Origin of the sequence: Vibrio owensii CAIM 1854 = LMG 25443 (assembly GCF_000817815.1) — a bacterium.
GTDB classification, from domain to species: Bacteria; Pseudomonadota; Gammaproteobacteria; order Enterobacterales; family Vibrionaceae; genus Vibrio; species Vibrio owensii.
Genome location: NZ_JPRD01000016.1, coordinates 1 through 57,671 on the forward strand (window position 1 = coordinate 1; position 57,671 = coordinate 57,671).

51 protein-coding genes (1 of these 51 running past the window's edge) are annotated in these 57,671 nt (G+C 46.6%); 26 read left to right on the forward strand and 25 right to left on the reverse strand.

The window, feature by feature from the left end:
• Nucleotides 1-131: 131 nt before the first annotated feature.
• Entirely contained in the window at nt 132-1,550 is a 1,419-nt protein-coding gene (locus H735_RS10805) for a winged helix-turn-helix domain-containing protein (RefSeq protein ID WP_020195411.1), read from the forward strand.
• Nucleotides 1,551-1,737: 187 nt separating this feature from the next.
• On the forward strand, nt 1,738-2,214 hold the full coding sequence (locus H735_RS10810) for a hypothetical protein (RefSeq protein ID WP_009698961.1): 477 nt from the start codon (nt 1,738-1,740) through the stop codon (nt 2,212-2,214).
• A 54-nt stretch (nt 2,215-2,268) separates the two neighbouring features.
• Here the strand turns inward: H735_RS10810 and H735_RS10815 are convergent, their stop codons facing one another.
• From H735_RS10815 to H735_RS10850, 8 genes are all read right to left on the reverse strand, one after another.
• Complete coding sequence (locus H735_RS10815) at nt 2,269-3,222, reverse strand: DMT family transporter (protein WP_020195412.1); 954 nt, start codon at nt 3,220-3,222, stop codon at nt 2,269-2,271.
• Nucleotides 3,223-3,420: 198 nt separating this feature from the next.
• A complete protein-coding gene (locus H735_RS10820) occupies nt 3,421-3,798 on the reverse strand; it encodes a hypothetical protein (protein ID WP_020195413.1) in 378 nt (125 codons plus the stop codon).
• Between the two features lie 167 nt (nt 3,799-3,965).
• Nucleotides 3,966-4,391: a phosphate-starvation-inducible protein PsiE gene (locus tag H735_RS10825; protein WP_010650185.1), complete on the reverse strand. Its 426-nt coding sequence runs from the start codon at nt 4,389-4,391 to the stop codon at nt 3,966-3,968.
• A 150-nt stretch (nt 4,392-4,541) separates the two neighbouring features.
• On the reverse strand, nt 4,542-5,381 hold the full coding sequence (locus tag H735_RS10830) for an ABC transporter ATP-binding protein (RefSeq protein ID WP_020195414.1): 840 nt from the start codon (nt 5,379-5,381) through the stop codon (nt 4,542-4,544).
• Nucleotides 5,382-5,417: 36 nt separating this feature from the next.
• Entirely contained in the window at nt 5,418-6,275 is an 858-nt protein-coding gene (locus H735_RS10835; RefSeq protein ID WP_009707949.1) for an ABC transporter ATP-binding protein, read from the reverse strand.
• Between the two features lie 9 nt (nt 6,276-6,284).
• On the reverse strand, nt 6,285-8,111 hold the full coding sequence (locus tag H735_RS10840; protein ID WP_020195415.1) for an extracellular solute-binding protein: 1,827 nt from the start codon (nt 8,109-8,111) through the stop codon (nt 6,285-6,287).
• Between the two features lie 38 nt (nt 8,112-8,149).
• Nucleotides 8,150-9,193 (reverse strand): ABC transporter permease, encoded by a 1,044-nt coding sequence (locus tag H735_RS10845; RefSeq protein ID WP_020195416.1) that lies wholly within the window; start codon nt 9,191-9,193, stop codon nt 8,150-8,152.
• Nucleotide 9,194: 1 nt separating this feature from the next.
• Nucleotides 9,195-10,220: an ABC transporter permease subunit gene (locus H735_RS10850; protein WP_005434432.1), complete on the reverse strand. Its 1,026-nt coding sequence runs from the start codon at nt 10,218-10,220 to the stop codon at nt 9,195-9,197.
• Nucleotides 10,221-11,038: 818 nt separating this feature from the next.
• On the opposite strand from H735_RS10850, the gene H735_RS10855 reads away from it, so the two are divergent.
• From H735_RS10855 to H735_RS10925, 14 genes are all read left to right on the forward strand, one after another.
• Nucleotides 11,039-13,639, forward strand: a complete 2,601-nt coding sequence (locus tag H735_RS10855; protein WP_020195417.1) for a TonB-dependent receptor plug domain-containing protein — start codon at nt 11,039-11,041, stop codon at nt 13,637-13,639.
• Nucleotides 13,640-13,712: 73 nt separating this feature from the next.
• Nucleotides 13,713-14,477, forward strand: a complete 765-nt coding sequence (locus H735_RS10860) for a DUF3450 domain-containing protein (protein WP_005434436.1) — start codon at nt 13,713-13,715, stop codon at nt 14,475-14,477.
• 3 nt (nt 14,478-14,480) lie between these two features.
• Nucleotides 14,481-15,842: a MotA/TolQ/ExbB proton channel family protein gene (locus H735_RS10865; protein WP_005434439.1), complete on the forward strand. Its 1,362-nt coding sequence runs from the start codon at nt 14,481-14,483 to the stop codon at nt 15,840-15,842.
• Nucleotides 15,843-15,851: 9 nt separating this feature from the next.
• Nucleotides 15,852-16,379 carry a MotA/TolQ/ExbB proton channel family protein gene (locus H735_RS10870; protein ID WP_009707952.1) on the forward strand — a complete coding sequence of 176 codons (528 nt, stop codon included), beginning with the start codon at nt 15,852-15,854 and terminating at the stop codon, nt 16,377-16,379.
• A gap of 25 nt (nt 16,380-16,404) precedes the next feature.
• Nucleotides 16,405-16,812 (forward strand): ExbD/TolR family protein, encoded by a 408-nt coding sequence (locus tag H735_RS10875; protein ID WP_020195418.1) that lies wholly within the window; start codon nt 16,405-16,407, stop codon nt 16,810-16,812.
• A 4-nt stretch (nt 16,813-16,816) separates the two neighbouring features.
• Nucleotides 16,817-17,449: an energy transducer TonB gene (locus H735_RS10880; protein ID WP_027726632.1), complete on the forward strand. Its 633-nt coding sequence runs from the start codon at nt 16,817-16,819 to the stop codon at nt 17,447-17,449.
• 11 nt (nt 17,450-17,460) lie between these two features.
• A complete protein-coding gene (locus H735_RS10885) occupies nt 17,461-18,675 on the forward strand; it encodes a tetratricopeptide repeat protein (RefSeq protein ID WP_020195420.1) in 1,215 nt (404 codons plus the stop codon).
• Between the two features lie 354 nt (nt 18,676-19,029).
• Nucleotides 19,030-19,653: a guanylate kinase gene (gene gmk, locus H735_RS10895; RefSeq protein WP_020195422.1), complete on the forward strand. Its 624-nt coding sequence runs from the start codon at nt 19,030-19,032 to the stop codon at nt 19,651-19,653.
• A gap of 163 nt (nt 19,654-19,816) precedes the next feature.
• Entirely contained in the window at nt 19,817-20,089 is a 273-nt protein-coding gene (rpoZ, locus tag H735_RS10900) for a DNA-directed RNA polymerase subunit omega (RefSeq protein ID WP_005379346.1), read from the forward strand.
• Nucleotides 20,090-20,128: 39 nt separating this feature from the next.
• Entirely contained in the window at nt 20,129-22,249 is a 2,121-nt protein-coding gene (spoT, locus tag H735_RS10905; protein ID WP_020195423.1) for a bifunctional GTP diphosphokinase/guanosine-3',5'-bis pyrophosphate 3'-pyrophosphohydrolase, read from the forward strand.
• A gap of 53 nt (nt 22,250-22,302) precedes the next feature.
• On the forward strand, nt 22,303-22,986 hold the full coding sequence (gene trmH / locus H735_RS10910; protein ID WP_005430068.1) for a tRNA (guanosine(18)-2'-O)-methyltransferase TrmH: 684 nt from the start codon (nt 22,303-22,305) through the stop codon (nt 22,984-22,986).
• Nucleotides 22,987-23,198: 212 nt separating this feature from the next.
• A complete protein-coding gene (recG, locus tag H735_RS10915) occupies nt 23,199-25,280 on the forward strand; it encodes an ATP-dependent DNA helicase RecG (protein ID WP_020195424.1) in 2,082 nt (693 codons plus the stop codon).
• 234 nt (nt 25,281-25,514) lie between these two features.
• Complete coding sequence (locus H735_RS10920; RefSeq protein ID WP_020195425.1) at nt 25,515-27,500, forward strand: S9 family peptidase; 1,986 nt, start codon at nt 25,515-25,517, stop codon at nt 27,498-27,500.
• A 252-nt stretch (nt 27,501-27,752) separates the two neighbouring features.
• Entirely contained in the window at nt 27,753-29,144 is a 1,392-nt protein-coding gene (locus H735_RS10925) for a uracil-xanthine permease family protein (protein ID WP_009698969.1), read from the forward strand.
• A gap of 78 nt (nt 29,145-29,222) precedes the next feature.
• Here H735_RS10925 and envZ read toward each other — a convergent pair whose 3' ends face one another.
• Nucleotides 29,223-30,515, reverse strand: a complete 1,293-nt coding sequence (gene envZ / locus H735_RS10930; RefSeq protein WP_005430094.1) for a two-component system sensor histidine kinase EnvZ — start codon at nt 30,513-30,515, stop codon at nt 29,223-29,225.
• A gap of 125 nt (nt 30,516-30,640) precedes the next feature.
• Nucleotides 30,641-31,360, reverse strand: a complete 720-nt coding sequence (gene ompR / locus H735_RS10935; RefSeq protein ID WP_005430151.1) for an osmolarity response regulator transcription factor OmpR — start codon at nt 31,358-31,360, stop codon at nt 30,641-30,643.
• A 214-nt stretch (nt 31,361-31,574) separates the two neighbouring features.
• On the opposite strand from ompR, the gene greB reads away from it, so the two are divergent.
• Nucleotides 31,575-32,060 carry a transcription elongation factor GreB gene (greB, locus tag H735_RS10940; RefSeq protein WP_009707958.1) on the forward strand — a complete coding sequence of 162 codons (486 nt, stop codon included), beginning with the start codon at nt 31,575-31,577 and terminating at the stop codon, nt 32,058-32,060.
• Between the two features lie 72 nt (nt 32,061-32,132).
• Here the strand turns inward: greB and H735_RS10945 are convergent, their stop codons facing one another.
• Nucleotides 32,133-34,016 (reverse strand): ATP-dependent zinc protease family protein, encoded by a 1,884-nt coding sequence (locus H735_RS10945; protein ID WP_027726633.1) that lies wholly within the window; start codon nt 34,014-34,016, stop codon nt 32,133-32,135.
• A gap of 210 nt (nt 34,017-34,226) precedes the next feature.
• On the opposite strand from H735_RS10945, the gene H735_RS10950 reads away from it, so the two are divergent.
• Entirely contained in the window at nt 34,227-36,548 is a 2,322-nt protein-coding gene (locus H735_RS10950; protein ID WP_020195428.1) for a Tex family protein, read from the forward strand.
• A gap of 124 nt (nt 36,549-36,672) precedes the next feature.
• On the opposite strand, the gene H735_RS10955 is transcribed toward H735_RS10950, so the two are convergent.
• Both H735_RS10955 and bioH read right to left on the reverse strand, forming a co-directional pair.
• A complete protein-coding gene (locus tag H735_RS10955; RefSeq protein WP_005430182.1) occupies nt 36,673-37,137 on the reverse strand; it encodes a hypothetical protein in 465 nt (154 codons plus the stop codon).
• Between the two features lie 135 nt (nt 37,138-37,272).
• Nucleotides 37,273-38,037 carry a pimeloyl-ACP methyl ester esterase BioH gene (gene bioH / locus H735_RS10960; protein ID WP_027726634.1) on the reverse strand — a complete coding sequence of 255 codons (765 nt, stop codon included), beginning with the start codon at nt 38,035-38,037 and terminating at the stop codon, nt 37,273-37,275.
• A gap of 84 nt (nt 38,038-38,121) precedes the next feature.
• Between bioH and H735_RS10965 the strand changes: the two genes are divergently transcribed.
• The 4 genes from H735_RS10965 to cysQ all read left to right on the forward strand — a co-directional run bounded on the left by H735_RS10965 (nt 38,122) and on the right by cysQ (nt 41,139).
• Nucleotides 38,122-38,847, forward strand: a complete 726-nt coding sequence (locus H735_RS10965; protein WP_020195430.1) for an amidophosphoribosyltransferase — start codon at nt 38,122-38,124, stop codon at nt 38,845-38,847.
• A gap of 97 nt (nt 38,848-38,944) precedes the next feature.
• Nucleotides 38,945-39,529, forward strand: a complete 585-nt coding sequence (nfuA, locus tag H735_RS10970; RefSeq protein WP_005434470.1) for a Fe-S biogenesis protein NfuA — start codon at nt 38,945-38,947, stop codon at nt 39,527-39,529.
• Between the two features lie 174 nt (nt 39,530-39,703).
• Complete coding sequence (gene nudE, locus H735_RS10975) at nt 39,704-40,267, forward strand: ADP compounds hydrolase NudE (RefSeq protein ID WP_020195431.1); 564 nt, start codon at nt 39,704-39,706, stop codon at nt 40,265-40,267.
• 44 nt (nt 40,268-40,311) lie between these two features.
• Nucleotides 40,312-41,139, forward strand: a complete 828-nt coding sequence (gene cysQ, locus H735_RS10980) for a 3'(2'),5'-bisphosphate nucleotidase CysQ (protein WP_005434478.1) — start codon at nt 40,312-40,314, stop codon at nt 41,137-41,139.
• A gap of 286 nt (nt 41,140-41,425) precedes the next feature.
• On the opposite strand, the gene H735_RS10985 is transcribed toward cysQ, so the two are convergent.
• From H735_RS10985 to gspC, 12 genes are read right to left on the reverse strand one after another with little or no spacing between them, the layout of a single operon-like run.
• Complete coding sequence (locus H735_RS10985; RefSeq protein WP_020195432.1) at nt 41,426-42,187, reverse strand: type II secretion system protein N; 762 nt, start codon at nt 42,185-42,187, stop codon at nt 41,426-41,428.
• A gap of 1 nt (nt 42,188) precedes the next feature.
• Nucleotides 42,189-42,680 (reverse strand): type II secretion system protein M, encoded by a 492-nt coding sequence (locus H735_RS10990; protein WP_020195433.1) that lies wholly within the window; start codon nt 42,678-42,680, stop codon nt 42,189-42,191.
• Nucleotides 42,681-42,687: 7 nt separating this feature from the next.
• Nucleotides 42,688-43,890, reverse strand: coding sequence for a type II secretion system protein GspL (gspL, locus tag H735_RS10995; protein ID WP_020195434.1), 1,203 nt, complete (start codon nt 43,888-43,890; stop codon nt 42,688-42,690).
• Nucleotides 43,859-44,869 carry a type II secretion system minor pseudopilin GspK gene (gspK, locus tag H735_RS11000; protein WP_027726635.1) on the reverse strand — a complete coding sequence of 337 codons (1,011 nt, stop codon included), beginning with the start codon at nt 44,867-44,869 and terminating at the stop codon, nt 43,859-43,861. The genes gspL and gspK overlap by 32 nt, the downstream gene beginning before the upstream one ends.
• Nucleotides 44,862-45,563: a type II secretion system minor pseudopilin GspJ gene (gspJ, locus tag H735_RS11005; protein WP_020195436.1), complete on the reverse strand. Its 702-nt coding sequence runs from the start codon at nt 45,561-45,563 to the stop codon at nt 44,862-44,864. The genes gspK and gspJ overlap by 8 nt, the downstream gene beginning before the upstream one ends.
• Nucleotides 45,550-45,945 (reverse strand): type II secretion system minor pseudopilin GspI, encoded by a 396-nt coding sequence (gene gspI, locus H735_RS11010; protein ID WP_020195437.1) that lies wholly within the window; start codon nt 45,943-45,945, stop codon nt 45,550-45,552. The genes gspJ and gspI overlap by 14 nt, the downstream gene beginning before the upstream one ends.
• Complete coding sequence (locus tag H735_RS11015; RefSeq protein ID WP_027726636.1) at nt 45,926-46,540, reverse strand: prepilin-type N-terminal cleavage/methylation domain-containing protein; 615 nt, start codon at nt 46,538-46,540, stop codon at nt 45,926-45,928. Before H735_RS11015 ends, gspI begins: the two co-directional genes overlap by 20 nt.
• Before the next feature lie 22 nt (nt 46,541-46,562).
• A complete protein-coding gene (gene gspG, locus H735_RS11020; protein ID WP_005434493.1) occupies nt 46,563-47,006 on the reverse strand; it encodes a type II secretion system major pseudopilin GspG in 444 nt (147 codons plus the stop codon).
• 60 nt (nt 47,007-47,066) lie between these two features.
• Complete coding sequence (gene gspF / locus H735_RS11025) at nt 47,067-48,287, reverse strand: type II secretion system inner membrane protein GspF (protein ID WP_005434495.1); 1,221 nt, start codon at nt 48,285-48,287, stop codon at nt 47,067-47,069.
• A complete protein-coding gene (gene gspE, locus H735_RS11030) occupies nt 48,287-49,789 on the reverse strand; it encodes a type II secretion system ATPase GspE (protein ID WP_005434497.1) in 1,503 nt (500 codons plus the stop codon). Before gspE ends, gspF begins: the two co-directional genes overlap by 1 nt.
• Nucleotides 49,782-51,827 carry a type II secretion system secretin GspD gene (gspD, locus tag H735_RS11035; RefSeq protein ID WP_020195439.1) on the reverse strand — a complete coding sequence of 682 codons (2,046 nt, stop codon included), beginning with the start codon at nt 51,825-51,827 and terminating at the stop codon, nt 49,782-49,784. The genes gspE and gspD overlap by 8 nt, the downstream gene beginning before the upstream one ends.
• Nucleotides 51,828-51,863: 36 nt before the next feature.
• Entirely contained in the window at nt 51,864-52,787 is a 924-nt protein-coding gene (gene gspC, locus H735_RS11040) for a type II secretion system protein GspC (RefSeq protein ID WP_020195440.1), read from the reverse strand.
• Nucleotides 52,788-53,043: 256 nt separating this feature from the next.
• On the opposite strand from gspC, the gene hslR reads away from it, so the two are divergent.
• From hslR to H735_RS11060, 4 genes are all read left to right on the forward strand, one after another.
• Nucleotides 53,044-53,430 carry a ribosome-associated heat shock protein Hsp15 gene (gene hslR, locus H735_RS11045; protein ID WP_027726637.1) on the forward strand — a complete coding sequence of 129 codons (387 nt, stop codon included), beginning with the start codon at nt 53,044-53,046 and terminating at the stop codon, nt 53,428-53,430.
• Nucleotides 53,431-53,461: 31 nt separating this feature from the next.
• Nucleotides 53,462-54,337, forward strand: a complete 876-nt coding sequence (gene hslO, locus H735_RS11050; RefSeq protein WP_005434505.1) for an Hsp33 family molecular chaperone HslO — start codon at nt 53,462-53,464, stop codon at nt 54,335-54,337.
• Nucleotides 54,338-54,674: 337 nt separating this feature from the next.
• Nucleotides 54,675-56,303, forward strand: coding sequence for a phosphoenolpyruvate carboxykinase (ATP) (pckA, locus tag H735_RS11055; RefSeq protein ID WP_020195441.1), 1,629 nt, complete (start codon nt 54,675-54,677; stop codon nt 56,301-56,303).
• Nucleotides 56,304-56,463: 160 nt separating this feature from the next.
• Nucleotides 56,464-57,671, forward strand: partial view of an AsmA family protein gene (locus tag H735_RS11060; protein ID WP_020195442.1) — the 5' portion only. The gene runs 976 nt beyond the window's last position; the window shows 1,208 of its 2,184 coding nt (coding positions 1-1,208); it begins with the start codon at nt 56,464-56,466; its stop codon lies beyond the right edge, outside the window.

Consider the following 57,671-nt stretch of genomic DNA (forward strand, 5'->3'; position numbering starts at 1 on the left):
CTTATTTAGGACGGTACAGAGATATCTAAAGAGCCTCGCACTGCGGGGCTTTTTATTTGCTGATGCTTCACTTGCTTCCTATATATAAAACCAATAGTCTTGTGTGGTTACTTCTAAACCACTGAATCGCTATGACTCGTCCGTATTGCTTTGTCCTGCAACATGACTCCCCTATTTCTTTCTATCCTGATAAAAATCAGTTGACGATTGATGGTGAGGAGATTCATTTAGAACCATTGCAAGCAAGATTGCTGAGCTACTTTATCGAGAACCGTGGGAAAGTACTGAGTCCCCAGCAAATCGCAGCCGATGTCTGGCAAAGGACGCAAGTTTCCGACAACTTGGTGAGACAAGTCATTAGTCTACTGCGCAGTCAGCTTCAGGACAAAACGCGTCCGTATCGCATCATTCAAACCATTCCTAAGCAAGGTTACTTATTTGATATAGAAGTGACTGAGCCAAGCATAACGCACACTCCAATCCCTGGAGGATCTACTCCTCTTACTCGTACCGCCAAGCCTAAAAACAAGCGTATGGTTCTAGCTGTAACGGCAATCCTAACGGTTGGGCTTATTGTGGCTTGGGCAGTACAAAATGGTGACATCACTGATGACACAACGGTGATAACAGCGCAACAAAGTGACGTAGTGCCCGTTTATATTCATGATATTACGCTTGATTCCACCAGCAACTTTGAAATGGCAGAAAGCGTATATAACTACCTCTTCTATGGGCTAAATTCAGCCAAAAACCTCTCCGGTTACCACTATTCTCAGCTATCCAAACAAAGTAAGCAGTCTCTTGCCAACCACGGTGTTGAGCTCAAAAGTTGGATTAAGAAAGCAGATGGCAATTATGTGCTTAGCGTCTTGGTGCAAAACAACCATCAACCCAATCAGAGCCAAAAGGTAGAGAAGACGTTTAACCAAGATAACTTCTTCGATGCTATCGGCGATGTGATTTTAGAAATCAAAGCCATCATTGCACCAATGAGTTCCGATTACGAAGTGGCTAGCCACCGCGTGACGTCCATCAGTAACTATGACGATTGGAAAGTGATCTCTGAAGGGATTTCTCTTTTCTATCAAGGTAAGGGTGGTCCCGCTTTTTCGGATATTGCTCAGCAGCTAAATACGATTCAACAACAAGGGCGAGACAGCTATTTGGTTAGTGCTTTGTTGTCTTACTCTGAATCTTTAGCTTACTTACGCGAGCACAAACAAGAAGACCGAGAACAGGCACTTCACTCAGCTAAGCAGGCGTTCGAACTGAACCCACGTTGTGATATTGCCAACCTCACTTTGGGGCTCGCTTTGCTTATCAATCAGCACCCTAATCAAGCCTTCCCGTACTTGTTTTATGCAGCAGAAAGCACGCCAAGCCCAATCAGTTTTTACTTACTCAGCGTGGCTGACAAACTCGCAGATAACCCGAAAGGCTCGCAATACAATTACCAACGCTATACTGAGATGAAAAAAGAGCATAACGGCCAACTGTTTGATCTTATTGAATCTTCACAAAAAGCAAACCTATTCCAAACAGCCAAATAGCCTCAAATAAAGCGGAGTGAAAAAATCGCTGCTCTCGCCTATTGTTAAGTCAGCCTCCCCAATGCTGATGGGTATTCTGGATGTTTGATTTTTGTTTGGAGTTCAACTCGCTTGCCTTGCATCAAGCGTAAAAAACGCGCCTTCCACATACTTGTAAACCAAATCATTCATTTCTTGGGATACACACATGTTGAAGAAGTTTGCCTTTCAGATCATTCCAATCCAGATCTTTCTGTTCGTCTTTTGGTTCAAAAATGGCTTTATCGATAAAGTGATGGGCGTGCTACTTGGTATCATCACGCCTGACACCGCCTATGCAGGTGATACTTGGGCTGGCTGGAAAGGCTATATCGTTGGGACATGGGATAAGAGCCAAGTCGGTCATGCACTGCTGAGCCCAACGTTTGACTTTATGTTCCCGATTCTCATTGCTTTGCAGTGCTTACCGTTTTTACTGGTGATTCGCTCAGTGCTGGCAGGTGAGTTTATGGCTGGTAAAGAACGTCCGTGGCTACTCTATGCGGCTTTTGCATCTCTGTTCGTAACGGGTTGTATGGCTTTCACCCAAACCATTACAGGTGCAAGTGATGGACAATATCTATGGCAATTTATTGGCTTTAGCATGGTTGCCATCATGTATCTGCGTAACGAGCAAGGTAAATAGCATTACCTCAAAAGCCCCAATCAAATGGGGCTTTTTCATGGTGTTTAGTCGGTGTTAAGCATTGATGTTGTTCATACAATGCTCACATAGCACAGGCTTTTGCTCTGCAGACTTCAAGCGAAAACGCTGCCAGAAAGCAGGCTCAGCTTTAGTGACAAAAATACCACCCAGTAATGGCAGTAGTAGAGCGACAGAAACCAACGACAAACTGTTACCCGCAATCCATGTTGAAAGGCTAAGCGCAATCAACGGGAAAAACAGAAAACAGATCGAGGCGGTAAACGGCGTCGACACTTGTCCAAGCTTAAAGTACGCCACAATGCCACCGACGCTAGCAAACATACCGAGATAAATCACAGCGGTAATCGAATCCATCGAGAACTGAGAAAGATCCGGCTGTTCGACAATCAGTGAGGTAGTAAAGAGCAACGCAGAGGCAACAAAGCTTGGAAAGGCGTTGTAAGTCAGCACTGGAATGCCTTTACAGAACTTTTCAACAAACACGTACATCACCGAATGAATCGCGACCGCCCCACCTAAAGCGAGAAAGCCCAGCAGGTAATCCTCTCCACCCAAACTCATCTCTTTCGCTAGAATCAAAACTAAGCTCAACACCGCGACTAAAAGACCAGCAATCTGAGATTTACGTAACCTAAGTCCAAGGAACAGGCTTGATGTCACCATCACCGCAATCGGCATGTTGGCGAAGATGATCGATGCAAGACCCGATGAAATGTATTGTTCACCAAAAATCATCAAGGTAAACGGAATCGCGAAATAGAAAATCGCGACGACGAACATCCAGAACACTTTGCCTTTCGGGAAGAACAGAGGTTGTTTGAGGTGTTTCGCCAACATGATTAATAGCGGCGCAGCTATTAGGAAGCGCAGGCCGGTCGCAAAGATGGGCGGAATAGTTTGCACCGCCACTTCCATCGCAAACCACGTGGTGCCCCAAATCAAGCACACAGACACAAACAAGATAATTGGTAGATGCTTATACGTCATGGCGACCTCCCGCTTGTCGGTTGATAACAAGGTTTGGTAGGCACGCAGAAAGGAGCTCGGTACGAGCAATTAGATTGGTTTTCATTTTTCATTCCCATCACAGGATGGTGCAAATAGAAAGCTATTCACACGCATAACAAATTCACACGACAATTCGTGCAGTAACATTGTTGGCAGCGAAACGCTGCGAGATAGGAATTAAGCTATCGGAGGGCGATAGTGAGAGTGCATGTCTGCACTGGTGTAGAACGCGGCTTTGCTTACCGCCAACTCATCTCGGAATGGAGCTTCATAAGATCTTGGCTGAGTTTCGACAACAGCCGTACCCGATGCGTGACCATGGGAACAACACTGCTTCTCAAAGCATGTTCCGCCCGGCTCACAACACCCCGGCTCACTCTTTTCTTCCGAGCTAAAGGTCAAATCACAATAACTGATATGCAAAGACTCTGTTACTGATGTCATGTGATTTGCTGCGATTGATGGCACTTCTGCACGAGCAATACCGCTTGAAAGCGCAAATGCAATCAAGACACTCAGCAGAAAATACATTGTCGATGTGCGCTTCGCTAGCATCACAATCTCTCATCAAAGCAGTTAGAAAAGGTTAGCGTGAAGATACTCATCAACAAGGTAAGAAACAAGATGGCTTGAGATGACTTTACACTTTTTTACCCCTAAGTCATTGGGATGTGATTTCCCTTCACACAAAAACAAAGCCTCGCATTGGGCGAGGCTTAATGTTATTCGTCTTTTTCAGCGGTTTGATTATCTATATACGGCCAATAATGATGACCTACTCGAATAACCAAGGTTGCCGCCGCCAAGATAAACGCAGCTAACGAGAGCCATACTATCATCACGGAGTCGAGTTCTTTCATACCAAGCGTGATGTAGCGAGCAATCGCCATCATGGCAATGTAGATCGGGTATCGAACCGGTATCTTACCGTTCATCACGAACTGCCCAACCATCGCGAGCACTTCCAGATAGATGAACATTAATAGGATGTCATCGAGTGCAACACGCTTCTGGACGTAAATGTGGACAAACTCTTCCACCATCGCCCACACAGTTGCCAGAGTAATGGCGACTAAAAGCACAGCTTCGAGTAGATGAAAGACTTTCAGAAAGGGACGACTGAATGATTTAGGTAAATGCGACGGCATGGTCAACTATCCAAACAAATCAAGGGAATAAGTTTGCAGTGTAGCACGCTATTTTAAAGAAGCTGAAGACAGAAAATCATCGGAAATAAAAACGCTCCAACTAAGTGGAGCGCTTTTATCTTTTAAGTTGGTTTTATTTGGATGGTGGCGTTACGCCACTTGCTGCTTTTTTTCTGCCAAGCGCTTTTTCTTACGATACTTAGGATGCGTGATTGGAATCGCCGACAACAGCTTCTTGGTGTAATCGTTCTGAGGATTCGCGTAGATTTCTTTCGCGTTGCCCGCTTCCACGACTTTGCCAAAGTACATCACCGCAACCTTATCAGATACATGCTTCACAACAGACAGGTCATGCGAGATAAAGATAATCGCAAGGTTCATCTCTTGTTGCAGTTGCAATAGCAGGTTTAGGATTTGCGCTTGAACCGATACGTCCAACGCTGATACCGACTCATCACAAATCAGCAATTTAGGCTTAAGGGCAATCGCACGAGCAATACCAATACGTTGGCGCTGACCACCGGAGAACTCATGTGGATAGCGGTTTACCGCGGTTTCTGGCAAGCCAACTTTAACAAGTAGCTCTTTCACCCACTGTTTGCGCTCTGAAGACGTACCGATGTTGTGAATCACATACGGCTCTTCGAGAATCATGCCAATCGTATGGCGTTGGTTTAGCGATTCCATTGGGTCTTGGAAGACAATCTGCATGTCCTTACGCAATGAGCGCATTTGCTTCACAGACAATTTGGTGATGTCTTTGCCTTCAAAGAAAATTTTACCTTCAGTTGGCTCGTACAATTTCAAAATAGTACGACCTAGGGTACTTTTACCACAGCCTGATTCACCTACTAGGCCAAGAGTTTCCCCTTCACCTACTGATAGCGACACACCATCAACGGCTTTAATGGTGTAGCCTTTCTTAAACAGTCCCTTACCAGATACAAAGTGCTGCTTAAGATCTTCAATTCTTAATACTTCTTTTGCCATAACATCCTCTTTTATGACTTGTTCACTTTGCACCAGTTAGCTAGCAAACATACTGGCATCGATCGGTTTAATGTCGATCATCTGCTTAGGCTCATTATCTAAACTTGGCATCAAGCCCATCAAACGCTCTGTATATGGGTGCTGTGGGTTATCGAATAGCTCGAAAATCTCGGCCTTTTCAACAATACGACCACCGTACATCACGGCTACGTCATCACACACTTCTGCAACCACACCAAGATCGTGAGTGATGAAGATCATCGCCATGCCCGTTTCTTCTTGAAGCTCGTTCATTAATTCAAGAATAGACGCCTGAACCGTTACATCCAGTGCAGTGGTTGGCTCATCACAAATTAAAATGTCAGGTTTACACGCCAATGCCATCGCAATCATCACACGCTGACGCATGCCGCCGGATAGATTATGCGGGTACTCGTTCAAGCGTTTCTCCGGCATCGGAATTTTTACTTTCGCCAGCATTTCAACAGCGTAAGATTCGCGCGCTTTTTTATCCAACTCAGGACGGTGCAGCTCTAGCACTTCGCAAAGCTGACGACCAATAGAATGCACTGGGTTCAGCGCCGTCATTGGGTCTTGGAAGATAATTGAAATGCGGTCACCGCGCATGGCGTACATTTCTTCCGCTGGTAGCGTGACCAAGTTCGTGCCGCGGTAATCTATCTCACCATTGACGATATTACCGTAAGGTTTCGGTAGCAAACCCATGATAGACATGGAGGTAACACTCTTACCACTACCGGATTCGCCCACAAGGCCGAGGGTACGCCCAGCACGAACATCAAAGTTCACGCCATGGAGCACTTTTACCGGTCCATCGTCCGTGGTGAACTCAACTTCTAGATCTTTAACACTCAGGATTACATCGTTTTCCATAACACATCCTTACAACTTGTACGTGTCATCAACGACAACAACCGGTTCAAAAGTCTTACCCGACTTCATTGCCTTCTGGGTTTCTTTCTTGATGTCTTTATCAATCCAGTACGTACCATCACCAATAATGCCGCCGCTAAATAGTGCTTCGGTCATACGGTTCATTGGCTTCTCTGGCAATTTCAACCAACGCCAATGGCCGTAACGAACGTAAGGCACCATGTAACCCGGAACAATCACATGTGCATCAATAATGTCACGTTGGATTTCATGGCCCAGTTGGATCTTCTTATCCATGTCCATGTTGAAACGGTACTCAATGATTTTCTCATCAAGTTCTGGCGTGCTGTAGTTCGTGAAAGAGTTAGTTTGTGGCTTATTGGCATTCACTGAGTGGAAGTATTCCCAATACGTTGGAATCTCAGAAGTGCCCATATCTAGGAACGCTAAATCGTGCTTTTTCTCACGTACGTATTTAAACATTGATGAGCCATCGATGAGCTTAAGTTCGATGTCCAAACCGGCCAACTTCGCTTGTTCACGCACAAATGCGATACGAGGCGTGTGCACTGGCGTTGCGTAGGTCAACTCGAAACTCAAACGCTGACCTTTGTCGTTAACACGGATACCGTCGGAACCAATCTTATCGAAACCGGCTGCTGCAAACGCTTCAGCCGCTTTTTCTGGATCAAACTTTGGTGCTTTCGCATCTGGCAGGGTGTACTTACCATGCCCGTAGCCTGTTGGGTTTGGCTTACGACTGTAGTCACCGCGCATGATGTTTTCGATCATGCCATCAAAGTCGATCGCGTAAGTGATACCTTTACGAATGTTTAAGTCATCCAATAATGGCATTGCGGTATTCATCCAAACGCCGCCAGCACCTACAGGGTATTGGTTGTAGCCCCAAAACTTCTGAATGTAGCCCTTTTGGTAAGGCGCAGTATCAGACTTGTCGTGCCAAAGGTTAGGTAAAACCAAGCCAAATGAGTCTAGGCTACCTTTTTCAAAGTGCTTCTTGGCAATGTCGTTGTCACGAATAACCGTGATACGAATCTTGTCGACGTTATAACGGTTCTCATAGTACTTATTGGTGTATCCCCACCAATCTTCGCCAACGTGCTTAAAGGTAACACTCTTACCTTTTTTGATATCAGCTAAGTAGTATGCGCTAGTGGTTGGCTCACTTTTGAAGTTGTAGTAACGAACAAAATCATCATGAATACCATCGCCGTTTTCGTCTTTCTTCGGGTTGGCATAGAAGTGAGCAGGACGAGGACGCAGCGCCCCCATTCTTAACAACAGTTCTTCAGGGTTAAGTTCTTTCGCCGCTTTCACCGCAAACGTTAGATCATCGAACTTAATCACATCTTCAACAGTCTTGTTGTAGTAATCGTTGTACCAAGGCTCGAGAATGTCTTTCGAGCGGTAGAACTTCAACATAAAGACAAAGTCGTCGGCAGTAACAGGTTTACCATCCGACCATTTTGCTTCTGGATTCAGTTTGAAATAAACGGTTTTGTTATCACCCGCTAACGCCCACTCATTCGCTAACTCAGGGATGAATTCCAGTGTATCTGGATGACGTACCACCAAGCCCGGCGTTTCATCCAATATATAAGAACGTAAACCTGAGTTCGCATCAGGGCCAACGCTGCGCAAAGTCTGCGGAAAGCTAGACATATACGCTCGGAAAGTACCACCGCGCTTTGCTTCAGGAGAGCCGTATTGAGGCTCATCCCAGTTTGTTTGCCAGTTTAAGTCAGTCGGAAGCGTTGCTGACATCGCACCAAAACTTAGGGCGCTCAGCGTGGACGCTAAAAATAATTTTTTCATAAAACTTCCCTTTTTTATGTTTTGCTCACAATGCTTGCTTAAACATAGCGTGTGAATTTTTTCGGGTCGAAAGCTGCTCGGATTGCTTCACCGATAAAGGTCACCATCACCAGTACCAGTACAATTGAAGCCACTACTGAAGACACAATCCATGGCGAGTCTAGGTTTGACTTACCTTGCTGCAGCAGTTCACCCCAACTTGGTGTTGGTGGCATCAGACCCAGGCCAAGGTAATCTAGCGCGGTCAGTGCCGTGATATTGGCCGCGATAGTAAATGGCGCAAGCGTCACGATCATCACCATGGTGTTTGGTAGGATATGATTAAACAGAATACGACCTGTTGATGCCCCTAGCGCACGCGCTGCCATCACATATTCGCGAGCCGATTCTTTATAGGTCATGGTACGCATGTACCAAGTCATCCCCATCCAACCAAACAGTACGTTAATGGCGACGAACAAGGTAAAGGTGGGTTGCACAATGGATACCAAGATCATGATGACATACAAAAACGGCACCATAGACCACACTTCGATCAAGCGTTGAACAAACAGGTCGAACTTACCACCCCAAAAGCCCATCGCACAGCCAACGGCGGTACCAATCGCGTAAGAGATTGCCATTGTTAGCAGCGCAAATCCCATCGCAGTACGGAAGCCGTAGACCAATCTAGCCAAAATATCACGACCGATTACATCCGTACCTAGGTAGTGTTTATTTTCAGCATCGGGGGCCGTTGGAGGGAAATCACCACTAAAGTCTTGCTCGTATGGGTTCCAAGGAACAATCGGTAGAATCACGAAGTTATCGCCGCCTTCAGCTTCAAACACTTTCTGCAGCTCTCGATAGTCGGCTTCACTCGAAGAAGCTTGGCCAAACTCGCTACCTAAACGTACATTACTGACGACTGGGAAATAGTAACCGCCATCGTATTTCACCATTAAAGCTTTACTGTTGATCAACAGCTCCGAAAACAGAGAAAGGATCAACATGGTGGATAAGATCAAAAACGACCAGTAGCCACGTTTGATTTCTTTAAAGTGACGGATTTTCTTTTGAGTTAATGGGCTAACTTTAATCATATTACGCTCCAAACTTCACACGTGGGTCGACTAAAGCAACACAGATATCTGAAATGATATTGCCGATAAGTAGCAATACCGCGTTGATAGCTACGATGCCCATTACTACAGGGTAGTCACGCTCCATGATGGATTCATAACCAAGCAGACCGATACCATCAATATTAAAGATTACTTCGATAAGGAAAGCGCCCGTCATGAAGAACAACAGCGAGTTACCAAAGTGGGAGGCAATCGGAATCAAGCTGTTACGCAGAGCATGTTTACGCACTGCTTTCTTAAATGGTAGACCTTTAGCAATCGCGGTTCGGATGTAATCAGATGACAAGTTTTCCATTAGGTTATTTTTCATTGTCATCGTTAGCGTAGCGAAGTCACCAATGAGGTAACAGATCAACGGCAATACTGCGTGCCACATGATGTCTTTTGCGCGCTCGAAGAAGGTTTCATAGTCATCAAAGTCGTCTCCGACAAAGCCCCCCATCGGGAACCACTCTAGGTGATAACTGAACAAGGTAATAAGCAGGACACCAACGACGTATCCGGGTAATGCGTACCCGACAAAGATGAGAATAGAAGAAGCGGAATCAAATACGGAGCCGTGTTTAAGCGCTTTATAGTAGCCGAGCGGAATCGAAATAAAGTAACTGATAAAGAAGGTCATTCCGCCATAGAACAAAGACACCGGTAAGCGCTCTGCGATCATGTCAGATACAGGTTCGTAGTATCGAGTCGATTCACCTAAATCTAACGTCACCAAACGGCTTAACCATTCTACGTAGGCTTCCATCACGGGTTTATCCAGTCCGTAAAAAGCGTTTAGCTCTGCAATTTGGTCATCAGATAAGGCGGTGTTGCCACCAGCTGATGTCATAGACGCGGCACCATCACCTTGCGCCTGCATTTGTGAAAGCATGCGCTCAACCGGACCACCTGGCACGAATCGAGTGATAGCAAAGATAAGAATGGTAATCCCGAGAAACGTCGGAATAACCAACGCTAAACGGCGTAAAAAGTACGACAGCATATACAACTTGCTCCTTGTCTACTGTCCATTATTAGGCGGGTTTGGAGAGGAGAATTCCGGCCCAAAATGGTGCATCTCTATCCCGTAGTAACTAAAGCTGTTGAAACACACTCCCTGAGTTTCAAAAGCTAGTTTTTTCCACTACTGCAATAATTTCAGCGTCATATTTATCTTGAATCCAAGTAAGCTTCAAGTGTTTGAATCCAAAACATGACAAACTTCCTCCGATGTCCAAAAACAGAAATGTTTTTGTAAATAATTATAAAAAACCACAAAACCAATTCATACAGAATATCAATCTAGGCACTTTAGAGCCAAAACCCTATATAAACATGCATATATGCAGAATAATTAGACACCCCCCCCCCACTACCATTTGACCTCAAAATACGAGTGAGCCCTTTTATAACGGTGGGTATCATATTCTGATACCACCTTGTGCGATCGAGTTAACATGCCCAGCATTCCATAAAAACCCTCAAGCAGAACAATCATCTAGATTAACGTTTAAATTCAGTGCCAATCGCCCACTTAAAAAGCATAGGCGATATAAGTCATTAGACTTTACAAGAAACACAAAATACGGTGTTTTATTAAAATTTAATCTCAATTTATAAACGTCATGCAGTAAATTATTCTGTGATTTATGTCACCTTTGGTTTTTTACATCTTTTTTACATTTCTTTATCTCTGTTTACCACTGGTTTGACTTCCTTTTTTCATCTCAGGTATACATGTCCGGAACGTTAACGAAATATTAACGTCATAATTGGCCATTATGGCCAGACATAGGAATAATAATAATCGGAGCAACAAGGATGTATAAAAACACAACCGCTTTATCTGTTGCGATCAGCCTTGCACTGGGGACGGCAGCAGTGGCCCCTCTAGCAGCGCAGGCAGAAGAGCAGCAAGTTGAAAAACTACAAAAAATGAAAGTTACTGGTTCGCGTCTAACGCGAGCATCTATGGAAGGAAGCACCCCAGTAGCTGTTATCGGCCGTGCAGAAATTGAACGAGCTGGTGACGTATCTATCGCTGATGTACTACGTAAATCTTCATTTAACTCTTTTGGTTCACACAGCGAACGTTCAGGCAGCTCGGCACAAAGCCAAGCAACCATCTCTCTACGAGGTCTAGGTTCTGAACGTACTCTAGTTCTAATTAACGGCAAACGTCTTCCTGGCTCAGCAGCTATGGGTGGCGGTGCTGCCAACATCAACGTAATCCCTTCTGCAATCGTAGAACGTGTTGAAGTAATGGCCGACGGCGGTTCTGCTGTATACGGTTCAGATGCTGTTGCAGGTGTAGTTAACATCATCTTGAAAGATGAGTTCGACGGCATCAACGTTACGGTTGGTTCAGGTATACCTAGTCAAGAAGGCGGCGATGAGCAGAATGTTGCTTTCGTAATGGGTACAAATGGCGAGAAAGGCAACATCATGTTCTCGTTTGAGCATGATAGTAAAGACGAAATCTACCAACGCGATCGTGACTACCTAAGTTCAACCAATACTGGCTCAGATAACTACTTTGATATGTCTGGTGTAAGTATCTACGGCCGAAACGTTTACCATAACGGCGAGCTGAAAGCGCTGAAAGGTTACGATACAGACGCAACTTGTGATTCATCAAAAGGCTTTGTTGGTCTAACCAACTACCCAGGCCTAGGTGATATCTGTGGTTACGACTACACGTCAGAAGCGGCACAAACAGCTTCACTAGAGCGTAATACTGTTTTTGTTAACGGTAATATTTTCCTAAATGACGACACAACGTTCAATGCACAAGTGCTTTTGAACCGCAACGAAAGCTTCGGTCGTTACGCTCCTGCAGCAGGTTGGTTTGAAGTTGACCCAACAACGTCTGGTGGTTCTGATTTCTTCACAGAGAATGGTCTAGATCCAGCAGCAGGCCCAGCTCGTGTTTACTACCGTTTCAACAACGTAGGTACACGTGACAACAACGTAACTGACTTCCAAGCTGATTTGAAGGCAGGCCTAGACGGCACACTTTACACAGATAGCTTCGGTGATGTGGTTTGGGAAACAGGTTACCAGCTTAACTTCTCGAACAGTAACGAAATTGGTACAGGTTACGTGTTCCGCTCACCGGCTGAACAGCTAGCGAACTCAGGCGAGTTTGTAAACGGCGAGTTCAGTGCTGATGCAACGAGCGACCTAGCAGCCGGAACAAGCCGCGAAACGCAAATGGAAATGCACAACTTCTACGGTGGTCTTCAGTTTGACCTAGCAGAAATCGGTGACGTTACCATCCCTGTATATATTGGTGCAGAGTTCACAACTTACGACTACTTTGACCAATACGATCCACAAAGTGAAGCAGGTAACATCATCGGTAGTTCTGGTAACTCAGCAGGTGGTGACCGTGAAACTTACGCGCTTTACGCAGAGTCTCTGATCGCGTTTACCGATGAGTTAGAGATGAACATTGCGGCACGTTACGACCACTACAGTGACTTTGGTAGTGAGATTTCACCAAAAGCATCATTCCGTTACCAACCTCTTGATAATCTAATGTTCCGTACAGGTGCGGGTATGGGCTTCCGTGCGCCAACATTAGCAAACCTTTACGGTGCGGATAGCTTCTCTGCCGACGAAGCAAAAGACTACGTTTACTGTCAAGCAAACGGCATCTCTGACGCAGACTGTCCAGAAACTCAGTACGATGTAACTCGTACATCAAACGAAGATCTAGATGCTGAAACGTCAGTTTCATTTAACTTCGGTGTAAGTTACTCACCAATCGAAGATCTAGATCTAACACTTGATTACTACAACATCAGTATCGATGACGTAATCACGCTTAACTCTCTACAAAGCATGATCGACCAAGAGCGTAGCAGTGGTGTTGCTAACCCGAACATCGAACGTGATGCAACAGGCCGTATTACACACGCAACAGCAGGCCTAGAAAACTTAGGTACTCTAGATACTTCAGGTCTTGACCTGAAAGTTGGTTACCGTTACGACTTCGACTCAGCCGTTCTACGTTACGACTTCATGGGTAGCTATGTTCTTGACTACAGCGCACCTGAATACGTGAATGGTCCAGTGAACAACCAAGTTGGCCGTAATGGTCTACCTGAGTACCGTTTCAACACAGGTGTTGGTCTTAACTTCCTAGAAGAGCACGATGTTTACCTATCAGCAGACTACATCGCGTCACAAGCACAAGACGTTGATGAGAACTACAACAAGACAGGTAACATCCCATCGCAAACAATCTGGAACGTAGCATACAACTACCTAGCTCCATGGGATGCGAAGTTCACTGCAGGTGTACGTAACCTTACCGATGAAGACCCAGCGTTTGAGTCTGATGGTGTGACTTACGATGCTGACCTATACAGCATTCAAGGCCGCGTTTACTTCGTGAAATACTCTCAAAACTTTTAATTAAAACCTTTGGCGCAGGAGCTTTTCCTGCGCCCCTCTCGACTGACTTTTATACACTGACAAGGATGCAACTATGACGTTAAAGGAATTTGGCGTAAGTGCAGTTACTGCCGCGATACTAACGGTAAGTGGAGCAGCTGTTGCTGCGGACTCTGGTACCGTTGTCGCTAACCAAGCAAAGACAACGAAGTCTTCTCAGGCTTCACAACAAAAAATCGATACCTATGCTGAAAGCACTGAAGGCATGTTGGCTGAATACAAAGGCCTACTGCGTCAGATCGACAGCATGAAAGTCTACAATGAGCAAATCAACCGCATGGTTCAATCTCAGCAGGGAGAGCTGGATTCATTGAACAGCCAGATTGCTCAAATCGACCAGACAGCAACAGAGGTTGTGCCTCTTACGCTAAAAATGATCGATGCCCTAGATGAATTCGTTACTCTGGATCTACCATTCCAAAAAGAAGAGCGTACTAAACGTGTCGTTGAGTTACGTGACCTAATGGATCGCGCAGACGTAACAACTTCAGAGAAATTCCGTAAAGTGATGGAAGCCTACCAAATCGAAGAAGGCTTCTCTCGCTCAATTGAATCTTACAAAGCTAGCCTAGAGCGCAACGGTGAAACCGTGACTTACGACTTCCTACGTATTGGTCGTACTGCGCTTCTATTCCAATCTCCGGATGGCGGTGAAACAGGCATGTGGAACCAACAAACTCGTCAATGGGAATCACTACCGGAGAACTACCGTATCGCTGTACAGCAAGGCCTTCGTATCGCTAAGAAACAAGCGCCACCAGCGCTGATCAAACTGCCTGTATTTGCTGGGGAGGAATAAGAAATGAAAGGATTCAAAACTCTAGCCGCTGGTTTGCTAGCGAGCTTATTCATGATTTCTGGTGCACAAGCTGAAGCACCTCAGAACCTATCTGAGCTACTGAAAAACGTAAAATCAGAAAGTATCGTTGAATCAAAAGAGAACAAAGCTCGTGAAGCTGAGTTCAAAAACAACCGTGACCAACAAGCAGCACTTCTTGAAAAAGCTCGTGCAGAACTTGCGGCGCAACAAGCACTTGGTGATGAATTAAAAGCCACGTTTGACGAAAACGACAAACAGCTAACCGAACTGACAGAAACACTGCGAGTTCGTTCAGGTACTTTAGGTGAGATGTTTGGTGTGGTTCGCCAGTATGCTGGTGAGTTTAAAGGTCTATTTGCCGCTTCGCAAAATGCCGTTCTTTTCCCTGAGCGTGATGCACTGCTGTCTAAACTAGCAGAAAGTAAAGAGCTACCATCAACGCAAGAGCTTGAAGCATTTTGGCACACGATCCTACAACAAGTCGTAGCTTCAGGCGATACAACAACAGCACCAGCAACCGTTGTATACGGCGAAGGTAAAGAAGCGGTCCGTGACGTAACCCTAGTTGGTGAGTTTAACGCAATTGCAGATGGCAAATACGTAACTTACGTACCTCAAACAGGTAAGTTCGAAGAGCTATCACGTCAACCAAGCAAAAACATCACTCGTCTTGTGGGTGGTTTTGAATCAGCAGACGGCACATACGAACCACTGTTTATCGACCCATCTCGTGGTGTGATTCTGTCTCTATTAGTACAAAGCCCTACTGTTCAGGAGCGTATTGACCAAGGTGGTATCGTTGGTTACGTCATCCTAGGTATGGGTGCAATTGGTGCACTTATCGCTCTCGTTTGTTACCTACGTCTATTGGTTATCGGTGGCAAAATGCGCAAACAAGCGAAATCTGACACTGTTATCCCTGGCAATCCATTGGGTGAAGTTATCCAAGCTTACCAAGAACATAAAGGTGACAACCTTGAAGATCTTGAAGCGAAACTGGATGAAATCATCCTGCGTAACGCACCGAGCATTGAACGCTTTATCAGCTCAATCAAACTGTTCGCTTCTGTAGCACCTCTTCTAGGCCTACTAGGTACGGTTATGGGTATGATCGGTACGTTCCAAGCAATCACACTATTTGGTACAGGTGATCCGAAGCTAATGGCTGGCGGTATCTCAGAAGCACTTGTTACTACGATGCTTGGTCTGGTTGTCGCAATTCCTCTGCTGTTCCTGTACACAATCGTACACAGTAAAGGTCGTCGTTTGGTTCAAACTCTTGAAGAACAGAGTGCAGGCTTCATCGCTCGCTATCAGGAAAAACTACATAAAGCCGAAAGCTAAGGAGGCGTTATGTGGTGGTTAGTTGGAGAACTTGAATCAATTAGGCGCTTCTTGGGAATGGGTGGTGATGTACTTGTCGCCATCTTTATCCTCAGCTTCATGTTATGGGCAGTCTTACTAGAACGTTGGTTTTACTTCGCTGCCGTCGCTCCCAAAGCAATGAAAAAAGCCGTTAGCTTTTGGGAAGAGCGTTCAGAACATAAAAGCTGGAACGCAAAGATGATCCGACAAGAAATGGTTTCTCGTCAGGATATTGAGAATAAAAAGGGACTGCCAATCGTCAAAGTATTGATTGCACTTTGTCCCCTACTTGGCTTGCTCGGCACCGTTGTCGGCATGATTCAAGTATTCGACATCTTAGCGGTAACAGGAACAGGAAGCCCTCGAGCAATGGCCTCGGGGATCTCAAAGGCAACAATCCCAACACTAGCGGGAATGGTGGCTTCACTATCAGGACTTTTCTTTAGTACACGTCTTGATCATTTAGCCAAAGTCACCACGCAGAAGCTTGAAGACAAGCTAAAGCACATTGCCTGAGTAAACGGAATTAGAGGTATAGGTCATGAAGAGACGCTATAGCAATGACAGCAGCGAAGAAGCTGCTATCGATATGACCCCGATGCTAGACATCGTGTTCATCATGTTGATCTTCTTTATCGTAACAACATCGTTTGTTAAAGAAGCAGGTCTTGAAGTCAATCGTCCGACGGCGAGCTCAGCGCAAACCGTTAAGAAAGGTAACATCATGGTTGCCATCGGTGCAGCGGGTGATGTTTGGGTTGATAAACGTCGTATTGAAGTTGACGCCGTACGTGCCAACATCGAACGTCTACGTGCAGAGAGCCCAGATGGCGCGGTTGTTATCCAAGCGGATACGGAAGCTAACGCTGGCGTAGTCGTGAAGGTTATGGACCAGATTAAGATGGCAGGTGTAGAAAGCATCTCCATTGCCGCAACCAATAAGGATTAAGCCTATGCGGTATCTGGCCTCAATTGCACTGGCGCTCATTGTCTCCCTCGGATTGTTCTGGGGGATGGACAAGCTAGTAAACAAAGAGCGCCACGAGCTAGTGTCGAATGATGACCTACGTATGGTTGAATTCATTCGCATTAAACCGGACGAAAAAATACAGGAGAAAAAACGCGAACTTCCGAAACCACCACCACCGAAGCGTCCGCCACCGCCACCTGAAATGAAGGTGACGTCAACGGTAAAACCGGTGATGGATCAAATCCCAATGGACATGCCAAAACTTGATCTTCCAGTTAACGTAACCGGTGGTTCAGTACTTGGACACTACACCCAAGGTGGTGGTGCTAAGTTGGCAGGTAGCGGAGGCCCAGTTCCTCTTGCGACTTTCCAGCCTCAAATGCCTCGTAAAGCAGCGAGATCGGGATTAGAAAAAGGTATCGTACTCGTAGAGTTTACGGTTAACGAACGTGGTGGCGTACAAGACGTCAAAGTCTTAAAAGAATCTCCACGTAAGTTGGGCTTGGGTAAAGCGGCGAAGAAAACTGTATCAAAGTGGACTTTCAAACCAAAAATGGTTGATGGCCAAGCGGTTAGCTCTCGTCTTTCTCAGGAAATCGAGTTCTCTACGAACTAAGGAGTCGCAATATGAAAGCATATACTAAGTTGTTGGCTTCTCTGGTGTTTATCTCAGGCGCGTATGGCGCGCCTGCTTTTGCCAATACTCCTGAGTTGTCTGACAGAACATTCCGAACCGTGAACAAAGTTCAGGAACTGATTGCAACTGAAAAATACTCGGATGCAATCTCTAAACTGAACTCTGCCTTGGGAAGTACCAAGAAAAAGAAATACGACCGCGCCGTGTTACTTCAACAGATGGGCTTTCTGTATTCTTTAAAGGACGATTACCCAAAAGCAGCGAAATACTTTGCTGAAGCACTCAAGTTAGATGCTTTACCAGTACTCGTAGCTCAACAGGTTCGTTATAGCCTTGCACAGCTTTATCTAGCAGAAGGCAAATTTAAGCAATCCGTTAATACAATGAACGAGTGGTTCAAGATTGCTGAAACAACAGAGGAAAAACCTCAAGCACATGCTTACATCACATTGGCAAGTGCTTACATTCAACTAGAAGATTACCGCAACGCAATTCCGCCAACCAAAAAGGCAATTGCAATGACGAAGAACCCTAGTGAATCTTGGTATCAACTGTTGATGTCTGCTCACTATGAATTAAAGCAATTCAAAAGTGTTGCTGGCGTGCTAAAGATCTTGACTACGAAGTACCCGCAAAATAAGCGTTACTGGACTCAATTGTCTGGTATTTACATGGAACTCAAACAAGAGCGTAATGCCCTTTCGACTTTAGAAATGGCTCATAAAATGGGTCTTTTAGAGGGAGAGAAAGAGTATCTACGTTTAGTGAACTTCCAAGCTTATCAAGGTGTACCTTTCCGTGCGGCTAAAACAATGCAAACGTCGATGGAAGAAGGTCATGTTGCGCGTAATGCTGAAAACTTAGAGAAGCTAGCGTCTTTCTGGCAACAAGCTCAGGAACTGGATAAGTCGATTGAGACCTATGTCGCGGCTTACCAATTAGCACCAAAAGCCAAAACGCAGATCAAGATTGCTCGTTTGATGATCTTGGATAAGCAGTACTCTGCAGCAACCAAGTTTGCGAAGAATGCAGCTCCAGACGCCAAACGCGATGATAAAGGTGAACTGAACTACATTCGAGGCATGGCTTATTTTGAGCTCAACCAGCCAAGTAATGCACTTAAAGCAATGAAGAGTGCTGCTCAATCACCTGACATGAAAGCAGTAGCTAGCCCTTGGATAAACTTCTTAGAGTCACAAGGCTAGTCACTGAAAAGCAGTAACGTGCAACGGTAAAGTTGCTCCGAAGATTAAGTGTGAGTCAGTCGCACGCCTGGGGAAGTGAAAGCTTCCCCTTTTTTCGCCTCTATATATAGAGGGAGAAGTCATCCCACACGTCAAAGATCAAAAAGATCGGCTAGCAACCACAGGGAGTTCATGATACTCTTCGCCTCCATTTTTCTGGCGGGTTTATCACCAATCCTGAGTGGTTTGGTGGAGAAATCATCAACGTCAGTGCTATCGTTATACCAATCTCGCTGATAAGCATCATTGGCATAACTACAAGGTCGAGACTTCTTTTCGGCATTCACTCAATCCAACCAAAAGTGGAACAGTACAATGGGCAAAGGTACTCTCTATATCGTATCTGCACCTAGCGGCGCAGGTAAATCTAGCTTGATCTCAGCAATGTTGGAACGTAACCCAACATACGCAATGAAAGTGTCTGTGTCTCATTCTACTCGTGGCATGCGCCCTGGCGAAGAAAACGGTATCCACTACCATTTCGTCGCAAAAGAAGAGTTCGAAGCTCTGATTGCACAAGGCGACTTCCTAGAATACGCGGAAGTGTTTGGTAACTACTACGGCACATCACGTGTATGGATTGAAGAAACGCTAAACAAAGGCATCGACGTTTTCCTAGACATCGACTGGCAAGGCGCGCGTCAAATCCGCGAGCAAATGTCAGAAGCGAAAAGCATCTTTATCTTGCCGCCATCAAATGGCGAACTTGAGCGCCGCCTAACCACTCGTGGTCAAGACAGCGATGACGTTATCGCAAAACGCATGGCAGAAGCAAAGTCAGAAATCTCGCACTACAACGAGTACGATTATGTGATCGTAAACGACGATTTCGATACAGCATTGATGGACTTTAAAGCCATCCTACGTGCGGAAAGATTGAAGGAAGAAAAGCAAGCTGCTAAATATAAAGGTATGCTTGACGCACTTCTAGCAGAGTAATTCTGCGCAGAAACACAAATTTTCGCTTCTTTATTACGGTAAGGAAGCTTATATTGCTTATATAGAAAGTCATTGTTGTTGCACGTCTTATCGCTAGTAAATATTACGCTGAGACTGTATACTTTCTCGTCATTCAAAATTTAGTTAACTATTTGGAGTCCTCATGGCACGCGTAACTGTTCAAGACGCTGTTGAAAAAGTTGGCAACCGTTTCGACCTAGTACTGATTGCGGCTCGCCGCGCTCGTCAAATGCAAACTGGCGGTAAAGATGCACTAGTGCCAGAAGAGAACGATAAGCCAACGGTTATCGCTCTACGCGAAATCGAAGAAGGTTTAATTACTAAAGAAGTTCTAGACGCTCGTGAACGTCAAGAACAGCAAGAGCAAGAAGCGGCAGAGCTAGCGGCAGTAAGCAGCATCGCTCACAACCGTTAATTCTGACTTTAGAATTCAACAACCTCCCGGGCCTATAATTTGTATCTATTCGATAGCCTCAAAGACGTTGCCCAAGAATACCTAACAGAGCCTCAAATTGAGGCTCTGCGTCAATCTTATGTGGTAGCAAGAGATGCCCATGAAGGGCAAACCCGCTCAAGCGGTGAACCATACATCATCCACCCAGTCGCTGTGGCTCGAATCTTGGCCGAAATGCGCCTCGATATCGAAACCCTCCAAGCTGCTTTGCTGCATGACGTCATCGAAGACTGTGACGTTACAAAAGAAGATCTCGAAGAGAAATTCGGCAATACCGTCGCTGAGCTGGTTGATGGTGTATCTAAACTGGACAAACTCAAATTCCGCGATAGGAAAGAGGCTCAAGCCGAGAACTTCCGTAAGATGGTTCTGGCGATGGTGCAAGACATCCGCGTTATCCTGATCAAACTGGCTGACCGTACGCACAACATGCGCACGTTAGGTGCCCTGCGCCCTGACAAAAAACGCCGTATTGCTCGCGAAACACTGGAAATCTACGCGCCACTGGCTCACCGTCTTGGTATTCACAATATCAAAACGGAACTTGAGGAGCTTGGCTTCGAAGCGCTTTACCCGAATCGCTACCGCGTTCTAAAAGAAGTGGTAAGAGCGGCACGTGGTAATCGTAAAGAGATGATCCAACGTATTCACAGCGAAATTGAAGGTCGACTCGAAGATGTTGGCTTGAATGCGCGCGTGTTAGGTCGTGAAAAAAACCTGTTCTCCATCTATAACAAGATGAAAACCAAAGAACAGCGTTTCCACACCATCATGGATATCTACGCTTTCCGAGTGGTTGTTGATACTGCCGATACTTGTTATCGCGTTCTAGGCCAAGTACACAGCTTGTATAAGCCGCGTCCTGGTCGTATGAAAGATTACATTGCGGTACCAAAAGCGAACGGCTACCAATCGCTGCATACTTCTATGGTTGGCCCACATGGCGTGCCAGTTGAAGTTCAGATCCGTACCGAAGATATGGATCAAATGGCGGACAAAGGTGTCGCTGCGCACTGGTCATACAAAGACAAGGGCGATAAGTCTGGCACAACAGCGCAAATGAAAGCTCAGCGTTGGATGCAAAGCCTGCTTGAGCTACAACAAAGCGCCGGTAACTCATTCGAATTCATTGAAAACGTAAAATCGGATCTGTTCCCAGATGAGATTTACGTCTTCACACCAAAAGGTCGTATCGTTGAATTGCCATTAGGCGCAACGGCTGTCGACTTTGCCTATGCCGTACATACTGATGTCGGTAACTCTTGTGTTGGTGCTCGTGTTGACCGTAACCCTTACCCACTAAGTAAGGCACTGAAGAACGGTCAAACAGTAGAAATCATCAGTGCACCAGGTGCGCGTCCAAACGCAGCTTGGTTGAACTATGTCGTGACTTCTCGCGCTCGCACTAAGATTCGTCAAGTATTGAAGACCATGCGTCGTGAAGAGTCGATTACCTTAGGGCGTCGTCTACTGAATCACGCTTTAGGTCGTCATTCGATTGATTCAATCTACCCAGAAAACATCCAAGAAGTGCTGACTGATCTGCGCCTAGAAAGCGTCGATGATCTGCTAGCAGCCATTGGTTTGGGTGAATTGATGAGTATCGTCATCGCGCGTCGCTTACTAGGTGACACTGATGAATTGACCACCACAAGCTCAATTCCAAACGAGTCTAACAAGAAACTGCCAATCCGTGGTGCAGAAGGTCTGCTACTGACTTTCGCAAATTGTTGTCACCCTATCCCGGATGACCACATCATTGCTCACGTATCACCAGGTCGTGGTCTTGTCGTTCACCGTGAAACGTGTCCAAACGTTCGCGGATACCAGAAAGAACCAGACAAATACATGGCAGTCGCTTGGTCTGAAGAGTACGACAAAGAGTTCATTGCTGAACTGAAAGTCGATATGCTCAATAACCAAGGTGCGCTAGCGGAATTGACCAATGTGATTTCGAAAACCGGTTCGAACATTCACGGTCTTTCAACCGAAGAACGCGACGGTCGTTTGTACACCGTTACCGTTCTGCTAACCACCAAAGATCGTGTTCACCTTGCTGGCATTATGCGTAAGATTAAAACCATGCCACAGGCGACTCGAGTCAGACGAAGAAAGAACTAAACTCTATCGCCACCCACACTCTGGGTGGCGATTTTTTTATATCCCTATTTATTATGAATTTAGAACGTTACAACCGCATTCATCAGGTGCTAAAAGCACGCCAAACCGACCTCACTCTGTGCCTTGAAGAAGTTCATAAGCCGAACAACGTTTCTGCCGTGATCCGCACAGCAGACGCAACAGGCTTACACAAAGTTCATGCGATTTGGCCCGACAAAATGCGCACACTGACCCACACCTCAGCAGGAGCTCGCAATTGGGTTGAAGTGGATACCCACGATTCGATTGAAACTGCGATTACCGAGCTCAAAGCACAAGGCATGCAAGTTCTGGTCACTAACCTTTCGGACACCGCGGTCGACTTTCGTGAAATCGACTACACCAAGCCAACGGCTATCATTCTGGGTAGCGAAAAAATTGGTGCTTCAGAGCAAGCGAAGAAACTCGCAGACCAAGACATCATTATTCCAATGATCGGTATGGTGCAGTCTTTGAATGTCTCAGTCGCCAGTGCTGTGATTCTTTATGAAGCGCAGCGTCAGCGTGAAGCCGCTGGCATGTACGAACGTGAAGAGAGCGCTCTACCAAAAGAAACCATCAACCGCATTTTGTTCGAGCGTGGCCATCCTGTCTTAGCAAAGGTAGCGAAGCGCAAAGGGCTAGAGTATCCACAACTTGATGACGAAGGCCAAATCGTGGCTGACGAATCATGGTGGAAAGAGATGCAGAAAAAATAGATAGACTCGAGAGGCGAGAACGCTTTGCTTCGAGATAACCTCATATCACAAATCGCTATGGTTCTTTCTCGCCTCACTGGTTAGGTTTGCTTCCGCGCTTTCGAATCTCGGAGCGTAAGCGTTCCCATATCCCTTCCTCTAACTTAATCCTGTACAAAAACACAGCTTAGTGGTTAACATACTGCTATGTTAACTACTTTCTTGAGCCCACTATGTCTGCCCAAATGTTATCTGCTGTTCCTTTAACCTCTCTGTCTGGAGTTGGCGCCAAAGTCGCAGAAAAACTCGCCAAAGTTGGTTTGCATAGCGTTCAAGATCTACTGTTTCATCTTCCTCTTCGTTACGAAGATCGCACTCGCATTTACCCAATCGCCAAACTGCATGCCGGACTTTGGGCGGCGGTACAGGGCAAAGTTATGGCTGTCGATACTACTTTCGGCAAACGCAAAATGCTGACGGTAAAAATCAGCGACGGCAATGGCACGATTACTCTACGCTTTTTTAACTTTACTGCCGCGATGAAGAACAATTTCTCGAATGGTAAGTTAGTACACGCTTACGGTGAAATTAAGCGTGGCGGTATGGGCTTAGAAATTGTTCACCCTGACTACAAGTTTTATGTAAGTGAACAAAAGCCGGATGTGGAACAAAGCTTAACCCCCGTTTATCCAACCACCGATGGATTGCGTCAAATCACTTTGCGTAATCTGACGGAACAAGCTTTATCACTCCTCGATAAAGCCGCAGTACAAGAATTGCTACCTTCTGGTTTGTACAATCACCAGATCACTATGTCGCAAGCGCTGCATACGATTCATCGTCCACCTCCAACTATTAATTTGGATGAGTTTGATGAAGGCAAGCACCCTGCTCAAATTCGTTTGATCATGGAAGAGTTACTGGCGCAGAACCTCTCAATGTTGGCAGTGCGCAGCAAAGGACAACAAGACGTTGCATTACCTTTAGCGTCGTGTGACTCGCTGAAAAAGCAACTACTAGCTCAATTGCCCTTCTCACCGACCAATGCTCAAGCACGAGTCGTTAAAGAAATTGAAGCTGACTTAGAAAAAACGCACCCAATGATGCGCCTTGTTCAAGGTGACGTAGGCTCGGGGAAAACTTTAGTTGCTGCGCTTGCTGCCGTCAGAGCCATTGAACACGGCTATCAAGTCGCTTTAATGGCACCGACCGAGCTGCTCGCCGAACAGCACGCGATCAACTTCGCTAATTGGTTTGAGAAAATGGGTATTCAGGTCGGTTGGCTAGCTGGAAAATTAAAAGGTAAAGCCAAAGAAGCCGAATTGGCGCGTATTGCCAGTGGTGAAGCGCAAATGGTCGTGGGTACTCACGCTCTCTTCCAAGAACATGTTGAGTTCCATCATCTTGCTTTGGTCATTATTGATGAACAGCACCGCTTTGGTGTCCACCAGCGCTTAGAGCTACGCGAGAAAGGCGCAAAACAAGGCGCTTATCCGCACCAGCTCATCATGACAGCAACGCCAATTCCGCGAACATTAGCCATGACAGCTTATGCTGACTTAGAAACGTCGGTGATTGATGAGTTACCGCCAGGTCGAACACCAATCCAAACCGTCGCGATTCCAGACACCAAACGCGATGATATCGTCGAACGAGTGCGCAATGCCTGCTTAAACGAAGGCAAACAAGCGTATTGGGTATGTACCTTGATTGATGAGTCCGAAGTCTTGGAGGCTCAAGCCGCCGCTGATACCGCAGAAGAGCTGCAACGTAAACTGCCTGACGTAAAAATTGGTCTCGTGCACGGACGAATGAAGCCCACTGAGAAGCAAGCGGTGATGCAGGATTTCAAAGACAACAAGCTGCATTTACTGGTCGCAACGACAGTGATTGAAGTAGGCGTAGACGTACCCAATTCCAGCCTGATGATTATCGAAAACCCAGAGCGTTTAGGTTTGGCTCAGTTGCACCAGCTTAGAGGTCGTGTTGGTCGAGGTTCAGTGGCGAGCCATTGTGTATTGCTGTATCACTCGCCACTATCAAAAACCGCCCAAAAACGTTTAGGCGTATTACGTGAAAGCAACGACGGCTTCTTGATTGCACAGAAAGACTTAGAGATTCGTGGACCGGGTGAGCTTCTAGGTACCAAACAAACTGGCTTGGCAGATTTTAAAATTGCCGACTTAGTGCGAGATCAGCGCTTAATTCCGGAAGTTCAACGTATTGCGCGTTACATTCATGACAACTACCCAACGAATGCGACAGCAATTATTGACCGTTGGTTGGGTGAGCGTGACATTTACTCTAAGGCGTAAGCGCTTCTATTCTCACCGACCCTCACTCCATTAATAAACCTCCTTACAGACACTGTTCTGTAAGGTCGGTTTTGCATACATTCATTGCACCAATGAATCTCTCATTTAATAAAAGCCAACTCGACTTTATTCAATAATTACGACAAGTTAGAGCAAGTAAACTCTACATAAAGTTAATACTCCAAGCGGATATAAAAAACGTCATAAATACACAATGTCATCAAGGATAGATGCATGAAAAAACGTACCTTGCTTGCGGTCACAGCAGCATTAGTTGGCTCTGTACACTCCGCCCCCATAGCAGCGCAAGATAAACAGAGCGCGATTCTTCAGTCGGCAGAGCTTTTTGCCAAAAGTTCGGCTTACTTTAATCCCAAAATATCACCAGATGGCAAACACTTAGCCTTTGAGTCCAGCATCGATGGTAAAGATGCTTTGGTTATACTCGACAGTAAAACCATGCAGCCGAGCAGTGTGCTGCGCTTCTCAGGTAACGAGCAAGTGGGTGATTATTACTGGGTCAATAATGAACGTGTTGTCGCATCCAAAGAATATTTAAAGAGTTGGTCTACCGCTCCTCGCTACTATGGCGAACTCGTCTCGGCCAATGTGGATGGAAACAAATACGCTTATATATTTGGTTATAACCCTCCTCAAACTAGCCGCCTAGTGCGAGCATCCTCTATCGTAAGAGCTTACGGTGATGTCTTAGATATTCTGCCTGAAGACGACCGCCATATCTTAGTTTCTGCTCTTCCTTTCGGTGAATACAGTTTCAACTTGGAAGCGCCAAGAGAGGTGTACCGCGTCAACGTATACACCGGTAGACGCTCGAAGATAACGACAGCACCCATCCCGTTTAGTCGGTTTCTCACCGACCATGATGGTGAAGTTCGCTTTGTTTCAGGCTTGAATAGCAATAACAAAGTCGAGCTTTATTATCGCGTCAACGATCAATGGAAAAGCTCCGATAAATTGGCGGCTTTAAAAAATTTCAAAGAGTTCTATCCTATCTCCTTTGCAGAGAATCAAGATTCCGTTTATGCCGCGATTAGTCAGTCAGGTGAGCCAAGAGCAATCCATCACCTCAACTTAAAAACCGGTAAAAGTACAAAAGTTGCTTCGGATGATACCGTCGATCCGAAGGAGTATTGGTTAGATCCAGACTCAAAACAGCTTTACGCGGTCGAGTTTGAAAGTGATTACCCTACTTATGCCTTTGTTGATCCAAAAAACAAACGCAGCGAATACTTAAAGCAAATCCTAACTTCTCTACCTGGTCATCAAGTTCGCCTAGTCAGTGAGACAGAGGCTGGTGACGCTTACGTCATTATGGCCTTTAACGATAGAAACCCTGGGGATTACTACTTATTTACCACCGAGCCAAAAGAAATCCGTTATCTGTTCTCGGCACGAGAGTGGTTAGACCCAGAGAAAATGGCTGAAGTGAAGCCTTTTGAATTCACTAGTCGCGACGGGAAAACCATCTCAGGTTATCTGACATTGCCACCAAATATTGAAGCAAAAAATCTCCCTCTTATAGTCAATCCGCATGGCGGTCCTCATGGTCCACGAGATTGGTGGCGTTTTACCGAGGAGAATCAGTTTCTCGCTAACAATGGCTATGCTGTGATGCAAGTAAATTTCCGTGGCAGTGGTGGCTTCGGTAAGCAGTTTGAAGAGGCTGGCTATCGTAAATGGGGAACGAACATTCAATATGACATCATCGACGCCACCAAACACATTGTCGCAGAAGGAATCGCAGATAAAGAACGCATCTGTATTTCTGGCGGAAGCTTTGGTGGATACAGTGCATTGCAATCCGCCACCCTTGCACCTGAGTTGTTTCAGTGCGCCGTGGGCAGTGCCGGTGTTTATGACCTTGAGTTGATGTTCACCGAAGGTGATGTGCCCGATAGCCGCATGGGATTAAGCTTTTTGAAAGAAGTACTGGGAACCGACCCTAAAGTCTGGAAAGCCATGTCTCCAACTCATAATGCAGACAAGTTAAAAGCTTCTATTCTTCTCGTGCATGGGGGAAAAGATCAACGTGCGCCTATTGAACATTATGAGGCAATGGCTAAAGCACTCGACAAGCTCAACTACCCATACGAATCTTTTGTGTTAGACGATGAAGGACATGGCTTTTACAAAGATGAACACCGAGCTAAATATTACGCTCATGTGTTAGGCTTCTTCGATAAGCACTTAAAAAACTAGCCTCCCAAAGTAAAACCTCAAGGGCGATAACCATTCCGTTATCGCCTTTTCTTTTCAGCTCAAAGCAAACGTTTGCTTTTTGGATAAATCCCTCTATAATCGCGCTCAAAATTTATGGTGTGCACCTTGTCACATCAAACCAACCTGAGTTGACACTGATTAACAGCAATCACAGGTCATAACGTCAACTCCACCCAGCACTCCCATTCAGCGAGCTCTGGGGCAAGAATTATTGCGACTAGCGAGACAAACATGACAACTTCAAACCGAACTTCGGAACTGGTCTATCAGTTAAACGATCGTCCACCACTACCTCAGACCATTTTTGCTGCACTTCAGCACTTATTGGCGATGTTCGTAGCCGTTATCACCCCTTCTCTGATCATTTGTCAGTCTTTGGGTGTGCCTGCTGACCAAACCAACACCATCATCAGCATGTCGCTGTTTGCATCTGGCGTGTCTTCCTTTATTCAAATTCGTACCTTTGGTCCTATCGGCTCTGGTTTGCTTTCAGTGCAGGGCACCAGCTTTAATTTCCTTGGTCCAATCATTGGTGCGGGTCTTTCTCTTAAAGCCGGCGGCGCGGACATTAGCACCATGATGGCAGCGATTTTCGGTACTATCTTGGTCGCGTCTTTTGCAGAAATCCTGCTATCTCGCGTTTTAGAACACGCACGCCGCATCATCACGCCATTGGTATCTGGCATCGTCGTGACGCTTATCGGCCTGACGCTTATCCAAGTGGGTTTGGTATCAATGGGCGGAGGCTATGCTGCAATGGGCGATGGCTCTTTCGGTAGCCTAGACAAGTTAGCTCTCGCTGGCACAGTACTTGGCTTGATCGTAATTCTTAACCGTTCAAAGAACCCTTACCTACGCGTAGCTTCTATCGTGATTGCAATGCTAGTTGGCTATGTCATGGCGTACTTCATGGGCATGGTCGATACCTCAACACTGGGCGAAACTGACCTCATCGCACTGCCGATCCCAATGCAATACGGCTTAAGCTTCGACTGGTCGCTGTTTATTCCACTGGTTCTGATTTTCTTCATCACAGCACTAGAAGCAATTGGTGACATCACCGCAACGTCTGAGGTTTCCGGTGAGCCAGTGAAAGGTCCGGTTTACATGAAGCGCATCAAAGGCGGCGTATTAGCTGACGGTCTGAACTCAGCGATTGCAGCAGTATTCAACAGCTTCCCGAACTCTACCTTTAGCCAAAACAACGGCATCATCATGCTCACTGGTGTAGCAAGCCGTTACGTGGGTTACTTCATTTCAGGCATGTTGGTGATTCTGGGTCTTTTCCCAGGTGTGGCAAGCTTTGTTCAGCTGATTCCTGAGCCAGTGCTGGGCGGCGCGACTATCGTGATGTTCGGTACCATTGCCGCAGCGGGCGTACGCATCATCTCTCGTGTCGACCTCGATCGCCGCGCAATCCTAATTATGGCGCTGTCGTTCTCAATGGGTTTGGGCATTGCACAAAAACCAGAAATTCTGCAATTTATGCCTGAGTTTATTAAGAGCATTTTTTCCACGGGCGTGGCAGCAGGCGGCATCACCGCTATCGTATTGAACCTACTGCTTCCAGAGAAACTGGAAGAGGAAGATGAGCTGGTTGCTCAAGAGGTAAAAGAATCCTAACCTTGCACTAGGATGATCGGAAAGCCCAACCAAACTTTGGTTGGGCTTTTTTATTGGAATCGATTGAGCGAAGAACGCTTACTTGGTTGGGAAGCTGATTTGCGCGCTTAACCCGCCTTCACTGCGGTTACGTACCACAACCGAACCAGAATGCTGGCTAACGATACGCTTCACAATGGCCAAACCCAAGCCTGTCCCTTCACTGCCTCGCGCGGTATCACCACGAGTAAAAGGTTCAAACAGCTTGGCAATTTGAGATTGCTCAATGCCCGGGCCATTGTCTTCAACGCACACCCAAACCAACTGTTTGTCAGCGGTGACGCCCGTACTGATTTTCACCCAGCCATTACCATAACGCAGAGCATTGACCACGAGGTTACTCACCGCACGTTTGATCGCGATTGGGCTGCCTTTTGCGGTTGGCATCGTTGGGTTGAGGTCCGTTTCAATTTCGACTTCATAACCCCCTTCCGACGTTGCGACATCGCTAGTGATGGTGTTGATGTCCACCTGCTCAAACGACTCTTTATTTACTGGCTTGAGGTAGTCCATAAACTGACTGATGATCTCGTTACACTCTTCGGTATCACTGATGATGCCTTCGGCTAGGTAACTGTCTTCTGGCGACATCATTTCTGTCGCAAGACGAATACGCGTCAGTGGCGTGCGTAAGTCGTGACTGATGCCTGCCATCAATAGCGCACGATCTTCTTCCAGTTCTTGAATGCCTTTCGACATCTGGTTGAATGCGCGAGTGACAGAGCGGATTTCTGAAGCACCTTTCTCCGGCAACGGCGGTGGAATTTCACCTCGACCGACTCCTTTCGCAGCTTTTTCTAGCGCAATCAAAGGTCGGTTTTGCAAACGGATAAACAACCAGCCACCAGCAATAATAAGAAGCGCCATGATCAAGCTATTACGAAACAGCGGAGCAAAGTCCTCTTCTTGCAGTTCAGAAAGCGGAATACGGATGATGGAGTTAGGCAACTGATCGATGCGCATCCACAGAATGTAGCTTTCACTGCCAAGCAGCAAACGTACTTCTGTTGGTGAGCCGAGCTCTTGCGTCATCTCTTCCGACATCAAATCAATCGACATCGCATGATTAAACTCATTCATCATCTCGCTATCAACGCTATGTACCGTCACACCCAAGTTTTCCAGCAGTTGGTGGCGCAGTGGCGCATCAGCCTTGAGTAGGCCATCTTCATCGAGAACCAGATTCAACTCGTGGGCGAGAATTTTGTTGAACTGCTGCAAACTTGGCATCAACGCGTAGTTAAAAACGGCGTAGTAAGAAAAGACTTGGCTAGCGAGAAGCAAAGAGATGAACAGCAAAATGGATTGTGTAAATGAACTTCGGATTCGCATGGAGGATCCCTAATGGACTGTTCCTAGTGAACAACATTAATTGCGAGTTTCCAGCCCTCAAACAGGAAGGAGGCTTGAGGGTGGAATATGAGCAGCCGAGTATTATCGGCAGGCCTTAGAAGGTATTACGCTTCTTTGCCGTCTGGAACGAACACGTAACCCAAGCCCCATACCGTTTGGATGTAGCGTGGCTTGCTTGGATCGTCTTCTAGCATGCGGCGTAGACGTGAGATTTGAACGTCGATAGAACGTTCCATCGCTGAGTATTCACGACCACGAGCCATGTTCATCAGCTTATCACGCGACATCGGCTCACGAGCGTTGGTTACTAGCGCTTTCAGCACTGCGAATTCACCAGAAGTCAGTGGCATCGCTTCGTCACCACGGAACATTTCACGCGTACCTAGGTTCAGACGGAAGTCACCGAATTCAACCACTTTCTCTTCCGTGCTTGGCGCACCTGGTAGTTCAACCGTTTGGCGGCGAAGTACTGCTTTAATACGAGCCAGCAGTTCACGCGGGTTGAACGGTTTTGGTAGGTAATCGTCTGCACCCACTTCAAGGCCAACGATACGATCGACTTCATCGCCTTTCGCTGTCAGCATCAGAATAGGTAGCATGTTGTTGGCATGACGTAGACGACGACAAATCGATAAGCCATCTTCGCCCGGCAACATTAAATCCAACACCATAAGGTGGAAGTTTTCACGGGTCAAAAGACGGTCCATCTGCTCGCCGTTAGCGACACTTCTCACTTGAAAACCTTGCTCAGAAAGGTAACGCTCCAACAGAGCACGCAAACGAGCATCGTCATCAACCACTAATATTTTATGATTTTCCTGCATTGAAACATCCTTTCAGAGGCATCTATAGTCAAAAATGTATCACTGTTTTTTCAAACGTGCTTGTTCAAATTGTTACTCTTTTTATCTTAGCCACGGTTTTGATGAATTATTTCGATGTTTCGCATTATTTTTCTCCTCATCACAACAATTTACAGTCAGACAAAATCAAGGCTAATATGATTGGCAGAATCCAATAACGGCTGATTTACTTCTAATGAAAACCAATTTAATTACCCGTGAAGGCTACAATCGCCTAAAAACAGAACTCGATTTTTTATGGCGAGAAGAGCGCCCAGAAGTCACCAAAAAAGTCACTTGGGCAGCAAGCTTGGGCGACCGAAGTGAAAACGCTGATTATCAGTACAACAAAAAACGTCTGCGTGAAATTGACCGTCGTGTCAGATACTTACGAAAGCGTCTAGAGCAAGTCAAAGTGGTGGATTACTCACCTCAACAAGAAGGCAAAGTGTTCTTTGGTGCTTGGGTGGAAATTGAGAATGAAGCGGGAGATGTGAAGAATTTCCGTATCGTTGGTCCCGATGAAATCTATGGTGATGCGAAAGGCTATATCTCGATTGATTCCCCAATGGCTCGTGCGCTACTAAAAAAAGAAGTCGATGACGAATTCGCAGTAAGAACGCCGGAAGGCTACAAAGAATGGTTTATCAATAGTATTCGCTACCAAGCCGAAGAAAACTGATTGAATGACCCGATAAGAAGAAAGCCGCACTCTTTAGTGCGGCTTTTACGTTTTGGATATCAACCTTGAAGGTTACTCTTCGTAATCAGGCTTCTCGGTCACAATGTAGTTGGTATCGCTGGCAACGATCGCACCGTGCTTCAAGAAGTTCTTACCCAGGATCATGCTGTAATGGAAGCGGCTACGGTCTTGCAAGTTAACACGAATCTTCTTCTCTAATTCACCAAGCTTAACGTGCATTTCCACTACAGGGCGTACGTTGGCTTTCTCACCTTTCTTGGCTTTAATACGCATCACGTCAACAACGGGCTTGGTAAACTCTTTCTTCATACCGCTATCGTTCTCGTAAGTGAAGCTCACCATGTCTTTGCCATCTTTCTTGAACTGTTTGATGTTCTTGGCATTAATCGAGCTCACATCCGCGCCCGTATCCAATTTAACAGGGAAAGACATGCCTTCCACTTCCGCTACTTCAATGTGGCCAGCTTTAAACAGTGGACGCGCATCGAGTAAGTGGTCTGCGCGAGTATTTAGCAGCACACCACCTTTCGCCATGTTGTGGCCGAATACAAAGAACGGTTGCTCTTGGTCATCTTTCTCTAAAACATCAATCGCGAAGTCGATGGTCTTCTCTTCATCACCAAACAGGAATTCCCCCTCAACAACTGGGCGAACCGAATCTCCTACTTTGAGCTTCTTCAGTACGCGTTTAGTGATTTTCTCTTCCTTGCCTTTTGAGCTTGGCAGGTAGAAGGTCACGACTTCTTTTTTGTCTTTCTCGGTCAGTTCAAAACCATCCACACGCAGCAGCGGAGTCTTCACCGCAAAAGTTGGATAAGCAGATAACACGTGACCATCGATATTCACTGTCTCTTCAGGAGAGATAACAAGAGGCTTCGATTTAAGCGCGCTCTTGAATGATTTCTCGACCCCGCCTAGCAAGTTCTCTTTATCGGTATCAATCACGAAGTGCTGACTTGCCACGTCTTTGCCCAAACGGATTTGCGAACTAAAGCCGCTGCGATCACGCAGATAGACCAGCCATTGTTGAGTCTCGGTTTCACTCACTTGCACTGGAAGGTAAACCAAAGGACGCTCACTCTTGCTGGTTTTCAGCATGCGAACAAGTGGCAGTGTCATTGGGTGACGCTTACCGTTTTCGCCTTCAAGGGTGAAAGAGACTTGTTTTTTCTTCTTATCGACCTTGATGTTCAGCGCATGCACGTTGGTGTAGCGACTGGTAGTAGAAATACTGATGCGATATGGCACGCCTTCAACATTCACCGTTTCTTTCTTACCGATCATTTGTGCATTTGGCTGCTCTTGCAGGTAATCATAACCAGCAAACACCCACGCGTTGTTATCGAGGTAAGTTTTACCAATCAAAATCGGCGCTGAGAATTGAGTACGCTTGGTTAGGTTCACTACCGTATCGACCGTGTGCCCTGCAATGGTCATCGGCATTTTTACCGTCGGGCGCAAAATTGGTTTTTCACTGGTACGGCTACGGATCGCACTGATGCGTTCAAGATCATCGGTGATCTTAATTTCTTTCCCCGTATACGGATGATGAATCGTAAAGCTCACGGTAACTTGGTAGGGTTTGAAGCTGTCTGAATCCCACTTGGCTTTCGTCCCCCCAAGGTCATCGATGATCGCCCACATCAATTTATCGTCTTTCAGACTTTTGTATTCAGGGTTGCTACTGCTGACGTGGATGTTTTCAGCGTGCATTGACGTGGTATCGGCACCGGTATCAATCTTACCGATAAATGGCACATCGCTTAGCTCAGGAATGTCGCTGTAGTAAACACTTTCTACACGACCTAAAACCAGTTTGTCATCAAGTTGATAGATAGGATCTTGAGTGGTCGCAGAAAGGGGTTGCGACCAAGCGAACGGCGTCGCTAATAAGGCACTAGAGAGCGCCAAAGCCAAAGACATTTTCTTCATCATTGTTTTCCGTATGAGCTAAGGTACAGGGGTTAGTCGATAACCAAATGTATAAGTTCTCAATTTAATTACAGTTTTGACACAAATCTGACTGATGTCCACCAGCGCTCGGTAAATTTTTGAGTTACTAGTTTAAAACATTGCAAATTCCATGAATGACCCCAATGTTCTATACACAACCAATACCCAAACAGAATTAAAGAGAATACACGGATGAGCCAAGCTATCTGTCGCATGATTGCTCAAGAGCTGAATGTTCGCCCTGAGCAAGTCAACGCTGCTGTAACCCTTATTGATGACGGTAACACGGTCCCATTTATTGCACGTTACCGTAAAGAGGTGACGGGCGGCCTTGATGATACCCAACTGCGTACTCTAGACAGCCGTCTGTCTTACCTTCGTGAACTAGACGATCGCCGTCAAACCATCCTGAAATCGGTCCAAGAGCAAGGCAAACTTACGCCAGAGCTAGAACAAGAAATCACTCAGGCAGACAGCAAGACTCGTCTTGAAGACTTGTACCTACCTTACAAACCAAAGCGTCGCACCAAAGGTCAGATCGCGATTGAAGCCGGTCTTGAGCCACTTGCAGACCAGCTTTGGAATCATCCGCAAACTGAGCCAGAAAGCGAAGCAAGTAAATACCTTGATGCAGACAAAGGCGTGGCAGACACCAAAGCCGCACTGGATGGCGCTCGCGCGATCATCATGGAGCGTATCGCGGAAGACGCAAACCTGCTAGAGAAAATCCGTGGTCATCTAAACCGTAATGCGGAAATGGGTGCTCGCGTCGTTGAAGGCAAAGAGCAAGAAGGTGAGAAGTTTAAAGATTACTTCAACCACAACGAGCCATTAAGCAAAGTACCATCGCACCGCGCACTGGCGATGCTACGTGGTCGTAACGAAGGCTTCCTGACATTAGCAATGAATGCCGACCCCGAACAGGAAGAGGGCGCGCGTCAGTCTTACTGCGAAACGATTATCGCTGACCACTACGGCGTGACACTTAGCAGCGCACCTGCGGATACGTGGCGTAAGCAAGTGATCAGCTGGGCATGGCGCATCAAAGTATCGTTGCACATGGAAACCGAGCTAATGGGCGCAATGAAAGAGCGCGCAGAGATCGAAGCAATTGAAGTATTCGCTACAAACCTTAAAGACTTGTTGATGGCAGCACCGGCAGGTCCTCGTGCAACACTTGGTCTCGATCCGGGTCTGCGCACGGGCTCGAAGATCGCTATTGTCGATCCGACTGGTAAAGTGCTTGCAACCGAAACCATCTACCCTCACCCACCACAAAAGCAATACGACAAATCAGCGCAAATCGTTGATCAGTTGGTGCGCAAGTACAACGTCGATTTGATTGCTATCGGTAACGGCACGGCTTCACGTGAAACCGACAGCTTTGTCGCAGACGTCATCAAACGTGGCAACCTGAAAGTTCAGAAAATCATCGTGAGTGAAGCGGGTGCATCGGTTTACTCAGCATCCGAGCTTGCAGCGAAAGAATTCCCGAATATGGATGTGTCTCTGCGTGGTGCGGTGTCGATTGCTCGTCGCCTACAAGACCCACTGGCTGAGCTAGTGAAAATCGATCCTAAATCAATTGGTGTGGGTCAGTACCAGCACGATGTTAGCCAATCAATGCTAGCAAAACGCCTAGATGCGATTGTGGAAGACTGTGTAAACGCGGTCGGTGTTGATGTGAACACTGCTTCTGCGGCGCTACTGACGCGCGTAGCGGGCTTGTCGAGCACCATCGCGCAGAACATTGTCGATTTCCGTGATGAAAACGGTCGTTTCGAAGCACGTACAACCTTGAAGAAAGTACCTCGTTTAGGTCCTAAGGCATTCGAGCAGTGTGCGGGCTTCCTACGAATCATGGATGGTAAGAACCCACTTGATGCATCTGCAGTTCACCCAGAAGCGTACCCAGTGGTAAAAGCAATCTCTGAGAAGAACAACAAAGACATCAAAGCACTGATTGGCGATTCAAGCTTCCTAAAAGGTCTGCATGCGGTCGATTACACCGACGATAACTTCGGTGTTCCTACCATTACAGACATCATCAAAGAGCTAGATAAGCCGGGTCGTGACCCGCGTCCAGAATTCAAAACGGCAACGTTCGCAGAAGGCGTAAACTCAGTTTCTGACTTGGAACCGGGCATGATTCTAGAGGGCGTGGTATCGAACGTAGCCAACTTCGGTGCTTTCGTTGATATCGGCGTTCACCAAGACGGTCTCGTACACATTTCTGCACTGACAGATCGCTTTGTGTCGGATCCACGTGAAGTGGTGAAAGCAGGCGACATCGTCAAAGTCAAAGTAATGGAAGTGGACGTGCAGCGTAAGCGTATTGGCCTATCGATGCGTATGAACGACGAACCGGGTCAAGACAACCGTAACCAACGCTCATCAGCAGCGCCGCGTCGTAATGACCAACCGCAGCGTCGTCAGCCTCGCCGTGATGACTCGTCATCTAACAGCGCAATGGGCGGTGCTTTTGCAGCAGCGTTTGCTAAAGCGAAAAAGTAATCTCGTCTAAGCTTCACCACTAATAACGAGGCTTCACCGCTAACGAGCTTTCATAGCTAAAAAGAAAACGCTCCAATCAGTTGATCTGCTTGGAGCGTTTTTATTTGAGTAGGATATTGAGTCGTCATAATACTGCTATCACTTCTGACGGTGTATGGGGCGCGACCGAGTGACCATAATGAAACTTAATCACCTTCCTGCGCTTTTCCATCAATCCCTCTTTGACCGCAGCATCCAAAATGCGCTTAGGTAGTCGAAAGCGTATCGCGTAGCCCTTACCCTGATCTTCGCTGTAACTCTTGAGCGCAAGCAAACCAAAGAGACGTTCTAGCGTGTCTTCCGGTTCTTCGTGATAACGGGTATCCACCTCGGGTTCCACTTCGTAGTCAGGATGCTCCGATGGGTCCCACGAGGATTGGCGTCGCCGCTTCTCATCACTTTTTACTTTGCGCTCCGCATTGGTTTTCGCCAGTGCGACTGTTGGCGTCACAGGTTCTCGGACTTTATTGTCACGAGCAGCTTGTTCCGTCTGCACATTAACGGATGGGGCGATCAGTGGCACGCTTACGTTAGCCGGTGACACAATCATTGCGAACCCTCCTCAGAGTCGCCCAACTCGTCAATACAGCAAACTCCTCCCACAAGAAGAGTCCGCTAAAACTTATATCGACCAATTTTTAAACAGCTTTAGGGTTTTATTCGCTTAGATTTGTAGGCTCGCTAATTAAGCAGCAAATTCTCGCACTTGGAGACAAAACGCTTCATGTTCGGTCATGAACGGCGCATGAGAGGATTGATTGAAAACAAACTGCTGAGTCGTTGGCAATTGCTCACTTAAGTCACTTGCCACTTTGATTGGCACTAAGCCATCAAGTCGACCATAAAGGCGCAGCATCGGCATCGAAAGAGAAGCCAAAGCATCGCGCAAATCCACATCGGCAAGAATATTCAAACCAACCAACAATGAATCAGGATTCGGCTGCGGACGAGATAGCACCGCTTGTTTGAGTTGTTTAACGTCTTTGCGCGCAGACGGACTGCCCATCGCTTGCAGCGCCATAAAGCGCTCAATAGTGACCGAGAAGTCTTCCAGCAATTGATCGGTGAATGCGGTTAACACGTTAGGTTGAATGCCACGCCAAGGGCGTTCAGCAGCAAATTTTGGTGAACTGGCTACCGTGATTAACTTGCTCACACGCTGCGGAGCATTAAGTGCAATGTGGGTTGCCACCAAGCCACCTAATGACCAGCCAAGCCAGACAGCTTTTTCTGGCGCGTCTTGCAGAACAAGGTCAGCGATTTTGGCTAAGTCTTCAGCGTGAGTTTCAGCACTGTGTCCGTACCCCGGAAGGTCGACCACATGAACTCGGAAATAAGGTTGAAGAGACTCGACCGTCTGCTGCCATACCGCACCATTCATGCCCCAACCATGAAGCAACACCAAATCCGGTCCTTGACCAAATGACTGCCAGTGTAAATTCGTGCTCATGCTCTCGTTCTCTCCCACTTATCTTATTCCTTACCACGTAATCCAAGCTTTACTCTGATGGCTCGCTCACCTTGGATGGATTGTATGTTATCTCATCAATGGCAAAACATCATGCATCGCGTACTTGGCAGCCAATGTGGTTTGTGTCGATTTCCGATCTCCGCTGAACAGAAACCAAACCCAATGCGTTGGTGCGACAGTTGTTTTGAACACCTCACGCCCATCAAACGCTGCACTCGCTGTGGTTTAAAAATGACAGAAGAGGAATCACAAACCTCCACGGAGTGCGGTGAGTGCCTGAAAGAGCCACCGCCTTGGCAACGTTTATATACGTTAGGGGATTATGATTTCCCTCTGTCTAACCAAGTGCAACGCTTTAAAGATCATGGTGAGGCATGGCATGTCGGCGCACTCACTCAATTGCTGGCCGAACGAATTGAACAGCAAGCTCTAGTGATTACTTGTGTACCAATACATTGGCAACGTTATTTAAAACGAGGATTTAACCAAAGCCATATCTTAGCCAAACACCTCGCCCATCATTTAAATGTGCGATATGAAGATAAGGTATTCAAACGCGTCAAAAGCGTCCAATCGCAACGAGGAAACAAAAAAGCCAGTCGTGAACAGAATTTAAAAGGGGCGTTTACCCTACAAGGTGAGGTGAACTTTTCCCACGTCGCGATTGTGGATGATGTGGTTACAACAGGTAGTACGGTCCGACAATTATGTCATTTACTACTTGAAGTTGGCGTAGAAAGCATCGATATTTACTGCATCTGCAGAACTCCTGCCCCGGGCTCACTCTAGATCGCTTCGCCATGTCTTAGCATTAAAAAGACTAGACCGAGCCGTCAACAGGAGTAGAATAGCAGCAATAGCCTACAAATTTACTCAGGTATTCGTCGTGTCAAATATTACTATTACAGAAACTGCGCAAACGCATTTCGCCAACCTTTTAGGTCAACAGCCTGAAGGCACTAACATTCGAGTCTTCGTTGTTAACCCAGGAACACAAAACGCAGAGTGTGGCGTGTCTTACTGCCCACCAGAAGCGGTTGAAGGCACTGACACTGAAATCCCTTACAGCGGTTTCTCTGCATTCATTGATGAGCTAAGCCTTCCTTTCCTTGAAGACGCTGAAATCGATTTTGTTACTGACAAAATGGGTTCTCAACTAACGCTAAAAGCGCCAAACGCAAAAATGCGTAAAGTCGCAGATGACGCTCCACTTGTAGAACGTGTTGAGTACGTAATCCAAACTCAAGTGAACCCACAACTTGCAGGTCACGGTGGTCACGTAAACTTAGTTGAAATCACAGACGACGGCATCGCTATCGTTGCATTCGGTGGTGGTTGTAACGGTTGTTCAATGGTTGATGTGACTCTAAAAGAAGGCATCGAGAAAGAGCTTTTGAACCAATTCGTTGGTGAGCTAACTGCTGTTCGTGATGCTACCGAGCACGACCGTGGTGATCACTCTTACTACTAAGTCGCTGATGACTTACTAGCAATGCATATCGACGAGAAATGGGAGGCACTTGCCTCCCATTTTTGTTTTCAATTGCGTTATGCTGAATCATCACGCTAGAAACTCGAGCTTTCTTCTCATATATTAAGAAATCTCATTTCCTCGATGAGTTAACGATACTAAGGAGCCAGCGTTATGTCGAAAAGGACCCCACCAGAGATCCTCTCTTGTCAGACGGTCGCACAATCTAAGCTGTTTGCTGTGGAAGCCCTCGACCTTCGCTTCTCTAATGGCGAACTACGTACTTATGAACGCATGAAACCGAGTGGGCGTGATGCCGTGATGGTTGTTCCTGTGACTGAGCAAGGCGACTTACTCTTGGTTCGTGAATATGCCGCAGGTACAGAACGCTACGAACTCGGCTTTCCAAAAGGCTTGATCGACCCAGGTGAAACACCACAACAAGCGGCTGACCGAGAGTTAAAAGAAGAGATCGGTTTTGGTTCTAATGACCTGACACCACTCAAACAAGTCATTCTTGCTCCTTCTTATTTCTCGAGCAAAATGACACTGTTTTTGGGGCAGAACCTTTATCCAGAAAAACAAGAAGGCGATGAGCCTGAGCCACTAGACATTGTTCGTTGGCCACTCGCTCAAGCAGAAGAGCTTTTAACACACTTGGATTTTTGTGAAGCAAGAAGCATCACAGCGTTGATGTTGGCACTAAGACACTTACAAAACACCACTCACAACCAATAACAGCCGAAGAGCTGATTAATAATAGTGAGGAAGGACCATTACCCATGCCAATGACAAAAGATTTATCTCACCTGCTCCCGCAAGTCATCGAAATTGCGCGCAGTGCAGGTCAATTGATTCTCGATATCTACGAGAAAAAGCAGTACGAAGCCTACACCAAAAGTGACGAGACCCCTGTCACCAGCGCTGATATCGCGGCGCATAAACTGATTACTGAACGCTTGAGCGAACTCACCCCAGATATCCCTGTACTCTCTGAAGAAGCGGCGGATATCAGCCTAGAGCAGCGTGGGCAATGGGAACGTTACTGGCTCGTCGACCCGCTAGATGGCACTCAAGAGTTCATCGCACGCAGCGGTGACTTCGCGACTATTATTGCGCTAATCGACAACAACAAACCAACCATGGGTGTAGTTTATGGCCCGGTTTCTGGCGTGACTTACTACGCATACAGCGGTAAAGGCGCTTGGAAGATTCCAGACATGTCAGAGAGCGTGAAAATCCACACTCATAAACATGAACAGCCTGGACAAAACATCGCCATCGCAATCAGCCGTCGCCAAGACATCAACCGCATCACGAGCCGCATGAGTAGCGCTTGGAACTATGACTTGATTCCTCTTGGCTCTGCCGCACTCAAAGCGTGCCTTGTTGCTGAAGGTGCTGTGGATTGTTATTTACGTCTAGGTCCAACTGGCGAGTGGGATACCGCTGCTACACAATGCATTGTTGAAGAGGCGGGCGGACGTATTCTCAGCACGCAACTTGAGCCGCTTTCTTACAATGAGCGCGAGACGTTGGAGAACCCAAACTTCATCGTACTGGGCGATGCGGATTTGCCTTGGGATGAGATTCTACAGCGCAAAGACTGACCCTAATCCAATCTGCATTGCTAGATTTTAAAAAGGCCACGAATCGAATTCGTGGCCTTTCTTTTTTCTTCTTGTACAGCGTTAGGAGTATTTGACCTACCATGTTCCAAATACTCCCATAGCTGTACGAATTTAAATTATTCAATAAAAATCAAATATTTATTTAAAAAACAATAATCCTTGGATTTCTTGTACAGCAAATAGAGGGTTTGGCCTACTATGATCCAAAAACAAAAAGAGCTGCACATTGGCAGCTCTTTAAAGATGTTGTGGTTTCTGAGTGTGGCTAAAAACGCCCTTTATAGTCAAACTCGTATTGACCTTGAGCGTTTGGATTGCCCAGCCATTTAAGTTGCTCGCTCATGCCTGATGGGAACTCTGCACCCGGCTTAAACCACGCTTTGGTGGAGTAACGTTGATTTGGCATTAGCTCAGCAGAAAACGCCGCTGAAACTTGCTTGCTCTTTTGCTCACCCGATGCCGATAGCACGCTGTCTTTACAGTTTAAATCAGCAATGACAGGCCCAAGTTCAAGACTACCAAGTGGGCTTTGAATGCCACTCGCACTCCAAACTAACGTACCTTCTGCTGTCTTACACCAAGGCGCGGCGTAAGTCGCATGACGGATGTTCAACTCAAGTTGACCTTCAACACCAACCGGTACAGGAAGACGTGCTTGCTCCACCACTTTTGCCGCAGGAATCGACGCGACTAAGTTTTCCGCGTATGGGCCGCCAGTTAAGCTGTAGCCAACCAAGCCACGACCACGTACGTCCATATCGCTCCCACGACCAAAACGGACGGCGAATTCAGCTTTACCAGTAAACAGACTGGAAAGTTGGAAATCCCAGTTCACCTCACCTAAGTTCTGACGCTGCCAACGTACGCTTGATGCACGACCTTGCCAAACAGTGCCTTGTGCACCTTGAATGTCGAGACCTCTCACGCTTGGCACTTGCTGTAGCACCCAAGAAACTGGCAAACCAGCAATCAAACTGGTTGAGAAAAAGGCAATAAAAATCACCACATAAAGAACGGCTTTCTTCACCTTAACCTCGCTTAAATTGCAGGCGGTTTACGTCGATCATACCGGCTTGATCGGTACGGTCGATGTCTAGGAATTCCACCTCAATCCCTTGTTGTTCTTTTAGATAACGCAGCCAATCAACCATTTGGTTGAATGCCAAAGGCTTAATCCATACTTGAACACTGTCATTACGTGGTTGTACACGGATCAACTCCACCTTGTAACGACGAGCGGATGAAGACACCACTTGGTTCAATGGCTGATTAGAAAAGCTTACACCGCCACTTTTACGCAATGCGCTGATATCATCGGCTTTATCTTGTACCCAAGTCAGCAATTGTTTTTCAGTTTGGATTCGGGATTGAGCTAGCTCTGCGCGTTGATTCATTGGTTGTAATACCCCCCAATAAATCATCCCGATAATGGCAATAATGCCACCACCCATCACCAAACGTTGCTCACGTTGTGAGATGCTGCTCCACCAAGTCTGAGCTTGTGCGATTAAATTCTTCATCATCACCTCACTGACGCTTCAACACAAAACTGCCCATCACAACATTGCCGTTGCGGTTCAGTTGGCCTTGTTCAACGTTAAACTTCTCCGCCAATTTGACTCGAGCTTGCTCGAATGGCTGGAAGTCAGAACTGCTCGCTTGAATGCGAACCTCACCACGTTGACCGTCGTATTTGAAACTGGTGATTTGTAGGTCATTAACCTGTCCCAATGTCGCTGGCAAAGCCGCGATCCAAGACAACATCGCCACATCACTTGATCCACCAGACAGACGACGTTCTTCATCCGTCATTTGGCGCTTCAAGTAGCTAACTGTTGGGATGCGTCGTTTGTCTGGGAAGATTTGACGGAAGATACGCTCACTCTCTTCACGATAAGCTTGAGCTTGAGCTTCGTATTTATGCACCATTAACAGTTGCTGACCAACCAAAACAACCAGCAACACACCAGCGGCTATTGCGGCTTTCTGCCAAACCTTAACGTACTTGCCCCAAGACGATTTAGGCTTAAACGCGCCAGAAAGTAGGTTAACCTTGCTTTCCGTTGTTCCCTTTGCCAACAATGCCATTGTCATTTCTTCAGGCTTTGATACCCAAATGTCTGGCACGCTTGATTCAGGCAGCGAACTGTAACAGTCCAGCTTCCAACCTTCGTGGCTTTGTAAGTAGGCAGATAAGTAAAGGTCTAGCCATGAAGCATCAACCACTGCACCTTGAGTCTGAGAGTGGCGAATCAGCCATTGCTCACCCAACAGTGCTGCAGAGCTCGCTTCTGCGTCCACTGGCATAGCTAATACGTCAGGTAGCATTCGCTTTATTACAAGACCTTGGCTGGCAAAACGCTGCAAAATGGTTTGAATCCAAGCTCGCTCCACGGCACACACTTGTGCGCTTTCTGCTTGCTTATCTAAAACGGTGAAATGCAGGTTGTCCACGTCTTGCGCGACTTCATCTTCCACCAAGTAAGGCAGCATACTGTCAAACTGACGTGCAGCACCCGGTGGGATATCCACTTCTGTTAACACAACATCATGGCTTGCTAATAGCGCGATAATTTGTCGCTGATCGGCATACGCGACCAGTTCATCCAGATGTTCCCATCCGGCAATCTCACCACTGGCAATCACTTCTTGCTGTTGTGTCGACCACACCAACCATGGAATGGTACTTTGTTGTTCGCTACTCAGCCGAACGGTCAGAAACTCGCTCACTGATTCCTCCAAAACGACGGCGAACGACAGTCACCGTTTCTCTATCTGTACTTTGCAAAAGGCTTCGGATACGTACACGGGATTCATCCACCAGCACTTGTGCATCCAATTCAAAAAAGGAGCTATCGACTCCTAAGTAGCCTCGGGCATTTTTCTTTACATCATCGCTCAGGCCAGCTAATTCTGACTCTGACAAAAATTCATCGACGCTTTCCCAGCCATCGAAAGGACGCTTTTCTATCAGCTGAACAGCATCGCTGCTGCTCAAGCCTGGGGTAAACATGGCAACCAAAATAGGCGCTTGCTCGACTTCTATGGTATTGACGTTCAAGCGCCAATCGTCGCTCGGAAGCGCACAAATCATCGGAGCAATTTTTTGGTAGATGTCCCCACTAACTTGGTACACCGCGCGCAGTTCACTGGCATCCGCCATCCAACCGTTGGGTGGCAAATACTGCGGCTTCATCGCTTCGTAAGTACTGTCTTCCACACCCGCGGTTGAACGCACGGTACTGTCACTATCAACGTATTCCCACGTCGAATCGGCGATCACTTCAGCTTGGTAAGGCTCCACATCCATTTCTTCCATCAAACGTTGGAACACTTGCACTAAGTATGGACGCGTCGTTTGTTCACCCGCTGGCTGCACGCTCTCGAGGACGTTCATATTGAAGCAGGCTTGCTTATCAACAATGCGGCCTAAAGCCTGTCCGTAATCAAGCGGATAAACTTGTTCTTTGATTGCCCAAGGCTGACTCAGGTTAATGGTATCGTCGTCTTCATAACTTTGTTCGATACCAATCTCAGCCAACGCCTCCACCCCCAAGCTATACCAATAAGCTTGTTGGTAGTTAATCTGGTTCGAGCCACGCTGGAACTGCAAAAACAACCGCTCTGACATACTCGCAGCTACTGTTGTCATAATCGCAAGCAGCATCAGGACAATTAGGAGCGCAACACCGCGCTGACGATTAGCCATCATTGCTGCCCCCTGATGAGTCATTGCCCGAAGCATCATCTTCTCCACCCGGATTGAGCTTGCCATCCGGCGTCAGGTAAGTGCGAGTAATCTCACCATAATCTTTCAGCTTCAATATCACGGAAACAGCTTTTGGCAGTTCACGGCCGTTTTCCCACGTTTTCTTCCACGATTTTCCGTCAAAGAAGCGCATATCAAATTCTTCGACCTGTGTTAACAGTGGTGTAATCACACCTTCTTGCCCTGTTGGTGTGTCAGGGTATCGCCACCACACACGCTGCAAGACTTCATCTTTGATGCGATAACCAACCTTAGTCACCTCTCCGCGTGGAAATTGCTGCTGTGGGTTATGCCAGCCCAAACGCGCAAACATCACGCCTTTCGCATCAGAATCGAGCAAGTAATCCGACCAAAACAGCAATTGACTTGAAGGCTCTTCACCGTTAGTACGCATTTGACGCATTGCCATTTGACGGAAATCGTTATCCATCATGACCATCGCGCGCTGTAGTTCATTGAGACGTTGGGTTCGCTCTTGAGACAACACATTGCTGCGCTGCACTTGCGATACCACTTGGTAAGCGGCGACACTCATGCTGGCAAAAATCGCAATCGATACGAGTACTTCAATCAAGGTAAAACCTCGATTGAACTTTGAGCTGCGAGCTTTATATCGCTTGTTATTCAGCAACATAACTTCTCACCGTGACAACTGGGCTCGCTTTTTTATCTGTCGCGACACTGACATCAAATGCTTTCAGCAATGGCTGCGCAGTGGCTACCGGTGTGACTTTCCAATACCAAGTGCGCCCTGCTAATTCTTCTGTACCGTTTTTCGCTTTAAGCTTTTCGGTCGAGAGCATCACATTTGCCATTTGGTTATCCACAACCATGGCTGCAAACATTTTTTCTTCTAAATAACTGACAGTATTGATGTGCTGACTCACTGAGCGAATCACACTGATCGCTGCCGTTGCGAAGATCGCTAGAGCGACCAACACTTCAAGTAATGTCATACCTCGCGTGTTGCGGTGCGACGAGCCAATACGGCTTGGCTTAGAATATCGAATTGTCATCGTCTTCCGCTTCTTCCCCAGGCGCTAACAATTTGATTTCGCCTGTTTCTTTACCAATGATTCGCCAACCATCGTTGAATGCATCCCCTTCTTCAGGAAAGAAAGATAGGGAGAATGGCGTAATCTCAGCACTTGAGAAAATGAACACTTGAGGTGGTTTCACTTTCTTCTTCTCTTTGTCCTCTTCCTCGGCAAACATGTCTTCATCAAACAGAGAGCCAGGCTCAAACAATCGATCGTCTTTATCCCAAGTACCACCGCCTAAATCCAATTGCAATGAAATATCCCCTTCGAGTTTTGTCTCACTTGGAATTTGCTTTAACTCAAGTGGCTGCCAACCATCTTGGGTCAAGCTCAACAAGGTGTAGGTGGATTTAACATCATCAACGCGCAGACCAAAGTCTTTGCCACTTAACACGGCTTCTTCATTAAGCAGTTGTAAGCGTTGAAAAAAACTGTGCGCGTATTGTTTGGAAAGGTCTTTCTGACTAGTAGGCAAGGTAGCGATCACCGCCACGGCGGTAAGAGATAACAAAACCAGCACCAATAGAATTTCTATCAATGTAAAACCGAGATGTTTTTGCATTTGCTTCATTAGTGCTGGTTTCAGCTAGCGCTTATTGGAAATCTTGCATGTTCCAGTTGCCGATATCTGCAGCTGGACCTTCACCGCCCTCTTGGCCGTCAGCGCCTAGAGTAAAGATATCAATCGTGCCATTGTCGCCAGGGCTTAGGTATTGGTACTCGTTACCCCATGGATCAGATGGAAGACGCTTGATGTAACCACCGTCACGGTAGTTGCGCGGCTCTGGGTTAGACGGTTTGTTCACCAATGCATCTAGACCTTGGTCAGTCGTTGGGTAAACGCTGTTATCCAACTTGTACATGTCCAACGCGTTTTCCAATGCCACGATGTCTGTGATCGCTTTCTGTTGGTCTGCTTTTTCTTTGTTACCTAGCAAGTTAGGAACAACAACACTCGCCAAAATACCTAGGATAACCACAACAACCATCACTTCTAGAAGTGTAAAGCCTTGTTGCTTACTGCGTTTAAATTTCATTATTTTCTCCGAAAGTTAGATTCAAGCCATGCCTTCAATAGACACGTCTTAACTCGAATTCTATCCGCTCATTAAGTTATTCATTTCCAACATTGGCATCAATGTCGCCATTACGATGAAAAGTACCAAGCCTGCCATCAGTGCAATCAATACTGGAGTAAAAATGCCAAGTGCAATGTTGACCGTAGATTCAAAGTTTTGGTCTTGGTTGTCCGCCGCTCGCGTCAACATGCTTTCAAGCTCACCACTTTGCTCACCACTGGAAATCATGTGTAGCATCATTGGTGGGAACAAGCGAGTTTGATCTAGGGCTTTACGCAGACTTGCACCTTCTCGCACGTTGTCTGCCGCAACTAAGACCTGTTGTTTTACATAACGGTTCGACATAACGTCGACCGCGACTCGCATCCCTTCAAGAATAGGAATCGCACTTGAGGTACAAATCGACAAGGTGCGAGCAAATCGTGAGGTATTCAGACCGCGAGAAATCTTACCAATTAAAGGCAGGCTGAGAATCTTTTGGTCCCAAGCCAAGCGAAAATTTGGTTTCTGTAATGCGAGTTTAAGGCCATAGAAGAGCACCACCACCACGACAAAGATGATAAGTCCCCATTCTTGGACAAACTCACTGGCAGACAACAAGAATTGCGTCGATTGAGGCAACTCTTGTCCCATTTGAATAATCGGTTCAATGATTTTAGGTACGACAGAAGACAGCAACAGAGAGACGATACCAACGGCAAACACCACCAATACCACAGGGTAAATCATGGCTTGCAGCAACTTAGAACGCATCTTTTGGCGGTTTTCTACATAATCAGCCAAGCGTTCTAGCACTGTATCTAAGTGACCGGATTTCTCACCCGCTGCCACCATCGAAAGGTAAAGCTCATCGAAGACATGCGGGTAATCACCCAAACTATCGGCCAGAGGGTAACCCTCGGTGACTTTTGAGCGCACCGCGGCAATCATCGATCGAATACGTGGCTTTTCAGCTTGCTCTGAAACGGCCTTCAAACATTCTTCCAGTGGCATCCCCGATTGAACCAAGGTCGAAAGCTGACGCGTAATCAACGCAAGCTCTGCGGTTTTGATGCCTCGTTTGAACCCAACTGACCCGCCTGAAGACTTAGCGGCTTTCGCTTTGGCTTCCATCACCTCGACAGGAATCATACCCTGCTCTTTTAGGCGTTGGCGCACCTGACGAGCGTTATCCCCCTCGATGGTGCCTTTCTTCTGCTTGCCTTTCGCGTCCAGCGCTTTGTATTCAAATGCTGCCATTACGCTTCCTTGGTCACTCGCATGACTTCTTCAAGAGAAGTGATACCACGACTGACTTTACTCAGGCCGTCGCTACGAATACTTGGCGTATGCTGGCGAACGGTTTTCTCAATCTCTTGCTCACCCGCTTCGCTGTGAATCAGCTCTTGGACTTTTTCATCCACCATCAAGAGTTCGTGAATACCAGTACGGCCACGGTACCCTTTGTGGTTGCACACTTCACAGCCTTTCGCTCGATGCAAAATGAGCGATTCATGTTCTTCCAAACCAAACAGTTTCTTCTGCTCTTTGTCCGCTTCGTATGGTTCTTTACAGTCAGAACAAAGCGTACGAACCAGACGCTGCGCAAGCACGCCCAGTAGTGAAGAAGAAATCAGGAATGGTTCAATACCCATGTCGCGCAGACGAGTAATCGCACCCACAGCCGTGTTGGTGTGCAGTGTCGACATAACCAAGTGACCAGTCAAAGAGGCTTGCACCGCAATCTGTGCGGTCTCTAAGTCACGGATCTCACCGACCATCACTACATCCGGGTCTTGACGAAGAATCGCACGCAGACCACGCGCAAAAGTCATATCGACTTTCGGGTTTACCTGCGTTTGGCCGATGCCATCAATATCAAATTCGATAGGGTCTTCAACCGTTAGAATGTTACGTTCGTTGCTGTTGATCTCTTGCAAGCCCGCGTACAAGGTCGTTGACTTACCCGAGCCTGTCGGACCGGTTACCAAGATGATGCCGTGAGGACGCCCAATCAGGTGACGGAAGTTGTCATGCACTGAAGGCGTCATACCCAAACTATGCAAGTCAAGACGAGTAGCGTTCTTATCCAATAGACGCATTACCACACGCTCACCATGCGACGAAGGCATGGTAGATACACGAACATCTACCGCACGACCACCGATACGCAGAGAAATACGACCATCTTGAGGTACGCGTTTTTCAGCAATGTCGAGTTTCGCCATAACCTTCACACGAGAAACCAGCAAAGGTGCCAACTTACGGCTTGGGGTTAGAACTTCACGCAGTACACCATCAACACGGAAACGAATCGAAAGGGTTTTCTCGAACGTCTCGATATGGATATCCGACGCCCCCTCTTTGATCGCTTCACCCAGCATGGCGTTGATCAATTTGATGATTGGCGCATCATCTTCAGATTCCAGCAAATCTTCGTCGTGAGGTAGTTCTTCTGCTAACGAGAAGAAGTCATCGCTGTCTGCACCAATGTCTTCCATCAACTGACGAGCTTCAGAAGAGTCACGTTGATATGCTTCAGTGAGCTTTTTATCGAACGCTTCTTTGTCCATCACTTGAGGAATAAAGTTTTGTTTCAGTACTCGACGTACTTCAACCAGAGCCGCAGGGTTAAGCGGCTCTACGTAATACAGAATTGGAGGGCGCTCAGGGTGCTCCGTCTCCAAAACCAGTTTAAAGCGATTGGCAAAACTGAATGGCAGACGACGCATACTTGGCGCTGTGTCTAACATATCAACCATTATTCTTTACCATCTGATCAATGAACGCTTGGATTTCAGCAGGATGCTTACGATCTTGGCCAAACTCAGGAATCACTGGGATATTTGAGTCATCCATTAGCTTCAAGCCTTCTTGTGCTTTGTAAAGCTGTTCAGCACGGATGAAGTTGTATTTGCGCTGAGTAATACCATCTGCCGTCATACCATCACGGATGATGGTTGGCTTGATGAATACCATCAGGTTACGCTTCTCAGTTTGCGTGCTGGTTGATTTGAACAGTTGACCAATCACTGGGATATCACCCAGTAGTGGTACTTTAGATTCACTCTCCAGTGCACGCTCATCAACCAAACCACCTAGCACTAGCATTTGACCATCTTGGATCATCACAGAGGTGTTTAGCTGACGCTTAGCAAAACGTACGTCAACCGCACCGTTTGCACCTAGAACGTTAGAAACTTCTTGCTCGATGTTCAGCTGAACCGAGTCGCCTTCGTTGATTTGAGGCACAACTTTCAGTTTGATACCGACTTCTTTACGGTCAACCGTTTGGAATGGGTTATCGTTGTTCGAGCCTGCAGTCGAGCCTGTAATTACCGGTACTTCTTCACCAACGATGAAGGACGCTTCACCGTTATCCATCACTGTAATGCTTGGAGAAGACAGAATGTTTGAATTTGAATCCGATGACACAGCAGTAATCAATGCTGTCCAGTCACCCATCATGATGCTCATTGCTGCGCCGTTAACACCACCAAGTGCTGCCGCTAGAGTCGAATAGTCACCTTCCTCGGTATAGCGACGAGTTTCGAAACCACCAGTTCCATCCTCACCGCCGTTTGCATTCCAGTAACTCTCTTCTTTAGTTGTATCTTTTGCTTCTTCAAGACCAACCATTACGTTACCAATTTGCGCACCAGTGTTGCCGTATTGGATTACCGCACCTGTTTCTAGGTTACCCCATTGAACACCAAGGTTAATGCCATCACCTTCTGACATTTCAACGATAAGCGCTTCAATCAGAACCTGTGCACGACGGATATCCAGTTGAGAAATCACATCTTGCAGCGCCATCATGATATCTGGCGGAGCAGTCAGAACTAGCGAGTTGGTTGCTTCGTGAGCCGCAATCACTACTTGACCACGTTGTGTACTTGATGCGCCTTTTTGACCCGCTTGCTTCTCAGCTTGCAGGTTGTCAGATACGCCTTTTAGTACGTCAACCAAGTCTTCTGCTTTCGCGTACTTTAGGTAAACCACGCGGTTATTGCCTTTGGTCGCCATTTCCACATCAAGCTGACGAATCAAACGTTTCAAGCGCGCGCGCACTTTAGGGTCGCCAGAAATTAGGATTGAGTTAGTACGATCATCCGCAACGATTTTTGGCTCTAGGAATTCAGGCGTGCTCTTTTGATTGGTCGTTTTGTTCAGGGCATCAACGATACGCACCATTTCAGACGCAGAAGCATTTCTCAGCTCTACGACTTCAATTTCTTTATCACCCGCTTGGTCAACACGTTTGATGATTTCAGCCAAACGATTTACGACCGCTGCACGGCCAGTGATCAAAATGATGTTAGCTGGATCGTAGTGCACCACGTTACCCGCACCCGCGTTGTCAATCAGCTGACGCAGTAGCGGAGAAAGTTCACGAACCGATACGTTACGCACCGCAACCACACGTGTAATCACGCTGTCGCCTTTTGCGCTGTCATCACCCAAAACAGGAATTGCAGAGGTTTTTGAATCTTTCGATTTGATGACTTTCAGTACACCGTTATCCATTTCAACAACAGCGTAACCGTACACTTCTAGTACGTTTAAAAAGAAGCTGTAGTATTGCTCTTCGTTTAAAACGTCATAGCTGCGCACGTCGATCTTGCCGCGTACAGACGGGTCAACAATGATAGTCTTCTCTAAGTTACGACCTACAATGTTGATGAATTCTTGAATGTCAGTGCCTTTGAAACTTGCACTAAACTCGTTCGCCATCGCACCCGGAGCGCAGAGTAGTGTCCCTGCAAGTAACCAAGCACTTTTGCTAAACCAATGTTTCACGTATGTCTCCCTGAACTTACGCAGCTTGCCTAAGTATTACAATTGGATATAGATGTCGTACTGCTGGCCGTCGCGCTCAACAGTCAAATTCAGTTCTTGCGGATCGTTCATCACTTGCATCAGTTCTACTGAAGATGAAGGATCACTTAAATCGATCCCGTTTAATTGCACCGCAATATCACCAGGTTTTAGACCGACATCATTAAACAACGCCGCATCACGACCTGGTGAGACGCGATAGCCGATGATTCCTCCGTCTTTCTTAACCGGAGAAATGTTGATGTACTTGAATACGCTTTGCGGATCTTTGGCAATTTCCGCACGAATTTGGTCGACCTTTTCACTCACTGCGGATGAGCTATCCGCTTTCGTCGCTTTTGGTCGAGTTGCCGGACGACTCTCAGACAACTTGCTGTACTCGATGCCTTCCAACATAAGGGTTTCATCACGACCTTGGTTATCAATGATTACACGATCAACCAAAACCGCTTTTAATTCTGCACGTGTGCCGTCAATTTCTTCACCGATGCCGTAAGTTGCCTGCTTACCTCGGTTTGCAATCACCGCTAAGCTCGTTTTTGCGTTGCTGCTCGCAACAGCACCAACAAGTGTTAGGTTTAGGCGGGTTTTAGGCGCATCTTGCACGACAGGTTGTTCTACTACGACCGGCTTTTGCTCGGTGTACTTTCCGAACAAGTTGGCATTTTGGAGGGCATTGAAATCAATCGCGTCTTTTTTATTGGTTGACGCAACAGCGTTTGCTGATGGCTTCCATTGAGTCACATCAGAGGTTTTAGGCATTGCTAACCACACCACTTTACCAAGTATCCAACCTGTCATTGCTATAAATAGACAAGTTAAGAGCAAACTTAGTTTCGCTTGAATGACGTGATTGTTGGACTTAATCTGAGCCAGTAGCGGGCTGCTTGATAATCCTGCACTTAGCTCTAAACGCTTCACTGAATTGATTCCTTTATTCTTACGTCCGTCGACTTTCACTATGAATGAAAGCGTGTCGACTCTATCTTGCTAAAATTGCAATAAAATTACTACTCAACAAAGAGCAGTGAACTATATCACAAGTTCCTTTTCATACCTTTTTCTTATGCAGTTTTTGCCAACTCCCTTGAAAAAAAACAGCCTTGGCTCCATCTGTAGGTGAATAATCCACCAGTCACTGCATCATTCTTGCAGTGATTAGATAGTGTAGAGTCGTATGAGTTCCACAAATGAAGCCGTAAGGCTAGATAAATGGCTATGGGCTGCCAGATTTTATAAGACCCGTTCCATCGCACGCAATATGGTCGATGGCGGTAAAGTCCACTATAATGGGCAACGAAGCAAACCAAGCAAAATCGTTGAGCTGGGCGCTGAGATTCGTCTTCGTCAAGGTAATGAAGAGAAGACGGTGATCATCGAGAAAATCTCTGATCGTCGAATGGGCGCACCAATCGCTCAAACGCTCTATCGCGAAACTGACGAAAGCGTCAGCCAACGCGAAGAGTTCGCGAAACAGCGTAAACTCAACGCCCACAACCCTAGTCCGGAACGCCGCCCAGACAAAAAGCAGCGCCGCGACATCATTAAGTTCAAACACCAATAAAAGCCGGAATTACCGACGAGGAAAGCACTCCATGGCAAATAATGTTTTAAACCGCTACCTATTTGAAGATCTTTCTGTACGTGGCGAGTTGGTTCAATTGGATGAAGCATACCAACGTATTATCTCCAGCAAGGAATATCCGGCAGCACTGCAAAAACTGTTGGGTGAGCTACTCGTTTCAACCACACTTTTAACTGCAACTTTGAAGTTCGAAGGCTCAATCACTATCCAACTACAAGGTGATGGCCCTGTATCTTTGGCAGTCATCAACGGCGACCACGATCAGAAGATCCGTGGCGTAGCGCGTTGGGAAGGCGATATTGCTGATGACGCAACGCTGCATGAAATGATGGGTAAAGGTTACCTAGTGATCACCATCGAGCCGAAAAAAGGCGAACGCTACCAAGGCGTGGTTGGCCTAGAAGGTGAAACACTGGCTGACGTTATCGAAGGCTACTTCGCAAACTCAGAGCAGCTAAAAACGCGTTTGTGGATCCGCACTGGTGAGCACGAAGGCAAAAAGCATGCGGCAGGTATGATGATCCAGGTAATGCCAGACGGTACAGGTACACCTGAAGACTTTGAACACCTAGAACAACTAACAGCAACGGTTAAGAACGAAGAGCTGTTCACGCTACCAGCAAATGAACTGCTTTACCGTCTATACAACCAAGACTCAGTTCGTCTATACGAGCCTCAACCGGTGGAATTCCACTGTGGTTGTTCTCGCGAGCGCAGTGGCGCGGCGATCATCACAGTTGATAAAACTGAAATTTATGACATTTTGGCGGAAGAAGGCACAATTTCTTTACATTGTGATTACTGCGGCACGTCATACACGTTCGACGAACCAGAAATTACCGAACTGTATACGCAAGCAACTTCCGGCAATAAAACCGTGCATTAATTTTCATAGCTTAACAAGCATGTAATTTACCTATCAAAAGGCCAGCATCACGCTGGCCTTTTTGTGATCAAACCCTCGTATACCTTAGCCTCCCACGTAATAAAGCAACCGCTTAATTTTAAATAATTAATAATTCTTTTGCCCTAGCGCAAAGGTTTGCGGCCACGATAAACTATTCGCACCAATATGTGACGGGTTACCTAAAACCACACTGAAATCATGGATAATTTTTGAACTATATCCCTGTTTTCTCCCCGCCCCGTTGCTAGCATGGTGAGCAGATAAAAATTAAAACATTCTTACAAAATCCCTACAAAAATCCTTATAAGGAGCACCTATGACCGTTATGGAACATACAAAGGCTGCAACACTTGATCTAACCAAACACGGACTGCATAACGTTAAAGAGGTTGTTCGCAACCCAAGCTACGAAATGCTGTTTGAGGAAGAGACCCGTGCTGACCTAACAGGTTATGAACGTGGTGTGGTTACAGAACTCGGCGCGGTTGCCGTAGACACTGGTATCTTTACTGGTCGCTCACCAAAAGATAAGTACATTGTTAAAGATGCAACGACAGAAGAGCACATGTGGTGGACTTCTGACGCAGTGAAAAATGACAACAAACCAATCAACAAAGAAGTATGGGACGACCTAAAAGAGCTAGTGACCAACCAGCTTTCAGGCAAGCGTCTATTTGTGATTGACGGTTATTGTGGTGCAAACCCAGACACTCGTTTGAGCATTCGAGTGATCACAGAAGTAGCGTGGCAAGCGCACTTCGTGAAAAACATGTTCATTCGCCCAACAGAAGAAGAGTTGGCAACGTTTGAACCTGATTTTGTGGTAATGAACGGTGCGAAGTGCACCAACGAGAAGTGGGAAGAGCATGGTCTAAACTCTGAAAACTTCACTGTGTTCAACCTAACAGAGCGCACTCAGTTGATCGGTGGTACTTGGTACGGCGGCGAAATGAAGAAAGGCATGTTCGCAATGATGAACTACTTCCTTCCGCTAAAAGACATCGCATCAATGCACTGTAGTGCAAACATGGGTGAAGAAGGCGATGTTGCGATCTTCTTCGGTCTATCTGGCACAGGTAAAACTACCCTATCAACTGATCCTAAACGTGCACTGATTGGTGATGACGAGCACGGTTGGGATGACGACGGCGTGTTCAACTTCGAAGGTGGCTGTTACGCGAAAACCATCAAGCTATCAAAAGAAGCAGAGCCTGATATCTACAACGCCATCCGCCGTGATGCACTACTAGAGAACGTAACAGTTCGTAGCGATGGTTCTATCGACTTTGATGATGGTTCTAAGACTGAGAACACTCGTGTGTCTTACCCACTGCATCACATCGACAACATCGTTAAGCCAGTATCGAAAGCTGGTCACGCAAACAAAGTGATTTTCCTATCGGCTGATGCGTTCGGCGTACTTCCTCCGGTTTCTAAACTGACTCCTGAACAAACTAAGTACCACTTCTTGTCTGGCTTTACCGCTAAACTAGCAGGTACTGAGCGTGGCATCACTGAACCAACACCAACGTTCTCAGCGTGTTTCGGCGCAGCGTTCCTAACTCTACACCCAACTAAGTACGCAGAAGTGCTAGTGAAACGTATGGAAGCTGCGGGCGCAGAAGCTTACCTAGTCAACACTGGTTGGAATGGCAGCGGCAAACGTATCTCTATCCAAGATACACGCGGCATCATTGATGCGATCCTTGATGGCTCAATTGAAGAAGCGAAAACTAAGCACATTCCAATCTTCAACCTAGAAGTGCCAACTTCGCTACCAGCTGTGGATCCAAGCATCCTTGACCCACGTGATACCTACGTTGACCCACTACAATGGGAAAGCAAAGCGAAAGACTTGGCAGAGCGCTTCATCAACAACTTTGATAAGTACACTGACAACGCAGAAGGCAAATCACTAGTGGCAGCAGGCCCTCAGCTAGACTAAGCCACTCGCCAAGCCTTCGTGACTTAGCTACAAAAATAATCTTCAAGCCCCTCTTTTGAGGGGCTTTTTATTGAATCCAACCAGAGATTGATACAAGCTTAAGCCTATCTAAGTAAGTCGATACTCACTTACTCCAATTTACAGACAGGTTTTGGCAGGGATGAAAACAGCAGGTCGAACTCTACTTCTTATCGTCATACTGGCAATCGCGATTCCAGCCGTCTTTGTGGGCATGCTGACCACCTCTTACTCTCGTCAAACGTGGAACCTGCTTTCTGATCTCGTCGACTTGCCACTGCAAGCAGACAACGTTCAATACGAGTTTCCCTACCACCTAACCCTTAGTGGGATAGCGACCAAACAAGACAAATTGCCGTTCATAGAGCAAGTCGACCTATGGCTAAACCCTGATGTTCGTCGCGATGGGAAATGGATTGTCGATAGCCTGTTGATTGATGGACTGAGCCTACAGCAAGGTATGCCAACAATGCCAAAGCTCAACAATGTCTACTTCCATCAAATCGCCTTGAAGAACATCGATTACGCCGATGATGCATTCAGCATTAATGGTTTGAACGTCCAAATCCAAGACCCTACTTGGTCGAGTGACACGCAGCAAATGCCTTATGGTGAGGTTCAGCTCTCTGCCGAACAATTGTATTGGAATGGTGAAGCTTTCAATAAACTGCTTGTCGATGTGGACTACAAACCGCAAGACAGCACACTTTATGGCGCATCGTTTAAATGGCGTGGCAGTGAAGTCTCTGGTCAAGGCGAACAATACCCACAAGGTTGGTCGTTGATTAACGTGACCGTTGATAAGCTGAAAATCGACAATCTACAACTGCAATCCTTACTCGCCAAACCATGGCAAGCGTTGCCCGTTAATATTAACCATATCAACAGCCTCGATCTGCTCAATGCGGATATCGAATACGGAGACTGGCATTGGCAAAACCTTGAGTTATCGGTAGAAAACGCTTCGCTCCCGCTGTCATTGTGGAGCACAACGGCGCAGATTTCCCTGCAAGCTGACAGTGTCAGTTTCCAAGACCAAACCGCGGTTGAGCCTCGTTTAAACGCCCAACTCAAGCCAGGGGCTGTCAAATTGCAAGAACTGAGCTTGAATTGGCAGCAAGGTAGCGTTCAGGTATCTGGTGACTTCGAACCTGACCATTGGAAAATCAACAATGCGACCATCAGCGGCTTGAAATGGGCTATCCAACCAGATGACAAGGCCGACTGGTGGCAAAAAGCCACAGAGAAGCTCCAGCAAGTCGATGTGAAGCAGTTAGAAATAAAACGCAGCCAAGTCATCCAGTTATCCAAACAACCTTACTGGCAGCTTTCTGGCTTGAATTTGGAAGG

What these genes read in the sequence shown, in the direction of transcription:
- H735_RS10990 (WP_020195433.1), bottom strand. Translation starts at nt 42,680, where the DNA reads ATGAAGAATTTAATCGCACAAGCTCAGACTTGGTGGAGCAGCATCTCA.
- H735_RS10845 (WP_020195416.1), bottom strand. Translation starts at nt 9,193, where the DNA reads ATGATTAAAGTTAGCCCATTAACTCAAAAGAAAATCCGTCACTTTAAA.
- envZ (WP_005430094.1), bottom strand. Translation starts at nt 30,515, where the DNA reads ATGCGAATCCGAAGTTCATTTACACAATCCATTTTGCTGTTCATCTCT.
- H735_RS10850 (WP_005434432.1), bottom strand. Translation starts at nt 10,220, where the DNA reads ATGCTGTCGTACTTTTTACGCCGTTTAGCGTTGGTTATTCCGACGTTT.
- nudE (WP_020195431.1), top strand. Translation starts at nt 39,704, where the DNA reads ATGTCGAAAAGGACCCCACCAGAGATCCTCTCTTGTCAGACGGTCGCA.
- H735_RS10815 (WP_020195412.1), bottom strand. Translation starts at nt 3,222, where the DNA reads ATGACGTATAAGCATCTACCAATTATCTTGTTTGTGTCTGTGTGCTTG.
- H735_RS10885 (WP_020195420.1), top strand. Translation starts at nt 17,461, where the DNA reads ATGAAAGCATATACTAAGTTGTTGGCTTCTCTGGTGTTTATCTCAGGC.
- H735_RS10855 (WP_020195417.1), top strand. Translation starts at nt 11,039, where the DNA reads ATGTATAAAAACACAACCGCTTTATCTGTTGCGATCAGCCTTGCACTG.
- H735_RS11015 (WP_027726636.1), bottom strand. Translation starts at nt 46,540, where the DNA reads ATGAAGCAAATGCAAAAACATCTCGGTTTTACATTGATAGAAATTCTA.
- H735_RS10840 (WP_020195415.1), bottom strand. Translation starts at nt 8,111, where the DNA reads ATGAAAAAATTATTTTTAGCGTCCACGCTGAGCGCCCTAAGTTTTGGT.
- H735_RS10810 (WP_009698961.1), top strand. Translation starts at nt 1,738, where the DNA reads ATGTTGAAGAAGTTTGCCTTTCAGATCATTCCAATCCAGATCTTTCTG.
- bioH (WP_027726634.1), bottom strand. Translation starts at nt 38,037, where the DNA reads ATGAGCACGAATTTACACTGGCAGTCATTTGGTCAAGGACCGGATTTG.
- H735_RS10920 (WP_020195425.1), top strand. Translation starts at nt 25,515, where the DNA reads ATGAAAAAACGTACCTTGCTTGCGGTCACAGCAGCATTAGTTGGCTCT.
- gspF (WP_005434495.1), bottom strand. Translation starts at nt 48,287, where the DNA reads ATGGCAGCATTTGAATACAAAGCGCTGGACGCGAAAGGCAAGCAGAAG.
- cysQ (WP_005434478.1), top strand. Translation starts at nt 40,312, where the DNA reads ATGCCAATGACAAAAGATTTATCTCACCTGCTCCCGCAAGTCATCGAA.
- H735_RS10835 (WP_009707949.1), bottom strand. Translation starts at nt 6,275, where the DNA reads ATGGAAAACGATGTAATCCTGAGTGTTAAAGATCTAGAAGTTGAGTTC.
- H735_RS10950 (WP_020195428.1), top strand. Translation starts at nt 34,227, where the DNA reads ATGAGCCAAGCTATCTGTCGCATGATTGCTCAAGAGCTGAATGTTCGC.
- H735_RS10865 (WP_005434439.1), top strand. Translation starts at nt 14,481, where the DNA reads ATGAAAGGATTCAAAACTCTAGCCGCTGGTTTGCTAGCGAGCTTATTC.
- H735_RS10965 (WP_020195430.1), top strand. Translation starts at nt 38,122, where the DNA reads ATGTTATCTCATCAATGGCAAAACATCATGCATCGCGTACTTGGCAGC.
- gmk (WP_020195422.1), top strand. Translation starts at nt 19,030, where the DNA reads ATGGGCAAAGGTACTCTCTATATCGTATCTGCACCTAGCGGCGCAGGT.
- H735_RS10860 (WP_005434436.1), top strand. Translation starts at nt 13,713, where the DNA reads ATGACGTTAAAGGAATTTGGCGTAAGTGCAGTTACTGCCGCGATACTA.
- H735_RS10945 (WP_027726633.1), bottom strand. Translation starts at nt 34,016, where the DNA reads ATGATGAAGAAAATGTCTTTGGCTTTGGCGCTCTCTAGTGCCTTATTA.
- H735_RS10805 (WP_020195411.1), top strand. Translation starts at nt 132, where the DNA reads ATGACTCGTCCGTATTGCTTTGTCCTGCAACATGACTCCCCTATTTCT.
- H735_RS10830 (WP_020195414.1), bottom strand. Translation starts at nt 5,381, where the DNA reads ATGGCAAAAGAAGTATTAAGAATTGAAGATCTTAAGCAGCACTTTGTA.
- H735_RS10820 (WP_020195413.1), bottom strand. Translation starts at nt 3,798, where the DNA reads ATGCTAGCGAAGCGCACATCGACAATGTATTTTCTGCTGAGTGTCTTG.
- gspI (WP_020195437.1), bottom strand. Translation starts at nt 45,945, where the DNA reads ATGACAATTCGATATTCTAAGCCAAGCCGTATTGGCTCGTCGCACCGC.
- H735_RS10925 (WP_009698969.1), top strand. Translation starts at nt 27,753, where the DNA reads ATGACAACTTCAAACCGAACTTCGGAACTGGTCTATCAGTTAAACGAT.
- gspJ (WP_020195436.1), bottom strand. Translation starts at nt 45,563, where the DNA reads ATGTTGCTGAATAACAAGCGATATAAAGCTCGCAGCTCAAAGTTCAAT.
- trmH (WP_005430068.1), top strand. Translation starts at nt 22,303, where the DNA reads ATGAATTTAGAACGTTACAACCGCATTCATCAGGTGCTAAAAGCACGC.
- recG (WP_020195424.1), top strand. Translation starts at nt 23,199, where the DNA reads ATGTCTGCCCAAATGTTATCTGCTGTTCCTTTAACCTCTCTGTCTGGA.
- gspG (WP_005434493.1), bottom strand. Translation starts at nt 47,006, where the DNA reads ATGAAATTTAAACGCAGTAAGCAACAAGGCTTTACACTTCTAGAAGTG.
- H735_RS10880 (WP_027726632.1), top strand. Translation starts at nt 16,817, where the DNA reads ATGCGGTATCTGGCCTCAATTGCACTGGCGCTCATTGTCTCCCTCGGA.
- H735_RS10955 (WP_005430182.1), bottom strand. Translation starts at nt 37,137, where the DNA reads ATGATTGTGTCACCGGCTAACGTAAGCGTGCCACTGATCGCCCCATCC.
- hslR (WP_027726637.1), top strand. Translation starts at nt 53,044, where the DNA reads ATGAGTTCCACAAATGAAGCCGTAAGGCTAGATAAATGGCTATGGGCT.
- ompR (WP_005430151.1), bottom strand. Translation starts at nt 31,360, where the DNA reads ATGCAGGAAAATCATAAAATATTAGTGGTTGATGACGATGCTCGTTTG.
- rpoZ (WP_005379346.1), top strand. Translation starts at nt 19,817, where the DNA reads ATGGCACGCGTAACTGTTCAAGACGCTGTTGAAAAAGTTGGCAACCGT.
- H735_RS10825 (WP_010650185.1), bottom strand. Translation starts at nt 4,391, where the DNA reads ATGCCGTCGCATTTACCTAAATCATTCAGTCGTCCCTTTCTGAAAGTC.
- gspK (WP_027726635.1), bottom strand. Translation starts at nt 44,869, where the DNA reads ATGGCTAATCGTCAGCGCGGTGTTGCGCTCCTAATTGTCCTGATGCTG.
- H735_RS10870 (WP_009707952.1), top strand. Translation starts at nt 15,852, where the DNA reads ATGTGGTGGTTAGTTGGAGAACTTGAATCAATTAGGCGCTTCTTGGGA.
- greB (WP_009707958.1), top strand. Translation starts at nt 31,575, where the DNA reads ATGAAAACCAATTTAATTACCCGTGAAGGCTACAATCGCCTAAAAACA.
- hslO (WP_005434505.1), top strand. Translation starts at nt 53,462, where the DNA reads ATGGCAAATAATGTTTTAAACCGCTACCTATTTGAAGATCTTTCTGTA.
- gspE (WP_005434497.1), bottom strand. Translation starts at nt 49,789, where the DNA reads ATGGTTGATATGTTAGACACAGCGCCAAGTATGCGTCGTCTGCCATTC.
- H735_RS10875 (WP_020195418.1), top strand. Translation starts at nt 16,405, where the DNA reads ATGAAGAGACGCTATAGCAATGACAGCAGCGAAGAAGCTGCTATCGAT.
- pckA (WP_020195441.1), top strand. Translation starts at nt 54,675, where the DNA reads ATGACCGTTATGGAACATACAAAGGCTGCAACACTTGATCTAACCAAA.